Here is a 54289-nt window from a genome sequence, read left to right on the forward strand (position 1 = left end):
GGTTGTTGGCATCGTAGATTCCTCCTTTACTTACAGATAAAAATACCGCCTGTCTTTCGGACAAGCGGTAAAATTTGCGTGTTGAGTTTTAGGCTTTGGATGGGAAACTGTTTGTGCAAACAGATTGTTTCCCATCCGAAGCGGGCAGGGATAGCCGCATAAGCGGCGCAAGGGGTGCAGCCCCTTGTACGGAACGCAGTGACGCAAAACAGCCCGGACTTCCATCGTCCGGGTTGTTTGCCTCGCAGAGCGCACGCATACAGGGTTTACCCTGTATAGAAGTGCGCCCTTAGTTCCAAAGGGATTTACTCGAATTCCACAAGAGATAGTGTATCAGAGAAAATGCTCGTTCTCGAATACATTCCATCGGGGTATACAAACAGTGCTGTTGAGAGAGGTTGATTTGAATCCACCGATTCAGCGGGACCGCCTGCTTTCGGAACTCGTTTGATTTGACCAGAGCCAATCATTACCAATGCGTAACTAAAATATTCATCTTCATCAAAATATTTGGCAAGCTCAGTTATCTCATCTGTTTCAAGCGTTTGAAGGTAATAAATATTATCTCCATCTATGACGAAGTTTCCTACCTTAGAATCTTTGACAATTAGTTCGGCACTCTCTTTGCCTGTAAGTGATACTCTGTAAATACCATTGTCGTTTTTGAAGTATATTTTTTCATCGCAAAGGACAAGGTTGTATGCTTTGGAACTGCAAATTTCAACGCTCTCAGCCTTTTTTATGTCATAAGAGAAAATTGAGCTTTCAGTTGCATAGTAAATTGTATCACCGGCAAGTATGAAATCCTCAACATTATCGAGCAATAGAGAATCCTCGCCATCATTCATGGGGCGCATTCTCAATTCATCGTTATACAGATAATACAGAGTCGTATCCGATGCACTGAAATCGTTCAAGTAATTATCGGAATCGTTGGTCAATTCAACAAGTATATTATCGTCTGAACCATCTTTTCCCATTAAACCAATTTTGTAAGTGTCATCTTCATAAGTCGCATATAGGATTTTTCCATTTGCGATGCGGATTCTACTGATATTTGGATTACTTGATACGAGGGATTTATTGGTTCCAGTATACGAAGTTGAGTAAACACAGGTCTCACTGTCATTTTCGTCATAAAGCCCAATAAAATATAGAGCCTTATCATCAAAAGCTAACTTGCCGCCGTTATTAAAATTACTTTCAACTCTTGGATCAGAAACACCAAATGTTGACTTGTTCAGTGCAAAGAAAATAGCGACAAAAACAATTACAGCAAGAGCAGCAACCAATGCAATAATTCGTCTGCTTTTAGGCTTGGCCACAGTTGCGGTAGGATTTTCATTAGCTGATTCGTTTGATATTTGATTGTTGGAACTGGATTCCTGAGCGATGGAATCTTTAGCCGAATCTAAACTTGCTGTGCGCTTAATAGCCGTGCCGCATTTTTCACAAAATACGGCATCATCATCCAGCTTTGATCCGCAATTTTTGCAAAACACGAATAATATCCCTCCCTTAATAATCAAAGTCGATTACTGTTACTGTACAATCTTTAATTGACCAATCTTTGGAGACAGACAGTCTCCACTTACATGATTCACCAGGTTCAAGCCCTTCTGACCCCACAGCGTATGTCCAATCAGTATCAACCACAGACCCGGAACTTGTCTTAAATGCACCTTTTATTTCTACAAAGCTCACCGTCTGATCGCTGTTGTTTGTAATAGTCCCTTCGGCAATCGTATAACTGCTATTGGATGAAAGTTTAACATTGCTAATTTTCAATTCGTGTGAGTATACAGGATCACTGCCGAATTCTTCTTGCGCATCATCGTCATAAAGAAGGTAGTGTTTATAACAATAATTACTATAAAGAAAGCGACTATCATTACACGACTCTACTGCACATTTATGTGAATAGCAATAATCGCTGCCGGAAACAGCTTTATTTCCACATCCGCTATATTTGCATTTTCCCGGATTTACTATGATTACAATTATGAGAACACAGACGATCAGGGCGGCTATTCCAAATAAGATTTTGGGGTGTTTCCTGATATTTTTTATTACAGTCTCGACACTATTGATAGTGCTATTTTTTGGGGTCGCTTCGTCTGTTGAGCCACTTTTTAAGTCCCTTCCGCAATTTGGACAAAGCTCATCTGTTTCTGAGATTTCCGTGCCACAATATTTACAGAACCGCATGGTTTTTGTCCCCTTAATGTTTCATTGAAATAACATCAATGGCAGCACCGACAGCTACAATCAACCAACCAATGGCTTGTTCGATAGAAGCAAGAATTTCAGATATTGCAACAATTCCTTGGTAGGTATATGTATAAAAATCACCTCCAAAGGAAGTAGCGGAAATGCTTGTTCCTGCGCTCACCACTCTGATAAGGCCGATGATAATTATAAGGGTTCCAACAATCAATCCCGGCATATTTACCTTTCGTTCTTTCTTTGTTTCTGTTTTAGGTGCGTCAAATGTAGTCGAATGATCGCTTTGTTTACCTTGCGCTAACCCATTAGGCGCTGCTGCTCCAAGATCGTCAAGGCGTGTACCACAAGATACACAGAATTTTGCATCTTCCTCCAAAATAGCTCCACATTTAGGACAGTTCATAATTTCTCCTCCGTTATTTCATTTTTTAGTTTTGAAAAAGTGTACCTTTCTGTAAAAGGCGCAAAAGTTTATACAAATTTATTATATCATGGAGCAGCAAAATTTTCCATACTGTTTTGGCGAAAAGCCACACAAAACAGCGAACAAAAAACTGGTCATGTTTTCTTTACAGAAAGGTACACATTCCTGTAAAAATACCCCCTTTACAACAACTTGGCTTTTTCGTAAATCTCTGCCCGGTAACGAAAGGTAGCAAGGGGCATCCCACATTCCTTTGCTGCCGCCGTCCCGGTGATTTCTCCCATTTTCCAACGCTGGTAAACAGAATGAAAATTCTCGGGCAGCGGTTTGGGCGGCCGCCCGAACCGAATGCCCTTGGCTTTTGCCGCAGCAATACCCTCAGCCTGCCGCTGCCGGATGTTGGTGCGCTCGTTCTCTGCCACAAAAGACAGTACTTGCAGCACAATGTCACTGAGGAAAGTTCCCAGCAAATCCTTGCCTCTCCGTGTATCCAGAAGTGGCATATCCAGAACCACAATGTCAATGCCTTTTTCCTTTGTGAGAAAGCGCCATTGCTCCAATATTTCGGCGTAATTGCGTCCCAGACGGTCAATGCTCTTGATATAGAGCAGATCGTCTTTTTTCATTTTTCGCAGCAGCTTCTTATACTGCGGACGCTCAAAATCCTTGCCGGACTGTTTGTCGATATAAACATTTCTCTCAGGTACGCCCACTTCCCGGAGGGCAATGACCTGTCGATCTTCATTTTGCTCTCTGGTGGAAACACGGATGTACCCATAAATTTTCTGCTCGATCTTATTTCCTCCGTTTCTGCCACACAATGTCGTACCCCAGCACATCCGCCAGCTCCACCGCCTCGCCATAGCGTAAAGAGCCACGCTTTAGTTTCCCGGACAGGTTGGGAACACTGCTGCTCCATCCGTATTCGTCAGCCAAAATCTCCACTACCTCGCTCATGGTCATGCCAGCCCTGACAATGTAGGCTTTGATCTCGTTTCTGTAATTCTCGTGATCGCTCATAGAAAAGACCTCCTGTTTTGTTGGCTCTGCGGCGAACAGAATCTATTCCGTGATAAACTCCATTTGCTGCAAAGCATTGTTTTGGTAAAACTCAATTTCAAACTGGAATTTTTGCTTGTGATGCCCTGTTCACAGCACCCACTTTCCCGTTTTGTTGGTTTGTGTGAAATCAAGCAAAACAGCGAATATCCACACGGAACGCTGTACTGTGTACGCTGTGCAGTGCAACGCTCTTTGGTGTGGGCGGCAATACTAAAATTGCAGTTTGTTCGCTGATTTCACATGGATTGATTTTTGTCTGTGTTTTTTGAGCGCCGTTTTTCCCGAATGCCGTTCCTGCCCGGGAATCTCACCCCAGCGTTTTGTTCTCTTTGGTACGCTCATGTCGTGGCGACACTTCGCCGGAGAACATATCCCATTCGGACGGTCATGTACTTTTCAAGCTACGGAGTCTTGCGACAAGTACATTTTAGCGAAAAAACATGACCATTCCCGTATATCCAAAAGGATGGAAAAGGCTCTGAAAAAGCAGCAATTTCCACGCTTATGGACAAGCTGTGTTATAATAAAAGAAATAGAGCGGTGGGGAGGCTTGGCATGAATACGACCTTAACTATTCAAGAAAAATTGAAGGATTTGCGGGTGGAGCACGGACTTACCTTGGAACAGCTGGCCGACCAGACCGGGCTTTCCAAATCTGCGCTCGGCAAATACGAGAATGATGATTATAAGGACATAAGCCCTTTTGCCATCGTCACACTGGCAAAGTTTTATCATGTGACTACGGATTATCTGTTAGGGGTGTCAGAACAAAAAAATCACTCAAACACAGAGCTGAGTGCCCTGCACCTGAGTGATGATGCGATTGATGTTCTGAAAGCCGGGAAATTCAACCTCCGGCTGCTGTCGGAAATTATCAGTCACCATGATTTTCAGAAAATGATGCTGGATGCGGAGATTTATGTAGATCGGATCGCTGATATGCGGATTAGCGATATGAACGCTGTACTGCAAGCCGTTCGTCAAATGGTACTGATGCAGCAGGGAGAAACGGAAAATGATCTGTATCTGCGGACACTGGAACTTGCACAAATACAAGAGGACGAGTATTTTTGCCATGTTATTTCTGACGATTTGAAACTGATCCTTCGGGATATTCGGGAAGCCCATCAAAATGATGCAACCACTGCGGACAGCCATTCTCCGGCGCTGGATGTGCAAAAGAGTTTGCAGGAAGCCACGAACTACAAAGGCAGCAATGCAGAAAAGCAGGCCCGCATTTTCCTCGCAACCTTTGGTATTGACTATGATGCGATCACGATGGAGCAGTTTGTAAATCTAATAGAGGTTTTGAAACTGTCCAAACACCTGAAACCCTCTATTAACCAACGAGGGAAAACCAATATGACCCACGGAAAAGGGAAAAGAAAACGCAAATAGGCAAAAAATATGCTGGACACGGTTAAAATCAACCATGTCCAGCATATTTCATTTACCCAATCCCGTCTGACAGATGCCGTAAGTGTAATTTTGAGTGAATTACTTTCTTACGAGCACCCGTCTAAAGTGCCGGGGGACTTCGTTTTTATGTCAGAGGAAAGACGCTGCCGGCGGCCAGCAGCTTTTCTACCAGATCCGGACGGTAATCGGGGGCGGAGGGATCCAGACTGTTGACGACTACGCCGTCGCTCCCGGTCCTGGCGGTGGAGTGGATATATTGGCCGCCGCCCAGATAGAGCGCAATGTGGCCGGGAAAATAAAGCAGATCAGCGGGGGCCAGACGCTCCAAGGGAATCTCATGGGCTGGATAACCGGGAACCAGCCTGGCATCCCGGTAGAGACACACACCGCTGAAAAACCAGGACATAAAAGTCAGGCCGGAACAGTCGATACCCTGGGGAGATTTACCGCCCCAGCGGTAGGGGACGCCCAGGTAGGAACGGGCAGTGGCTGTCACTTGAGCTCGGAGCTTCGCTTCCGACAGAGCGGGCGGACTTTGCAGCCACGAGGAGAGCAGACCGGCTTTGAGCCAGCCCGAACGGCCGTCTGGCAGGGAGACCTGCTGCCAGCCCTCTGCTTCATGACCCTCGGGAGAGACCAGAGCCCCCCGGGGCAGTGTGAGGAGGACTGGCCGCTCCACCTCCGGACCGGTCAGCACATCGGCAAACAGCCCGCGTATGATCAACAGCGGACGAGAACCCCAATTTCTTTCAGGGGTCAGATAACTGAGAAGGGTATAGCCCTCATAGCCGTAGTGGGTGCGGACCAGGTACCAACCATCCTCCATCTGCTGAAGAAGGGTAAGAGGCCAGCCCAACAGTACCTCGTCCACACGCTGGGACAGCGGATCGGGTTTTTCATACAGCGGGCACAGGGAAACAGCTGCGACATAAGGAGCGCTTAGGCGGTCGGCCATAGACATAATCCTCGCAATTCCAGAAAAAATGTGATATAGTCAATAAAAGTCCTGTTTATTGGACAATGGAAGAGATATCCTGTTACCAGGATAGGGGGAATGAACCGTGCCCAGAAGCACCAACCAAAAGATGAAGCTGCTCTGCCTGTGCAGGATCCTGTGGGAGCGCACCGATGAGGACCACCCCATGACCGTGCCGGAACTGATCCGTGCCCTGGAGGAGTGGGATATCAAGGCCGAACGCAAGAGCATCTATGATGATATGGAGGCTCTGCGGGTCTTTGGGCTGGACGTGCAGAATCGGAAGGGAAAAGACCCCGGTTGGTTTTTGGGTGAACGCTCCTTCCAACTGGCGGAACTCAAGCTGCTGGTGGATGCGGTGCAGTCCTCTCGCTTCATTTCCCAGCGAAAGAGCAACGACCTGATCGGGAAGCTGGAATCGCTGGCCAGCGTTTATCAGGCGCGTCAGCTCCAGCGACAGGTCTACGTGGACCGGCGGGCCAAGACCATGAATGAAAGCGTCTATTATACCATCGATAAGCTCCACACCGCCATCGCCAGCCATAGAAGCGTCAGCTTCAAGTACTTTGAGTACAATGTGAAAAAAGAACGGGTATTTCGCAGAGAGGGAAAGCGGTACGATGTGTCACCCGCCGGACTGATCTGGAACAACGAGAACTACTACCTGGCGGGTTACGACCATCGCTACAAAGAGATGCGTCACTATCGGGTAGACAAGATGGCCGAGTTGGCCGTGACCTGTCTCCCTCTTGAGGGGGTTAGCAGCGATTTCGATATCGCATCCTATGCGCAAAAGCACTTTGGTATGTTTTCTGGCAGAGAGGGACAGGTGACCCTGCGGTGTAAAAACAACTTGGTAGGGGTAGTGCTGGACCGCTTCGGGCGTGAGGTTATCCTGGTGCCCGATGGGGAGGAATATTTCACAGTCACCATCCGGGCGGTGGTCAGTCCTCAGTTTCTGGGCTGGGTCTTCGGCCTGGGGGATGGCGTAGAGATCAAGGGGCCGGATTGGGCCGCTAACATGATGAAAGTCCAGTTAGAGACGGTGGCTCGACAATACCAGAAGAAAGAGCCGGTTATGCCTCCGCCGGAGGGGTGACCCAGGAGGGAGAAAGGGGAGCGAAAGTATCCGGGGCCAGGAAGAACAGTCGGAGACGTGCATCGGTTTCGCAGCCAGACAAGGGGAGAAGAGTATAGCCTGCGCGAGTCTCTACCTGCTGTGTTTGCAGCGTGGTTAGACGCCCATTTTCGTCCCAGATTGTGACCAACAGAAGGCCGGGATCCTGATTTTCCAGGTAGACCGTGACCTGGCCGTCACCTGCGGCTCCATACAGGATGGAATTCCCTTGAAGGATCTGGCCGTAATAGCGGGTGAGCAGGTCGTACAGTGTCTCGTTGCGGGCAGGACGCTCCTGCCACTCTTCCGCCAGATAGAGTCCGAACGTGGAGTCGTGGTAGGAGTGATAATTGCTGCTTAGACCATACCTCTGGAATAGGGCGGTCAGATCCCGGACATATGCCTCGGCACCCTTGTCATAGCAGTTTTTGTGGAAGCCCCATTCGCCTACAAACATGGGGACGTTGTTTTCTGTTCCAAATTGGAGGTACTGCTCCAACATGTAACGGAGATAGTCCTCATTCAGACGCCAGAGTTCCTCTGCGTAGAGACAGCTCACCTGAGGGACCTGCTGGCCGTTGCCGCCCTTGACCCAGCCGCTGACCTGATAGGTGCAGTCAGGGTCCAGAAAGACCTGATTCCAGGAGTTGGCGTTATCCCAGCTTCCAGATGCCCCGGAGATCCGCAGGGAGCCTCCGGTACCACCGTGACCCGTTTGATCATCCCACTGTGCGCTGCCTCCGTTTTGAAAGTAGCTTCCGCCAAACTGGCCCAGGCCGTCGGCAAAGTCGTGAGCTTCCACCACCGTTACCGTTCCGTCCGAGCCTTTTCGAGTAATTTGCAGATCGTCAAACCACACTGTTCCACCGTTCAGACCGGGTACTGCCGCCTGAAGCTGGAGAAAATTATAGCGGTCTGTCAGGGTGATCGGCTCACTTTCAAAATAGGTCCACTCACCTTCGGTGCGGACTTCCTGACCCTGGAGCAGAGCCTTGGAGCTCCAGTCGGAGCAGGTGTAGCGTACCACCGTATCGGAGGGATAAGCGACGTCAGAATCCTCGTACTGGGGGAGCCAGTCCGCGCCCTGATGGGTAAAGGAAAGCGGTTCGTAAAAGTGGAACTCATATACCGTATTGCTGTCGTCGATGAGAAACAGCGTGTCCATGTCCCCCATCAGGTTCCAGTCGGTGGCGTTATAGTCATCCGCATTGAACCAGGTGAGCAGCCGTTCCACAAACAGAATGTGATTGGTGTCCACGCTGCGGATGCCATCGGCAATGCGCTGGTACAGATCTTTCAGCTGAGCCACCGTCTCCTGGGCGGTGGCTTTTTGCGGTACCACCGGTTCGTTAATCAGGCCATACCCGATGATAGTGGGTTCGTCGTCGTAGCGGCGGGCGATCTCCGTCCAGAGAGCCACCAGCCGAGCCTGGTTCTCCTCATAACCTTCACCCACCCACAGACTCTTGCCGCCGTCATCCGGCCCATCCATCTGGCTGGTGCTGGCCTGATAGCCGCCCTGAGGGTGCTTCATGGTGAGGATCAAATGAATGCCTGCGTCCTTGGCCCACTGGATATTCTGATCCAGCCAGTCAAAACCGGATTGCTTGTACTGATAGGGGGCGTTATCGTCCTCAAACAAGCCATAGTTGATCTCAAAACGGACATGGTCCAGTCCCATGGCAGCCAGCTCAAAATAGCTGCCGGCGTCATGGTCAGCGGCGGGACCCATGCTGATATCGGAGGGGTTGCCGTAATTGGTGTTGCCAAAGGAGATGCCCTTGAGTACCACAGGATCTCCGTTTGGATCCACGATCTGCTGGCCGGAGACCCGATAAAATCCGGCATCTGAGGCCGACGCTGGAGAAAAAGCAGGGAAAAGCAGGGTTACGAAAAGGAATGCTGCGGTCAGGCAGGCGATTTGTCTGGCTTTCATTCCATCTACTCCTTTATGTCCAGGTTTCCCAAATCTCCGGGCAGTACCCCACGGTAGCCTGCTTGCCATTGCGGACGATGGGGGTTTTCAGAAGCTTGGGATTGTCCAGCAGCTTCTCCGCCTTGTCCGCATCATAGGCCAGGTAGTTCAGCAGGGCCGCGTCAGGGTGTTTTTGGTCGATCAGAGCGTCCAGCCCCACGGCGTTCATTACGCTCTTCAATTCCCCAGGGCTGATGCCGTATTTGACCAGGTCAATGGACTGAAACTTGATCCGACGCTCCTTGAACCAGCGCTCTGCTTTCTTTGTGTCAAAGCATTTGCTCTTTCCGAAAATTTGTATATTCATCGGTCATTCCCCCATATAAGTGAATCGCGGACCAGAATAGCCGTCCCGCTCCACATGCTCGTCCCACATGGCGGCAGGGCGCACCCAGATCCCTCGCTCTCCATAGAGAGCCTGATACACCACCATCGGCTCCAGCGTTTCGGAATGACGGGCGGTATAAAGCACCTGGTATTCGTTGCCCTTAAAGTGGCGATAACGCCCTGGGCGGATCCGTATTTCATCCATGTGTAGGCCCTCCTGTATCAATTTTCCCCATTATACCATGGCGGCAAGCCATTCAGGCTTGCACGCCGCGAAGCGGCTTAAAACCTGCTATGCTGGTTTTAAGCCATGGTGTAACAAGCGCAGTGCGCGGCGTTAGCGCCGCGCTAGGCCGCCCTACAGGCGGCTACAAACCGCTCAGCGGTTTGTCTTGCGGTTATTATACCATGATATGGTGGAAAAAGACAGGCTGTCGCTGAGGTTAGAAAATAAAGGTATACTTTTCCCCTGCGGTGTGGTATACTATTACCATCATTATGGCTTTATGCGCCGTAGGGCGCTTTGATAAGGCGGGACATAGCAAGGATACTGGATACCAGGCGATGGTTGGCCATCCCTTTTTCCGGCGAGGCAGGGTCGGAAAGAGCGGAGACCCACCGCCTTTCTTTTGTATGCCCGTATCAGCAACATGTCCAGATAGAAATTACATCTTTTGCATTTAAAAGGAGTGTAGCAAGACTTTTATGGCTGAAAAATTGAAAATAATTTCTCTGGGCGGCCTCAACGAGATCGGGAAAAACCTGACCGTTTATGAGTATGGCGGAGATATGATCGTGGTGGACGTGGGCATGGGGTTCCCCGATGACGATATGTACGGCATCGATGTGGTTATCCCCGACTTCACCTACCTCATCAAAAACAAGGACCGCATTCGGGGCATCTTTCTCACCCATGGGCACGAGGACCACATCGGTTCCCTGCCCTATCTTCTGCGGGACGTGAATGTGCCTATCTACGCCACCCGGATGACCGCGGGACTGGTGAAGCTCAAGCTGGAGGAGCACAGGCTGGTGGGCAAAACCAAGCTCATCACCTGCGAGGCGGGAGAGACGGTGAAGGCGGGCAAGTTCTCCGTGGAGTTTATCCACGTGAACCACTCCATCGCCGACGCCTGCGGCTTTGCCATTAAGTGCGCCGTGGGTACTGTGGTCCACACCGGTGACTTCAAGATCGACCCCACCCCCATTCAGGGCGGAATGATGGATCTGGGCCGTTTGGGACAGCTGGGTAAAGAGGGCGTACTGGCCCTGCTGGCTGATTCTACCAACGTGGAGCGGCCCGGCTTCACCAAGAGCGAGCGCAGCGTGGGCGATTCCTTCGATGCCCTGTTCCGGGGCTGCGAGCAGCGGATCATTGTCACCACCTTTGCCTCCAACGTGGACCGTATCCAGCAGATCATTGATGTGGCCGCACGCTATGGCCGGAAGGTGGCTGTCACCGGTCGCTCCATGGAGAACGCTATGCGGGTATCCACCGAGCTGGGGTATATGAATATCCCCGACGGTGTGCTGGTGGATCTGGCCCACATCAAGAGCTTGCCCAAAAACAAGGTGTGCATCATCACCACCGGAAGCCAGGGCGAGACCATGTCCGCCCTGACCCGGATGGCATTCAACACCCACCGGCAGGTGGATATCCAGGCGGGCGACCGGGTCATCCTCTCCGCTTCCGCCATCCCCGGCAACGAGCACGCCATCGGAAACGTGATTAACGAGCTCTACCGCAAGGACGCTGAGGTTCTCAACGAGCGGGAGCGGGCCCTCCACGTCTCCGGCCACGCCTGTCAGGAGGAACTGAAGATCATCCACGCCCTGGTGAAGCCCAAGTTCTTTATCCCTGTCCACGGTGAACAGCGGATGCTCAAAACTCACGCCAAGCTGGCCCAGCAGATGGGGATGGAGCCTAAAAACATCATTATCAGCGATATCGGTAAGGTCATCGAGCTCACCCCCAACTCCGCCAAGATCAACGGCACTGTGCCCGCAGGCCGGGTATTTGTGGACGGCTACGGCGTGGGCGACGTGGGCAGTGTGGTGCTCCGGGACCGGAAGCACCTGGCCGAGGACGGCATGATCGTAGTGGTGGTCTCCATGTCCGGAGAGGACGGCTCGGTGGTTTCCGGACCCGACATCATCACCAGAGGCTTTGTGTACGTCAAGGAGTCCGAGGGCCTGATGGAAGAACTGCGGAAGGTGGCTGTTAATGCCCTGGAAAACTGCCAGCGTGACAATATGACTGATTGGGCCGCCATCAAGTCGGAGATCAAAAACGCCATCTCCGGTTTCCTCTACAAGAAGACGAAGCGTAATCCCATGATCCTGCCTGTTATCATGGAAGTATAAGTTGAGACCTTTGCGGGTCAATTAGAAAGTAGACAGAACGCCCCCGGCGCAAAAATGCGCCGGGGGCGTTTTTTTTATGCTTTGGTGTACGCAAACGGTCAATTTTTTTGGCCAGGACACCCGGGGTGAGGAGTGAGAGGATTGAAAAATGAACGGGCACGGCTGCTCAGGCAGATGGAAAAGCTGGCTCAGTGCAGGGTCAACGACGCGGTCAAACTGGCCTTTTTGGACGGGACCATGCTGGAGGAATTGGACGGACTGGATCTCACTGCCCTGACGGAGTTCCGAAGGAGTGAAAAAGGTGGCTCCGAAGTGAAGCTGGTGGACCGGGTAGCGGTACTCAAGCTGCTGGTGGAGCTCTCCGCCGGACAGGAGGAGCAGAAGGCCATGGACTTCTTCCAGGCCTGGGAAGGCAAAGCGGAAGGGAAAGAGAAGGCATGAGATTCCGGACCTTTTCCCCCAAGCAGAAGCAGGTACTTACCTGGTGGTGCGCGCCTCAGACCAGAGGGCGGGAAGCTCTGATCTGCGATGGCGCGGTGCGCAGCGGCAAGACATTATGCATGGGGCTCTCCTTTTTCTGCTGGGCCATGCGTACCTATCGGGGACAGTCCTTTGGCCTGTGTGGAAAAACGGTCACCGCCCTGCGGAGGAATCTCCTGAATACCCTGGCACCGGTATTAAAGGAACTGGGGTTTCAGTGGGAGGAGAAGGTGTCCCAGAACAAGATCATCGTCCGCTTCGGCGGCGGGGAGAACACCTTCTACCTCTTCGGAGGAAAGGACGAAGGCAGCGCCGCCCTTATTCAGGGTATCACCTTGGCGGGAGTGCTGCTGGACGAAGCTGCCCTCATGCCCCGATCTTTCGTGGAACAGGCCTGCGCCCGGTGCTCCGTGGAGGGGAGCCGGCTGTGGTTTTCCTGTAACCCGGAAGGGCCGGAGCACTGGTTCTACAAGGAGTGGATCCAGAAAACCGAAGAGCGCAACGCCCTCTACCTCCACTTTACCATGGAGGACAACCCGGCTCTGTCGCCCAGAGTCATCCGGCGGTACGCTCGCAGCTTCAGCGGTACCTTTTACCGCAGATTTGTGCTGGGAGAGTGGGTGGCTGCCGAGGGACGGGTATACGACTTTTTCGATGAGAGCTTTGTGCGGCCCGCCCCGGAGGGGGAGATGGAGCAGTGGCGCATCTCCTGCGACTACGGCACGGTTAACCCCGCATCCTTCGGGCTGTGGGGAATGCGGAGCGGCGTGTGGTATCGGGTGAAGGAGTACTACTACGATTCCAGGGTGGAAAAGCGGCAGAAGACAGACGGAGAGTACGTCGATGAGCTGGAAAAGCTGGCGGGAGGAAGACACATACAAAAGATCATTGTGGATCCCTCTGCTGCTAGCTTCATTGAGCTGCTCCGCCGGAGAGGATGGGCGGTGGAAAAGGCGGACAACGATGTATTGGCGGGTATCCGCACCACAGCCGAATTGCTGCGGAAAGGGGAATTGGTCATCTGTACCCCCTGCACCGACGCCATTCGGGAATTCTCCCTCTACTGCTGGGACGAGAAGGCGGTGGGAGACCGGGTGAAGAAAATCCACGACCACGCCATGGACGACATCCGCTATTTCGCTACCTCAGTGGTGGGAGAACGTGACGGCAGTATTTGGATGGGGCTATGTGTGGAGCGTGACAGGTTTTAAAAGGAGTGTGGGTATGGGATTGTTTCAGAAAAAGGAGAGCGGAGGGGGCGGTCTGGCCGTTCAGATCCGGGAGGGAGGCAGGCACCCCTTCGGAGCACTGGACGGATACGTCCCTCTGCAGCACGGGGAGATCGCTATTTACCGGGCCATCCGGGAGGCGGTGCCTATTGTGGACGCAGCCATCTGGAAGATTATCCGCCTCAGTGGCGGGGTGAAGGTGATCTGTCGGGATCAAAAGGCCCAGGAGGGACTGGACTGGTTCCTCCAGCATGTGGACACAGGCAGAGGACAGCGGGGTATCCAGTCCTTCCTGGACTGCTATCTGGATTCCATGCTGACCTGTGGCCGGGCGGTGGGGGAGATCGTCCCTGACCGCAGACGCACGGATATCGCAGCGCTACTGTGCGGCAATGTGGCGGACATCGAGATCAAGGAAGGAGATTCCCCCATGAAGTTCGCCATCTGGGGACGGGACGGAAACGGGACTATGCGGGAACTGCCCAGACAGGAGCTGCTGCTCTTCACCCCCTTCCAGCCCGAGACAGACAGCCCCTATGGGGTGAGTATGCTGCGGTCCATGCCTTTCCTTACCGAAATCCTGCTGAAAATTTATCAGGCTACCGGCATGAATTGGGAACGGATGGGCAATGTCCGATTCGCTGTAGTCTACAAGCCGGGGGATACGCCCCTGGACCAGAGCTTGGTTCGGGAACGCAGCCAGCAGATTGCCCGGGAATGGTCTGCTGCCATGCAGGCGGGCAAGGACGGCTCGGTACGGGACTTTGTGGCAGTAGGCGATGTGGACATCAAGGTCATCGGAGCGGACAACCAGGTGCTGGACAGCGAGGTGCCGGTGCGGCAGATCCTGGAGCAGCTGGTGGCAAGGACCGGCATCCCGCCCTTCCTGCTGGGTTTGTCATGGTCCTCCACCGAGCGGATGAGTACCCAGCAGGCAGACATGATGACCAGCGAGATTACCGCCATCCGCCGTTCACTGGAGCCGGTGGTGGAGAAGATCTGCGAGCTGTGGCTCAGGCTCCACGGCTATGACAGCAGAGTGAAGGTGGATTGGCAGGATATCAACTTGCAGGATCTGGTGGAGGAGGCCAGGGCGGAGCTCTACTGGCAGCAGACCAGAAGCCTGCGGATGGACAACGACGCGCGGGAGAAGGGGGAAACCGTATGAATGTAAACAAGCAGGCGGGTGTGGATCAAACGCTGATCCTGGACGAGAACGAGCTGGAGCTTATCAACGCCATGAGTCGGAAGACCCTGACGGCAGAGGAGGTATACACCTTTGCTGTGCGGCTGTGCGACAACCAGGTGGACCGGGACGGGGAGCGATTCCCGGTGGAGACCCTGGAGGAGCTGGCCAGGCTGTTTGTGGGCAAGAGCGGCATCTTTGATCACCAGTGGAGTGCCCAGGGACAGACCGCCCGGATCTACCGCACCGAGCTGGTGCGGGATGCAGGCGTCCTCACTGCGGAAGGGGAGCCCTTATGCTACCTGAAGGGCTACGCCTACATGCTGCGGACGCAGAGCAACCAGGATCTCATTGCCGAGATCGAGGGCGGCATCAAAAGGGAGGTCAGCGTGGGCTGTGCCGTGGCGCAGTCCCGATGTTCCATTTGCGGGGAGAATATCCGGGACAAAAGCCGGTGTCCCCATGAAAAGGGCATGACCTACGACGGAAAGCTGTGCTGGGCCGACCTGGTGGAGGCCACCGATGCCTACGAGTGGTCCTTCGTGGCGGTGCCGGCACAAAAAGAGGCGGGGGTGATGAAGAGTATGAGACAGGATATGGAGCAGTTGGAGCGGGAGGCTGAACTGGGACGGAAGTATCTTCAGAAGCTGAAGGATGAGGTGGTCCGGCTGGGAGGTCTGACAGAACTGGGCCTGGAGCGCGATACCCTGACAGCCATTGCCGGACGGCTGGAGGAGCCGGAGCTGGAGGGCCTGAGGGCTGCCTTCCAGCGGCAGGTGGACAAGGCCTGGGGTATGGAGACCCAGCTGAAGGCTTCGGAGGGTCTGGAGCTGGAGCAGAGAGATAGGGCTTTTCTGATTTAAGACAGGTGAGAAAAAGAAAGGAGCAGGGATATGAGCAAGATTTCTTTTGAGGGTATTGGCGAGATGGTGGCTACCTTCGCCTGTGCTGAGGGCGTAGCCGCCGGTCAGGTGGTCAAGGTCACTGCAGACGGCACGGTGGGTACCTGCGCCGGAGGCGACAAGATCTGCGGCGTGGCGCTGTCTGCGGAGGATGGCTACGCCGCCGTACAGCTGGGTGGCCTGGTACAGGTTGCTACCAGCGGCGGCAGCATTACTACCGGCTGGTGCAAGCTGTCCGCTGATGGTACCGGCGGCATGAAGCAGGATACCTCTGCCGGCACCGACTATCTGGTGGTACGGGTGGAGACTGACGCGGCAGTGATCTGTCTGTAAGAAAGGGAGGATGCACACATGAGCTATCGGTTCGACAATCTCAAGCTGGAAAAGGGTATGTACAACGAGGCGGGCAAGTCATTTGCCCAGGTGCTGGAGCGGGAGGACCCCTCCGAGCAGTACAAGGGTACCGCACTGGAGGGCCTGGATGCCTACCAGCGACAGCTCAAGCGCTTTGACATCAAGGTGAAGGGCGCGGGCAGCGACGTGGTGGAAAAGTTCTTCTCCACCAGCCAGTCTGCCGTTCTCTTCCCCGAGTACATTGCCCGGTCGGTGCGCCAGGGCATGGAGGAGAGCGACCTGCTGCCCCATATTACCGCTGCAACTACCCGCTTTGACGGCATGGACTACCGCTCCATCGCCTCCGTCCCTGACGACGACCAGAAGGCGCTGCGCCAGGTGGAGGAGGGCGCTGAGATCCCTCAGACTCAGGTCAAGACCCAGGAGAATCTGGTGAAGCTCCACAAGCGGGGCCGGATGCTGGTGGCTTCCTACGAGGCCATCCGCTATCAGAAGCTGGATCTGTTCTCCGTTACCCTGCGGCAGATCGGCGCACACATCAACCGGATGCATCTGGAGGACGCCATCGACGTGCTCATCAACGGCGACGGCAACAAGAACCCCGCACAGGAGTTTACCGTGGGTTCCGAGCCCATCGGCGGTTCCTCCGGTACCCTGACCTACGACGAGCTGGTGGATTTTTGGGCACAGTTTGAGCCCTACGAGATGAACACCCTGCTGGTGTCCGGCGACATGATGCGCCAGATGCTCAAGATGGACGAGTTCCAGAATCCCCTCACCGGACTTAACTTCCAGGGCACCGGCAAGCTGGCCACCCCCCTGGGTGCCACCCTGCTGCGTACCTCCGCCCTGGAGAGCGGCAAGCTCATCGGTCTGGACAAGCGGTACGCCCTGGAGATGGTACAGGGCTCCGATGTGATGGTGGAGTATGACAAGCTCATCGACCGTCAGCTGGAGCGGGCCGCCATTACCAGCATCTCCGGCTTTGCCAAGCTCTTTACTGAGGCGGCCAAGGTGCTGAAGCTGAAATGAGCGAGGAGATCGTAGCCATGGCCCAGAAGCTGGGCAAGGTGGCGGATGAGGATCTGGAGATCCTCACCGCCCTGTGTCAGGCGGCGGAGGCCGAAGTGGCAGCCCGGCTGCGGGACGGCCTGACCCAGGAGGACTGCGGGCAGGCCTATGTGCTGGGCTGCGCCTGGCTGGCGCTGTCGGCACTGGCGGCCAACGAGACGGGAACTGCGCCCCTGAAGTTTACCGCCGGTGAGGTCTCCATCCAGGAGGAGAGCGGCGATGCCGCTCAGCGGGCCTATGCGCTCCGACTTCAGGCGGAGACGGTACTGGGGCCCTATTTACAGGACAGCGGATTTGTGTTCCGGGGGGTCGAGGGATGACAGGCGCATGGAGCAGGATTTTGGAGAAATACGGTCAAAAAGTAACGGTATACAAGGAGAACGCGGAGACGGGCACGGTATGCCGGGCCTTTCTCCAGCCTGCCCTGGAACGCCGTGGGGAGGGGTATCAGACCCTCCCCACCCCCCTGGGGCTGGTGCGGCAGGATCAGTGGATCTACCTGGGAAGCTCGGAGGTGTCCTTGGACACGTTAGGTGACGGCTATGTGGCGTGGGGAGAAAGAAAATTTTCCATCCGAGCCGCTCAGCCCGTTTACCTGGGTGACGAACTGGCCTATTGGTGGGGCCTGCTGGTGATCCGGGACGCGGACGCATGAGGACAGCGGGGGAATGAGTATGGAATTTGGAGAGATCCGGGAGCGGATGGCCGAATACCTGAATGGTCAGGGTGTCGATGCGGTCTGCGCTTACCCGGACAGCGGACGGCTCCGCCGGAAGGGGGCGGTGGCCGCCGTATCCCTTCGGGCCTGTCAAGGCGGGCCGGGGGGCTTTCAGGATTATCTGGGAGAGCGGTATGATGAGGAGAGTGGCCAGTGGCAGGAGCTGTATGGGAAGAAGATCGTGCTGACCTTTGGGCTGGATCTCTATGCGCCCCAAAACGGGGGCGCGGCGGCCATTCAGTCCGCCTTTGACAAAATGGCGGAAGCCCTGCGGCGGGAGGGCCCTCCGGGGCTGCGGCTGCTGGAGCTCTCCTGCGGAGAGACCGAGTTTGACCAGGAGGCCGGTCTGTACCACCGGACGGTGGAGGCCCTGTGCCAGGGGTACCTCTACGCCGTGGCGGAGGAGGGCGGCACCTTCCTGGACTTTATTGTGAGAGGAGAGAGCCGGATTTGAGTATGACGACCCATGAGAGACCGGGCGTGTATTCCGATTATGATGCCTCCACCGTGGTCAGCAGCACCGGCGGCGGACAGACTGCGGGTCTGGTGGCGGTATGTACCGAAGGCGAGGCGGGAACCCTTTACATCCTCAACCGCTACGAGGATGCTGTGACCACCTTCGGTCAGGAGGAGAACCTGACGGAGCTGGTCCGCCTGCTGCTGCTTAACGGTGCGGCCCAGGTGCGGGCGGTGCCGGTGGCCAATGCAGAGGGTTATGAGGCTGCCTTTGCCCTGTTGGAGGCGGAAGAGGATGTGGCCCTGGTGGTGTGTGACAGCACCGATGTATCGGTGCAGCAGAAGCTGCGGGACAGTGTCTGCGCTGCCTCTGAGGCAAGACGGGAGCGCATTGCCGTGGTATGCGGCGGGGCCTCTGAGAGTGTGGACAACCTGGTGCAGCGGGCGGGTCAGATCAACAGCGAGCGGGTGGTACTGCTGGCGCCTGGGGACGCATCCAGCCTGCTGGCCGCCGCTGTGGCGGGCGCCATCGCCGGGGAGAGCGACCCAGCTGTGCCCATGGGAGGCGCGGAACTGAAGGGACTGGGCGGTCTGGAGGCCCAGTACACCGACAACGAGATCGACACCCTGGTGCGGGGCGGTGTCACCCCCCTGGAGCGGGTGAGCGGAATTGTCAGCGTAGTGCGGGCCGTTACCACCCGCACCAAGAGCGGAGAAGTGCCTGACGCCACTTGGCGGGAGCTGACCACCATCCGGATCGTGGACGATGTGATCCCCACCATCCGAGACGCTCTGCGGGCTAAGTTCCGCAGGACCAAGAACACGGAGCAGACCAGAGGGGCCATCCGCTCCCAGGTGATTCTGGAGCTGGAGAACAAGCTGAGCCGAGAGATTATTACCGGCTACGAAAACGTCACGGTGCAGGCGGACACGGAAAATCCCACAGTGTGCCTGGTGGATTTCTCCTTCACGGTGGCTCACGGCCTGAACCAGATCTGGCTCAGCGCCCACATTACGGTGTAAAGGAGGATGCCTATGAAAGTCGCGGGATTTCCCACCAGCAGCGATATTTATCTGGAGATCGACGGGAAAAAGGTGGCGGTGGTGCAGAGTTACTCCGCCAAGTCTACCCGAACCAGTCAGAATGTGGAGGCCTTCGGCGAGGATGAGCCGGTGGCTACCATCCCTGGCCAGCGCAGCCACGTCATTGAGCTGACCCGGCTGTACGCCACAGATGAGGCCATCCGGGACGGAATCAATTTCCACGATCTGGAGGATTTCAGCCTGGTGATCTGCAAGCCGGACCGGAAGATCATCTACTCCGGCTGCCAGTGGAGCTCCATTGGTGAGACCGGTGCCCTGGGGGCCATGGTGGTGGAGAAAATCACGGTGGTGGCCTCCAAACGGATCGAGACGGCGGTATGACCATGGAGCGGCAGTCGATCCTCAGCCGTAGGGAACGGCTGAGGCTGGAGGACGGAAGGGAGCTGCGGCTCCTTTCCGCCCTGGAGGTGCTGGAGGCGGGCAGAGAGGCAGCTGAGCTGGCCCAAAATGAGGGGGAACGGGCCCTGTGTGCCAACGCCTGCCTGCTGGCCCGCGCATTGGAGCGAAAAGGAACGGCTGTCTTTTCCAGCGGCCGGGCGGTACTGGAGCGGCTGAGTCCCCGGGAGATCGGAGAACTGGCCCGGCGGTGGAACGAACTGGATCGGGCGGAAAATCCGTCCCCCGAGAATGGGGAGGAGACTGTTCTAGAGCTAAAAAAAGCCTGGAGCACGCCCCTTATGAGCGCCTTCGCTGGCGCGTGCTCCAAATGTTTCGGGCCCTTCCTACGGAGGAGCGGGCCCAAAAAATGAAGGCACGGGACTACCTGTGGTGTGCCCTCAACCTGATGCTGGATCGGGAGGAGACGCTGGCGCGGCTATGTCCACACTGCAGGGCGGAGGCGGAGGAGGAGCGCTGCCCGGTATGCGGCATGCCCACAGGTGAGACGACAGCGGCTCACAATGCCTCCTTTGATCAGGAACGCTACGAGCGGCTGAAACGGGGGGAGCGGATTTGACCAATTACGTTGAAGCCCTCCTGCGGGAGCAGGAAGGAGAGGAAGTGCACCAAATCAAATATGACTGGCGGAAGGCCTGGGAGGAGACCGCGCTCCTCGTCTCGGAAGAGGCCGGAACCAACACCGAAGTGGGAAGGGACGTTCTGAGAGAAAAGATGGACGGTATGCCCGCAGGTATGGAGGAGCTTGCAGATTCGGCGGAGTGGACGGCGAAAGGCCTGGAGAGAGAAGGATCTGAAGGATCCGGCTATAAAACAGGAGAGAGGGCAGACCAAACAGCCAGCCTCAAAAATGCTAACTTGTGGGAGAGTGTGGATACAGAGAGATATGCCGCCCTGCCGGGAGAGTGGATGTATCAGGCCCTTAAGCAAAGTCTGAGGGCACTGCCTGCTTCCAGGCAGGAGAGTCGGGTGGTGACACTTCAAAAACCGGGGGAGAGAGAAAAAGGCGGCGCCTGGGACGCCGCCGGGCTGGATCGGTTGGTACGCCGGGACGCCAGAAGATTTGACGGGGGGTTTCAACTGCTGTGAGATTGGCGGCAATGCGATATAAGAATTTTATTTGGCCCCACAATCCCAGGGTATATTCCATCGGATTCAAACGGACCATGGGAGCCGACAAGGTGCCCTTTGGACGATATGTTCTCCAGGATCTGGGGCCGGAGCAGCGGATCATGGAGGGGGAAGGGGAATTCGTGGGGGAGAACGCCTACGAGCTGTTCAAGCAGCTGGCTACGGTGTTCTATTCAGACGGCCCGGGCCTGCTGGTCCATCCGGTATGGCAGACCTCCAACGCCTACTTTGTGGAGCTCTCCCTGACCCAAGAACCCAGAGCGGACTATGTGCGCTACCATTTCACCTTCTGGGAGAGCTATGACGGCCACAGCACCGGAACCAAAGTAACTTCAACTGATACCGGCAGCGGCGGACAGGAGGGGAATAGCTCCGCATCCAGTCAGGAGCAGTGGTACACGGTGGTGCGGGGAGACACCATGTGGGGCATCGCCCGGAAGTACGGTATGAGTCTTACTGCTTTGGTGACCCTCAATCCACAGATCAAGAACCCCAACCTGATCCTGGTAGGGCAGAAAGTGCGGGTGGCCTAGATGGTAGGAAAACTGACCTGCTGGGACGGTAAGGAAATCGAACTGCCCGATGTAAAGGCTTGGCAGTTCCAGTACGGACGTGGCACGCCCTGTGACAGTTTTCTGCTTACATGCCTGTGGGAGCCGGAGAAGGAGGACCTGTTGGCTGAGGCGGTGACCTTTACGGCGATGGAAAACGGAGAGATCGTGTTTACCGGGGTGGTGGACGAGTGTGAGCGGGGCTGGGACCCAAACGGTGGATTTCTCACCGTCTCTGGCCGGAGCATGGCCGCCCGACTGCTGGACAATGAGGCGTTGGGGATGGAATACCAGACGGCCACCTGGCAGGACATCCTGCGGGATCATGTGACGCCTTACGGAATCCAAGCCTTGCCGGGAGCGAATCTGCCGGCGGTGCCCGGCTTTGTGGTGGAAACAGGGAGTAGTGAGTGGCAGGTGGTCTATGAGTTTTGCCGCTACTACGGCGGTGTCACACCACGGTTCGACCGGCTGGGCAGGTTGGTGGTTGGGCCCTGGCCGGAAGGAGAACGACTGAAGCTGCGGGAGAATGGGGCGGTCACCGCTCTCACCCTGCGAGATCAGCGCTATGGTGTGTTATCCCAGGTACTGGTGCGGGACCGCACCACTGAAGCGGTACAGACAGTGGAGAACACCGACTTTCTTCGGCGGGGTGGAATGTGCCGGAGAGTGCTCACCATGCCGGGGAAAAGCACCTATCAGGCTATGCGCTGGTCAGGAGATTACCAGATTTCCCGAAGCAGGGAGGAACTGCGGCAGATGGAACTGGAGCTGCCGGGAAGTTTTTTGGCCTGGCCGGGGGACTTGGTGGAGCTATCGCCCCGGTATCCGGTGGGGCAGGGGCTCTGGCGGGTTGCGGAGATGACCTGTGCACTGGATGAGAGCGGGCTCCACACAAAACTGATTCTGGGCGTACCCGACGCCCTGCAATAGAGAGGGTGGATGAGCATGTGGATCGCGGAGCGGAGCCGGCGCAGGCTGGAGCCGGAGTGTGCGGCCGCTTTGGGGCAGGTCACGCTGCCCCAGAATCCCGCGGGAGTTTGGCTGGCCGGCGAACGTCGAAACATACCGGTATTTGCGCCCGGCGGGTATGTATGGCGGCCCAGCCTGGGAGAGCAGGTGCTGGTGCTGAAGACAGGAGAGCAGGGAGAAGCGCCCTGTGTGCTGGGGGTGCGCTGTCAGGATAAGTGGGAGCTGGAGGAAGGCGAGGTCGTCCTGTACAGCGGAAAAGCCGCGCTGCATCTGAAAAGAGACGGAACGGTGGATATTACCGGCAGACTGACAGTCAATGGGACGCCGGTGTCGACGATGGGGTGAGCGGATGGAACTGATGGTACGGGATGGGGATTACGTAACGGATGAAACCGGTGCGCTCCGCCGGGCGGAGGGCAGCCAGGAGCTTTTGCAGCGTGTTATGTGGAAGCTGTCCATCCCGCGAGGGAGCTTTCCGCCCCTGCCGGAGCTGGGCAGTGAGCTGTACCAACTGAGCCGGTGTAAGCCCTCTCAGCGGGAGAGCATGGCCAGACAGTATGCCGCCCAGGCCTTGACGGACGAGCCGGATCTAACAGTGACGGCAGCGGAGCTGGGAGAGGACGGCACGCTTCGGTTTTATCTGGACTGGCGGGGCGAGGAGCTGGCCTTGACTATGGAGCTGGGAGGATGGTGAATCTATGACGGTAGACGAAATTTATGAGCAAATGGTGGAACTGTTCCAGCAGGAGACGGGATTGACCCTGAGCTCAGGCGGAGATATGGCGGTGCGGCTGTATGCTGTGGCCAGTCAGATCTACGGGCTGTATGTACAGGCAGACTGGGTAAACCGGCAGTGCTTCCCACAGACTGCCGTGGAGGACTATCTGGATCTCCACGCCCAGCTGCGGGGCCTGACCCGCCGGGAAGCGGCGGCGGCTGAGGGGGTCATCCGCTTTGAGACTGATTCTGCCGCGGATACCGATCTGGTCGTCGCGGCAGGAACGGTGTGCATGACCGCCGGAGGCGTACGTTTTGAGACCACACAGGAGGGGACTATTGCAGGCGGGGAAACGATGGTAGATGTGCCTGCACGGGCTGTCGAGCCGGGGGCATCCGGCAATGTGGCAGCAGGCGCGATCCGCGCCATGGCAGTTGCCCCGGTGGGAGTGAGCCGCTGTACGAACCCGGAAGGTTTTTCCGGCGGGCTGGACACCGAAAGCGACGAGGAATTGCGGAGCCGGGTACTGGAAACCTTCCGGCGGATGCCCAACGGTGCTAATGCAGCCTACTATGAGCAGGAGGCCATGTCCTTCCCTCAGGTGGCGGCCGCCGCCGTGGTATCCCGCCCCAGAGGGGTGGGCTCGGTGGATGTGGTGGTGTCAACTCCGGCAGGGGTGCCCGACGGAGAACTGCTGGAGGAGCTGCAGGCCTATTTTGAGCAGCGGCGGGAGATCGCCGTGGATGTCCAGGTGCGGGCTCCGGAGGTCAAAAACGTGACGGTGACGATCCGGGTAGCCGCAGAAGACAACCGGGATGGGGAGGCGGTACGTCAGGCGGTGGAACAGGCCATCCGCAGCTGGTTTGACGGACGGCTGCTGGGGCAGGATATCCTTCGGGCCAGACTGGGAGAGATCACGTTTGGCGTGGATGGTGTGAAAAACTACGTCATTGATGCCCCGGCTGCCGATGTGGCAGTGGAGAGTGATGTACTGCCTCACTTGGAGAGCATCACCGTTTCCCAACTGGAGGCGGCGGTATGAGCGGATATGGGGAGTACCTGCGACAGCTCCTGCGGCCTCTGCGGGTCTATGAGCTAGACGGTACCGTCAACGGCGGAGAACTGGACGCCCAGGGGGCTGCGCTGGATGGTGTTTCGGATACCTTGGAGGAGATCCAGCGGGAGATGCTGATTTCCACCGCTGAAAGACAGGGGTTGGAGGCTATCGAATCCTTGCTGACTCGGAGACCGGTGACCGACGATTTGAACATGCGGCGGGCAGCTTTGGCTGCTCTGCTGCGCATTGGCGGAGACAGCTTCACCTTGGCAGCTATAAACGACAATTTGAAGGGCTGCGGGATCAATGCCGTGACAGAGGAGACCGGCACACCGGGAAAAGTAACGGTACATTTTCCAGATGTGCCCGGCATTCCTGACGGATTTGAAGAAATGCGGGCCATCATCGAGAGCATCCTGCCCGCCCATGTGGAGATCGAGTACGTGTACTGGTACATCACCTGGGCTATGATGGAGGCGAAATTCGCCACCTGGGGCGATATTGAGGCACTGCATCCCACCTGGGGAGAGCTGGAGAAAATGGTGACGTAAAAGGCGGCCCGCAACGCGGGCCGCCTTTTTGGCGCTATATGGAGAAACGGGTGAGAATCGTAGTGAGCTGGGTTTGAGTCAGGGTTCCCTGAGGGTCCAGCCGGCCACCCTCCGACCAATCCATCAGCCCGGTGCCGGCGGCCCAGTAGAGGGAGTCGTCCGCCCAGGGAGAGATGTCCTCATAGTCATTACACCGGGCAATTTCGGGAAAAGACACGTCCTGGCCTGCGCTGGCGGCGTATCGCCGGAGCAAAATGGCAGCTTCCTCACGGGTGATGGGACGGTCAGGGGTGAAGAGCAGGCCGCCGGTGCCCTGAACCAGACCCTGGTCGTAGGCCCAGCACACGGCTGGTTCCCAGGGGGCGTCTTCCGGGACGTCGGAAAAGGGCTGTTCTCCCGTACTGGGCAGAGCTCCCGCCCAGGTCCATAGTGCGGAGACAAATTGTGCCCGGGTGATGGGAACCTCTACCGCCGCCGCAGCAGGTACCAGCAGGGTGAGCAGCAGGAGAGCGGGAATCAACTGTCGCATGGCATATCCTCCTTTGTGGAGAGCATACCATAAACTGGAATATTATGCTGTCGAAGGAGGGCTACGCCGTGGGATCATAGGAGCAGACCAGATTGCCGGCGGCGTCGTAGCCCCGGAGCCAGATGGAGTAAGTGCTGGCGGTGGTGCTGCCGTTGGGGTTATCTGGGACATTGGGAATAAGTACGGGCTCTCCCACCCACACACAGTTCCCCGCGGGGGATAAAGAGATAGATGCCCCACGCTGGGCCAGGGCCTCCCGGGGGTCCTCCCAGTCGCCCAGCCACAGGAACTCACCCACCAGCGTTACCACAGAGGGATCAGTACAGATGACGAGAGGGAGCGTCTCCCACAGAATTTCCTGCTCCACATAGGGGGAGCCTGTGCTCCCATCCGCGTAGGAAAAATGGTGGAACAAAGCGATGGAACAGGGAAAGAGTGCCTGACCTTCCTCCGGGGAGAGGATGTGCAGATCGAACCAGGGTATTGTCCAAAGCACACCGCCGGTGCGCTTTAAGGTCGTTGCGGCGTATTTATCCCCGGATCGGAGCACTGCCCAGGCGTCGACGTCCGTCTCGGCGTAATTGAGATGAATGGGACCGGAGGCAATCACTTCGCCGCCGGTGAAGCAGTTGGCGGGACCGGCCTGGCGGCAGGCCAAGGCGATGGTGGGCATGGGGCGCTCCAGTGAGAGCCACAGCAAGAACAGGGCCGCCAGCAGGGCCAGGGTACTAAGTACCAGCAGAATACGGGGGAGGATCACATATCGGAATCGGCTCATGCTGCGGGCACCTCCTCCTGCAGAGTGACGTAGATGGTGACGGCCTCTTCCGTGGAACTGAGCGTGACGGTAAATTTCCGGGAGCCGGGGGTGGGCTCGACAATCCGAAGCCAGGCAGTGGAGCCCAACAAGGCGTCCTCATAGTAGGTGGAGAAGTAGGCGAGGCCGGAGGCTCCGGTGTCATCCGTCCAGGCGGCGTTAGCCTGGTATGCTTTTATGGGCGGGCACCAGGGTTGCTTGTGAATGGTTACCGGGCATTGAAGCTGGTACTCCGAGTCTATTACTCCCTCGGGGGATTCCCAGGACACCAGCACCAACCCGGCCTGGCCGGAGGGGGTGAGGGTGTAGCCTGCCAGCTTTCCGCCGCCGGAGGCGGCGCCAGAGATCTCCACGGTACCGTCGCCGCCATAGGGCAGATCGGCGGCATGAGGAAGTAGACCGGTCAGGGCAAAGATACCGGTGTCGTTTCGGAAACCGATGACCAGGCCCAGAACTAGGACGGCCGCGGCCAGCAGGATGAAAATTCGGGACAACCGGGGGACCAGAGGGCTGTGGCAGTGGTCCAGCTGGTGACCGATCTCATAGGGATCCCCCATAGCCTCCACCGCTTGGGTGATAGCTTCATCAGCGGGGACACCCTGTTCTTGCAGAGCGGCGGCGTGGTCCTCCAGATGAGCCAGCAGCTCTTTCCAGGCCGCTTCCCGGGCTGGCTTCCAGCGGATCACCGAGCACACCTGGGTGCAGAAGGTATAGGAAGACTTGCTCGACATGGATTCACCTCATTCCAAGGGTTGAGCGGGGTTTGCACAGACCAGGGTGCCGTTGGCGTCATAGCCCCGGCACCAGATGATAAGAGAACTGTAATGCTCACCGGAGGGAGGGACGACCACCCCCTGGGCGGCCCACACGCCCTCCGACACCTGAGTAAATTCCGGGGAGACGCCCCGGCTGTCCATGACGGCCTGGGCAGCCTTCTCCTCCTCCATCCCCATATGGGCGAGACGGGCCTCCACACGCACCACTGATGGGTCGGTGGACACGATGACCAGTGTGAACTCCGTACCGCCTGTGCCGTGGAAATAGATCCCCATGGGCCGGGCAAAGATGGCCGGGCTATCCGGGGAACATTCAACCTGACGCACGCTTTGGTCTGTGTTCCGCCACAAAAAGCCCCACACCTTTTCCAGTGTGTAGAACTGGAAGGTGCCGCTGTTTTTGCCCACGAACCACCAGGTGTTCTTGGGTGTGCCGGGGAGGTCGGGGTCCTGGTACTGGATGGGGCCGGAGGCGATCAGGGCGCTTCCGGACACGTAACGCTCCCGGTCCAGCCGGGCGCAGATGGCGGCGGCGGAGGGAAGGGGAGCGTTCATGGAGAGCCACAGGTAGAAGATACTGACGAGCAGGGCTAGGCTGCTGAGGGCCAGCAGCAGGCGGGGCAGGATGTAAGAGCGGAAGCGCTTCACGATGACGGCACCTCCTCATCCAGAAAGACGTTCAGGATGCATTGATCGCCGGGCCTGCCCAGGGTGATGGAAAACCGGCGGCTGCCGGGCGTGGCGTCCTCCAGATGAAGGCACCAGCGGGAGGCCAGGAGGGTGGAGTTTGTTTCGACGATATTCACTGTGCCGGAGCCGCCGGCGAGATCATGCCACACGGCGGGAACATAGGCATGGTACAGATTATCCAGCCAGGGCTGCCAGTGGGAGATGGTGACGGAGATCTGCACCTCTGGGTGGGCGGGGGTGCTGGGGGTGTCGTCGGTCTGGACCAGAGCGGCTTCGTGGGCCCGGATGGTGTAGCCCCCTACCTTGCCCGCGCCATTGACGCTGCCGCCCGCCAGCACCGTTTCCATCGGCCAGCAGGGCAGGGAGGAGGCGGGAAGCAGGAAGTTCTCATGGCGGAAGCAGCCGGTGGTATGGATCAGGCCGATCATGAACCCAAAGAAAAAGAGCACGCAGGCAGAGACGGCCAGGAGCCGGGACAGCCAGGGAAGCAGAGGATCATGGCAGCGGTCCAGCTGGCGGCCCAGCTCATAGGGGTCGCCCATGGATTCCACCGCCTGTTGTCTGGCCTGGTCGGCGGGGATGCCCCGCTCCTCCAGAACGGCGGCGTGGTCTTCCAGATGGGCCAGCAGCTCCTTCCGGGCCGCCTCCCGGGCGGAGGGGCGGCGGATGAGGGAACAAACCTTGTCGCAATAGCTGTGAAACCCGTCTTCCATGGTCTCACCTCCCTTCCGGCATGGTCAGGCGTGGGCCGGGGCGGACCCGGCCAGCACCGCGTTTACCGCCTGGGAGAAGGTGGTCCACTCCTCCTTTTTCTCCCCCAGCAGTTTCAGACCTTTCTTGGTAATGTGGTAGTACTTCCGGGTACGGCCGGTGGGGGCCTCCTTCTCGTAGGAGTCCACCGCTCCGGTTTTCTCCAGTGTGTGGAGAATGGGGTAGAGGGTACCCTCCTTCATAGAAAAGGTGTGGTCACTTTTTTCCTCCAGCTCGGCGATCATCTGATAGCCATATTTGTCGCCGGCGGAGAGCAGGGAGAGCACTAGCAGAGTGGTACTGCCGGAGAGCAAGGATTTATCCGCTTTCATCAAACATCCTCCTTTCGATCAAAAAAAGAATACCTCGAGTTTCTAGGTATAGTATACCTAGAAACTCGAGGTATGTCAACAAGAGCTTTACTTCATCCGGCTGCGGAGGGGCTGACCCGTCAGCCAGCGGTTCAGATTGTCCAGGAACAGGTCGGCGATGTTGTCCAGAGTGACCTGCATGTGGTTGTAGCCGCCGGCGCTGTGAGGAGTAATCAGGGCACGGGGGGCGTCCCACAGAGGATGATCAGCGGGCAGCGGCTCGGGAGAGGTGACATCCATCCCGGCCCCCAGCAGATGCCCCTCGGCTAGGACCTGAGCCAGGGCGTCGCAGTCCACGGCGGAGCCGCGGCCGGCGTTGAGGAGAACGGCATCCTGCTTCATCAGCAGCAGGCGGCGGCGGTCCATCAGTCCGGCGGTCTCAGCGGTGTGAGGCAGAGCCAGAGCTACCACGTCGGCTTGAGGGAGGAGAGCGTCGATCTCCGACAGGGGGAAGGTACGGTCAAAGTCCTCCACCGGCTTGTCCGAGCGGTGGAGGCCCCAGATGGTCTTGGCTCCCAGCGCCCGGCACAGCCGGGCAAAGTGGCGGCTGATGTCGCCGGTGCCGCCCACCAGCACGGTCTCTCCCCGAAGAGAGCGGACGGGACCCAGGCCAGCCCAGTTGCCCCAGGTGTGTTCCCGCTGCAGGTCCCGGTAGCCGGGCAGCAGCTTGTAGACAGCCAGCAGCATGGCCAGCATGTGCTCGGACACGGCGGGGCCATAGGCCCCGGCGGCGCAGGTGAGCGCCACGCCGTCGGGCAGGACGCCGGGAACCAGATAGGGATCCACGCCGGCGTTCCAGCTCTGGACCCATTTCAGCTTGGGAAAGGTCTTAAGATCCTTGGGGGGCACAAAGCCAAGCAGGATAGTGGTGCGCTCCCGCCAATCCTGGGGGATATCGGTGGCACCCCGGCGGTCATTGGTGGGGAGAAAGAGATGCTCTGCCTCCGGTGCTGCGGCCTGGAAGGCCTCCCGCTGCTCCGCCGTCAGGGGAAGCAGATGAAGAATGGTTTCCATAGATGTACCTCCTGAAAGACAGAGGCCGGTCGGCAGACCGGCCCCTTGTTTTTATTTAATGGTAATCAGCAGCTCGCCGGCCTTGACCGCGCCGCCCTCTTTGATGAGTACCTGATCCACGGTACCCTTCATGCGGGCCACCACGGAAGTCTCCATCTTCATGGCCTCGATGACGGCCAGAACCTGGTTTTCTTCCACGGTGTCGCCGGGACGTACATTGATCTTGGACACCATGCCGGGGATGGAGGCGCCTACCTGGCTCTTGTCGGAGGGATCGGCCAGGTTGACCTTCCGCACCTGAGCGGTAGCACTCTTGTCGGGTACTGCCACCTCACGGCGCATGCCGTTGAGCTCGAACTGCACGTTGCGGGTGCCGTCCTCGTTAAGGTCGCCCAGGCCCAGGTACTTGATGACCAGGGTCTTGCCGTCCTCGATGTTGATCTTGTTGGTCTCGCCCAGAGCCATGCCGTTGAAGAATACATGACTGCCCATGCGCATGATATAGCCGTACTCCTGACGGTGGCGGTAGAAGTCCTCCACCACCTTGGGGTAGAGACACCAGGATAGCACGTTGTGGTCGGAGGCGTCGTCGTAGAACTTACGGACCTCCTCCCGGGCCTTCTCAAAGTCCACGGGGGGAAGAAGCTCGCCGGGACGGCAGGTAATGGGCTCTTCGCCCTTGAGGACCACTCGCTGGAGATCTTCCGGGAAGCCCCAGGCAGGCTGACCCATCATGCCCTTGAAGTAGCTTACCACCGAGTCGGGGAAGGTGAGGGCTTCGCCCCGCTCCACGATATTCTCGGGAGTCAGATCGTTCTGCACCATGAAAATGGCCAGGTCGCCCACCATTTTGGAGGAGGGGGTCACCTTTACGATGTCGCCCAGCATGTGGTTGACGGTAGAGTACATCTCCTTGACCGCTTCAAACTGGTGGCCCAGGCCCAGGCTTTCCACCTGGCTCTTCAGGTTGGTATACTGGCCGCCAGGCATCTCGTAGCGGTAGATATCGGTAGAGGGATTCTTGATGCCGGCCTCAAACTTGGCGTAGCGCAGACGCACGTCGGCCCAGTAGTCAGACAGCGACTGGAGCTTGACAGGATCCAGCCCGGTATCCCGCTCCTGCCCCTGGAGAGCGGTGACCACGGCGTTCAGGGAGGGCTGGCTGGTCATGGAGGACATAGAGTCGATGGCGCAGTCCACGATGTCCACGCCCGCCTCGGCGGCCATCAAATAGGCGGCCACCTGGTTGCCGGAGGTGTCGTGGGTGTGCAGGTGGATGGGAATGCCGATCTCCTGCTTGAGGGTGGACACCAGCTTCTTGGCGGCGTAAGGCTTCAGCAGACCGGACATGTCCTTGATGCACAGCAGGTGGGCACCCCGCTTCTCCAGCTCCTTGGCCATGTCCACATAGTATTTCAGGGTGTACTTATCCCGCTTGGGGTCCAGAATATCGCCAGTGTAGCAGATGGTGGCCTCGCACAGCTTGCCCTGGTTGAGCACCTCGTCCATGGCGATCTCCATGCCGGGGATCCAGTTCAGAGAATCAAAGATGCGGAACACGTCAATACCCGACTTGGCGGCCTCCTTCACGAAGGCGCGGATCAGGTTGTCGGGATAGTTGGTGTAGCCCACAGCGTTGGCACCCCGGAAGAGCATCTGGAAGGGAATGTTGGGGATCTTCTCCCGCAGCAGCCGCAGCCGCTCCCAGGGAGACTCGTGGAGGAATCGGTAGGCTACGTCGAAGGTGGCGCCGCCCCACATCTCCAGGGAGAAGCAGTCGTTCAAAATCTCGGCGGTACCCTCGGCGCACTTCAGCATGTCCCGGGTACGCACACGGGTGGACAGCAGGGACTGATGGGCGTCCCGCATGGTGGTATCGGTAATGAGCAGCTTCTTCTGGTTCAGCACCCAGTCCCGCACCGCCTTGGGGCCCTTTGCATCCAGCAGCTGTTTCAGGCCGGTACACTTGGGCGGGGTATTCTCGTAAGGCGGGAACCGGGGAATGTCGTGCTGAGGCCGCTCGGCGGAGGGATTGTCCACCTGGATCTGGGCGATATATTTCAGAACCTTAGTGGCGCGGTCCCGACCGGTATCGATGTCGAAGAGCTCAGGGGTCTCGTCGATGAACTTCGTATGGCATTTGCCAGCCTGGAAGGTGGGGTGTGCCAGAATGTTGGTGACGAAGGGGATATTGGTCTTGACGCCACGGACGTGCTCCTCACTGATGGCCCGCATGGCCTTGCGGCAGACACCCTCGAAGGTGTTGTCCCAGGAGGTGACCTTCACCAGCAGGGAATCATAGTAGGGAGAGATCTCGGCGCCAGTGTAGGCGTTGCCGCCGTCCAGACGGACGCCGAAGCCGCCGCCGGAGCGGTAGGCGGTGATCTTGCCGGTGTCGGGAGCGAAGTTGTTGGCCGGGTCCTCGGTGGTTACCCGGCACTGGAGGGCGTAGCCGTTCATGTGGAGCGAGTCCTGGGAGGTAATGCCGATGGCGGGAGTGGACAGGGGATGTCCCTCGGCAATCAGGATCTGGGCGCGGACAAGATCCACGCCGGTGACCATTTCGGTGACGGTGTGCTCCACCTGGATGCGGGGATTCATTTCGATAAAGTAGTGGTTGCCGTCCTTGTCCACCAGGAACTCTACCGTACCGGCGGATACATAGCCTACGTGCTTGGCGACCTTAACGGCATCCTCATACAGCTTCTGGCGGGTGGCCTCGGGTACGCTGAAGGCGGGGGCGAACTCCACCACCTTCTGGTACCGGCGCTGGAGGGAGCAGTCGCGCTCAAAGAGGTGGACCACGTTGCCGTGCTTGTCGCCCAGGATCTGCACCTCAATGTGCTTGGGCTCCACCAGGTACTTTTCGATAAAAATATCCTCGTTGCCAAAGGCCTTCTTGGCCTCGCTCTTCACCAGATTAAAGGCGGGAATGACCTCCTCCGGCTTGTCGCACCGGCGCATACCCCGGCCGCCGCCGCCGCCGGCCGCCTTCAGAATGATGGGGAAGCCGTAGGAGACAGCCTTTTCCAGAGCCTCCTCGCCGCTTTTCAGCGGTTCCTCCGAGCCGGGGATGGTAGGCACATTGCAGGCCTTGGCAATGGCCTTGGCCGTCAGCTTGTCGCCCATCTGGGCCAGAATCTTGGAGGAGGGGCCGATGAAGGTGATGCCCGCGTCCTCGCAAGCCTTGGCGAAGTCGGCGTTCTCACTCAAAAAGCCGTAGCCGGGATGGATGGCGTCCACGTTGCGGCGCTTGGCCAGGTCGATGATGGAGGGGATATCCAGGTAGGCCCCAAGAGGGGATTTGTTCTCACCGATGAGGTAGGCCTCGTCCGCCTTGGTGCGGAAGAGAGCGAAGGTATCCTCATTGGAGTACATGGCTACCGTGTGCAGGCCCAGGTCGTAGCAGGCCCGGAACACCCGGATAGCGATCTCGCCCCGGTTGGCTACCAGGACTTTGTTGAACTTACATTCCGCCATGCTGTCCGTCCTTTCTGAATAGAATTTGTCAGAGCCTGTCAAAAGATAAACAAAGACGGCGGATGGGCCCGTGCCCCCGCCGCGCCCCAGGACACCCTTGTACTGAGGCAAATCACAGTCATATGTTGAGTATATCCATTATATCTGTACGCTAAAGTTTTTGCAATCGTTTTTATTGAAAATTGCAAAACTCGGCAGGAAGCACAGGAAAGGAGCAGGGGCGCTTGCCCGAACATGGGAAATATGCTACACTGATGCGGAAAGGGGGGAGACAGGGTGCCATTGAAGCTGACCACCAGCCTGCGGGAGCTGCCGGGAGTAGGTCCGGCCCGGGCCAAAAGCCTGGAAAAGCTGGGTTTGACCACAGTGGAGAGCCTGCTGGGCTACTATCCCAGAAGCTATGAGGACCGCCGAAAAATGTCCACTGTGGATGCCGCGCCGGAGGGTATACCGGTATGCCTTACCCTGACGGTGGCGGAGGCCCCCCGTCTCTCCCGCATCCGCAAGGGGCTGGAGGTGGTAAAGGTGCGGATGGTGGATGACACCAACAACCTTACCGTCACCTTTTTCAACCAGAGCTATTTGAAAGATGCATTCCGGATCGGGGAGGTCTATGTCTGCTTCGGCAGAGTGGAAGGGCCTCCCAACCGGCGGCAAATGACCAATCCGGTGTGCGAGCGGGCGGACCGGGTCAAGTTTACCGGGCGCATCCTGCCGGTATATCCCCTGACCCACGGCATTTCCAACAATCTGCTGGCCGGACTGGCCCAGCGGTGTGTGGAGGACTGTGCCGGGCAGGTGCAGGAGCCGCTGCCTCACGACTTGCGGCAGGACCACGCTCTGTCTACGGCGGAATTTGCCTGCCGAAACATTCACTTTCCTGCCGACGAGACGGCCCTGGAGACCGCCCGGCGGCGTCTGATTTTTGAGGAGCTGTTTTTCCTCACCTGTGGTATGGCCCTGCTCCGTCACCGGCGGGACAAGGAGGCGGGGACAGCGTTCCGGATTCCGCCTTCGGAGGAATTCTGCGGCCTGCTTCCCTTTGCGCTGACAGGCGCTCAGCGGCGGGTGATGGAGGAGATCGCCGCCGATTTATCCTCCGGTGTGCCCATGAACCGATTGGTGCAGGGCGACGTGGGCTCCGGCAAGACTATGCTGGCGGCCTATGGCGCCTGGGTGACGGCCCAAAACGGCCGCCAGTGCGCCCTAATGGCCCCCACCGAGCTGCTGGCCGAACAGCATTTCCGCTCCCTCAGCCCCCTGCTGGAGCGGGCCGGGCTGCACCTGGGATTGCTTACCGGCTCAGTAAAAGGAAAGGCCAGAAAAGAGCTGTACGCCGCCCTGGAGACGGGGGAGGTGAACCTGGTCATCGGCACCCACGCCCTGATCAGTGAAGGAGTGCACTTTGCTGACCTGGGTCTGGTGATCACCGACGAGCAGCACCGCTTCGGCGTGGCTCAGCGAGCCGCCCTGGCCGCCAAGGCCAAAACAGCTCCCCACGTACTGGTCATGTCAGCCACCCCGATTCCGCGTACGCTGTCTCTGGTGATCTATGGGGACCTGGACGTGTCGGTGGTGGACGAGCTGCCCCCCGGCCGCAGTCCGGTGGAGACCTACGTGGTGGGTGAGGATAAGCGTCAGCGGATGTATAACTTTGTCCGCAAACTGGTAGGGGAGGGCCGTCAGGCCTATATGGTCTGTCCTGCTGTGGAGGAGGACGAGGACCGGGAGGCCGATGTGAAGGCCGCCGTTGCCTATGCCCAGACTCTTCAGACGGAGGTGTTTCCCGATCTGCGGGTGGGCCTGGTCCACGGCAAGATGAAAAGCAGGGAAAAGGACGCTGTTATGACCGCCTTTGCCGCCGGAAATCTGGATGTGCTGGTGTCCACTACCGTCATTGAGGTAGGTGTGGACGTCCCCAACGCCGCCCTGATGGTGGTGGAAAACGCCGACCGCTTTGGCCTCAGCCAGCTCCATCAGCTCCGTGGCCGGGTAGGCCGTGGAAAGCATCAGTCCTACTGTGTGCTGGTCACTGCCACCCGCAATCCTGACAGCAGAGATAGGCTGCGAGTCTTGTCAAAGACCAATGACGGGTTTAAAATAGCGGAAGAAGATCTTCGCCTCCGTGGCCCCGGCGACTTTTTCGGTTCCCGGCAGCATGGTTTGCCCCAGCTGGCCATTGCCGACTTGGCGGGGGATATGCGGGTGCTGAAGGAGGCGCAGAACGCGGCGGAAGAGCTCCTGGCCTGTGACCCCGGACTGACGGCGCCAGAGCACGCTCTGCTGCTGGAGCGAGTGCGAAAGCTCTTTGCAGACCACGGAGATATGTTTAACTGAAAAGGAATGAGAGAGAATATGAACAGAATGGAAGAGACCAAGGCCCTGCGGGCCCGGACGGATGTCCACTATAACTGCTGCCAGTCGGTACTGGTGCCCTTCTGCCGGGAATGCGGCCTGACAGAAGAGGAGGCCTACAAGCTGGGCGCTCACTTTGGAATGGGTATGAAGCACGCTTCCACCTGTGGGGCGGTGACCTCCGCTCTGATGGTGCTTGGCATGGCCGGTCGGGGCAATGAAGCCGCTCTGGAGCTGCTCAGCCAGTTCCGCAGCAAAAACCAGGCTCTGGACTGTGCGAAGCTGCTTGCCCTGGCCAAAGAGCGGGGAGAGGAGCGCAAGCCCCACTGCGACCGGATGGTGTATGATGCGGTGGAGATGCTGGAGGAACTGCTGGCAGAGCAGGCATAATGTGAAAAAACAGGGTCCCTCGTGCTGCTGCATGAGGGACCCTGTTTTTTTAAAAATCATCTCCGGCGCCGGGAGCCGGTGTAACGGCTGCGCCGTCCACCGCCATAAGAGGAGCCATAACGGCCCCGGCGGCCACGGAAGAACAGCCGACGCAGGATCAGGAAGGCGACAAGGACCAGAATGACCACCAGCAGGATTTTCACCCACAGCTGGTCAAAGAACTTCTGCAGCCTGTCCAGCCGGTAGAGCCAGGGGTCGCGCTCCACGCTGATGCTGGCCACCAGGGGCAGAGTGCCGTATACCTTGCCGTTAAAGGAGACCGAGATAGTGCCCAGCTGCTGGCCCTTCTCCACAGGAGCCTCCACACTATTGGCGTTGAGGGTGTAATCATATTCGAAGTTCTCTGCGGAAATGTCCTTGGGAAGCAGAGCGGTTACCTCACCCTGAGGTTCCAGGGTGACATAGTTGGTGTTTTTGCCCAAGGTAACTTCAACCTCCGGGATGTCACGCTTGGTGTCATCCAGCATGGTCTGGGTGGAAAAGTTATTGAAACCCCAATCGAACAGACGAATAGTCTCGCTGAAGTAGGTGAAGCCCTCGCTGCCGGTGGTGCCCGGTACGCGCTCGCAGCCCATAACCACCGACATCAGGTTGCGGTCCTCCTTGGTGGCAGCAGCAGACAGACAATAGCCAGCCTCCGGAGTGTGGCCGGTCTTGACGCCGGTGGCGTACTGGTACAGATAGCCCCGGGTGTTCCAGTTGGAGATCAGAGCGTTGGTGGAGCGGACGAGGCGCTCCTCCGGGTGCATATTGGTGGCAGGCATGGTGTAGTTGAGAGAGGAGACAATGGTGCGGAAGGTCTCGTACTTCATGGCCTCCTTGCTCATCAAGTACACATCATAGGCGGTGGTGTAGTGATTGTCGTCGTGATAGCCGTGGGTGTTGGCAAAGTGGGTGCCCGTCATGCCCAGCTCGGCCGCCCGCTGGTTCATCAGCTCCACAAAACTGTTGATGTCTCCGCTCACCGCCTCCGCCATGACGTTGCAGGCTTCGTTGGCCGAGGGGATAAGGGCGGCATACAGCAGATCGATAATGCGGATCTCCTCTCCCACCTTGATGTCGGCAGTAGAGGCGTTGTCCCCGATGCCGGTGTGGATGGCCTGGCTGGCGGTGACAGTCTGCTCCAGAGTCAGTTCTCCCCGCTCTACCGCTTCCAGAGTGAGCAGGCAGGTCATCACCTTGGTGATGGAGGCGGGGTACATCTTTTCGTGGGCGTTGAGCTCATACAGGATCTCATCGGTGTCCGGGTCCACCAGAATAGCGGCCTTGGCATCCACGGTCATGCCATCCAGAATGGCGCTGCCGCTGCTTCCCTCCGCGGCGGAGGCAAAGGGTGCGGCCAGAGAGAGCGCCAGAATCAGGGCCATAAAGAGAGAGAGCAGTCTTGATTTTTTCATAGGAAACTCCATTTATGTATGTTATAATATGATTATCTAATTCATTATAGCAGACCCCGGACTGGGACGCAACGGGGAAGGCGGTTACAAATTCATGAAGATTTCAAAGCTGGAATTTATATCTATACTTCTGGCCGCGGTCTTTTTGGCGTTCACCGGCGGCTGGTTTCTCAGGGGGGCTTCCCAGCCCCAGCCGGTGCTGGTGGAGACAGAACGGCAGCTGGTTCAGGAGAGTCCTGTTGTTCTGATGCCTGCGCCCTCAGCTTCCGTGATGCCCACGGTTTCCGCGGCGCCTTCGGCTTCCACGGCTGCTGCGGAGCCGGGAAAGGTAGACCTGAATACCGCTACGGCGGAGGAGCTGATGACTCTGCCGGGGATTGGGGAGAAGCGGGCGGAGGCCATCATTGCCTATCGGGAGGCTAACGGCCCCTTCCGCATTCCCGAAGAGCTGACAGAGGTGGACGGCATCGGAGAGGGGATCCTGGCAGGCTTGATTGACCAGGTCACAGTTTCATAAAAGGAGGATACGCCTTGAAAATATTGGTGGTAGACGACGAAAAAGTACTGGTAAAGGGCATCAAGTTCAACCTGGAGAGCGAGGGCTACCAGGTGGAAGCTGGGTATGATGGGGAGCAGGCGGTGGAGCTGGCCCGGAACGGCGGCTTTGATCTCATCATCCTGGACCTGATGATGCCCAAGATCGACGGGCTTCAGGCCTGCATGCGCATCCGGGAGTTTTCCAACGTGCCCATCATCATGCTCACCGCCCGCAGTGAGGATGCCGACAAGATCATCGGCTTTGAGTGCGGGGCGGACGACTATATCACAAAGCCTTTCAACATCCTGGAGCTGAAGGCCCGGGTGCGGGCGCTGCTCCGCCGGGCGGGGATGGCGGCTCAGCAGACCGCCACGGTCAGCAAGCTGGCTATGGGCCATATCGTACTGGATCCGGACGCCAGGGCTGCATGGAAGGACGGCAAGAGTGTGGACCTGACTGCCAAGGAATTTGATCTGATGGAACTGCTCATGCGCAATCCCGGGCGGGTGTACAGCCGCGAGAACCTGCTCAATGTGGTGTGGGGCTATGAATATGCCGGGGATTACCGGACGGTGGACGTTCATGTCCGCCGCCTGCGGGAGAAGCTGGAGCTGGACCCTGCCAATCCCCAGTATATCCTCACCAAGTGGGGCGTGGGCTACTATCTGAAAAATGGCTGAGCGGGAAGTGCGGAGCCGCCGGGTGCCTTTCTGGCGTTCTCTTCAAACGAAATATGCCCTGACCTATGTGGTGATCGTGGCGGCGGTGGTGGTGCTGCTGAACACCTACCCGGTGCTGGTGTCCCAGAACCTGGCCTACCGCTCCAAGCAGACCTCTATGCAGAATCAGGCCTCAGTGCTGGCCTCGGCCCTGGCTACCGGTCCGGAGCCGCTGACGGCGGAGAGTGCCACCCGGACGGTGAGCCTGCTGCTTAACAGCCTGGGTGTGAGTCGGGTAGTGGTCATCGACCCCACCGGGCGGGTGCTTTGCGATATCCAGGAGGGGACCCAGCGCACCGATACCACCGGACAGTACGCCCTGTTTTGGGAAGCGGTGACCGCATTAAAGGGCAACAATGTGTTCCGGGGCGACTATTCCGACGGTGTCTTTTACAGCTGGGCGGCGGTGCCTGTCACATACCGCTCCATGACCCAGGGAGCGGTTTATCTCTACGAATACGACGCCGAGCAAGGCGCCATGCTCCGGGGCATCCAGAACAACCTGCGTACCATCTCCATCATCATCGCGCTGGTGACCCTGGTGATGGGCGTGGTGTTTTCCAAGGCTTTGACCCGGCGGATCGCCCAGCTGCTCAGCGCCATCCACACTGTGCGGGAAGGCGAGTACAGCCACCGGGTGGACATGCGGGGTGGCGACGAGCTCAGCCGGCTGGCCGATGAGTTCAACGAACTCACCGGCCGGCTCCAGACCACCGAGGAGGTCCGTCGGCGATTTGTGTCCGACGCATCTCACGAGCTGAAGACACCCCTGGCCTCTATCCGGCTGCTGACCGACTCCATTCTGCAGGCCGACCACATGGATGTGGATACTGCCCGGGAGTTTTTGACCGACATTGGAGAGGAGGCCGAGCGGCTCACCCGTATCACCGAGAAGCTGCTCACCCTCACCAGGCTGGATACCGCCCACGAGATCCAGACTGTGCCGGTGGATGTGGGAGCTGTGGTGCGCCGGGTGGAGCATATGTTGATCCCCCTGGCGCGGGCGGCGGAGGTGAAGCTGGAGCTGAACCTCCAGGAGGGCTGTATCATCCGGGCTACTGAGGACGATCTGTATCAGGTGGCCTTCAACCTGATGGAAAATGCCATCAAATATAATCTGCCCGGCGGTACGGTGACCGTTACCTTGTTCCTGGAGGGAGACGCGGTGTGTATGCGGGTGGAGGATACCGGCGTAGGCATCCCGGAGGCCGACCTGCCCAAGATTTTTGATCGCTTCTACCGGGTGGATAAAGCCCGTTCTCGGGCCGCTGGCGGCACCGGACTGGGCCTGTCTATTGTCCGGGACACGGTGCGCCAGCATGGCGGCACCATCACCGCCCGGCGGCGGGAGCCGGAGGGTACCTGCTTTGAGGTGCGCTTTGCTCGCTGGCGGGAGAAGGGGGGAAATCGGCCATGAGGCGACGGCTCCAGACTTTAGCGCTGGCCGGAGCGCTTCTGGTTCTGTGCGGCTGTTCCGGGAACTCCCAGGAGGGAACAGAAGCAGGAGATTACCTGATCTATTATTCCGCACTGGAGGACCGGTACGCTGCCATGGCGGTTGGATATGAGAGCCTGGAGCTCCCGGAGGATGCCCAGGTGGTATCTGCCCTGCTGGAGGCGGTCTTTCAGGGTCCCGATTCCCAGGAATTGACCTCGCCTTTTCCTGATGGCGTGCGGCTGCTGAGCTGGGAGCTGAAGGACGGCTGCCTGCACCTGGACCTGTCAGAGCAGTACGGCAGCCTGACGGGGATCGATCTGACAGTGGCTGATGCCTGCCTCACCCTGACCCTCTGCCAGGCGGAGGGCGTGGAGTCGGTCTATATTACGGTGGAAGGGAACGAGATTCCCTACCGTCCCATCCAGCAGCTTACGCGGGAGGATGTGCTTCTCTCCACCGGGCAGGAATCCCCGCCGCCCGCCACAACCTCCGCGCCCGTGAGCTGAAATAAATGAAAACAGGGAGGGAACTAGTATGAAATATTTCTGAAAATGCAGCGCTTTGGTATTTTCTGGTGCACTTTTGTTCAGTGCCCTGGTCTGTCCGTCTGCCCAGGCAGCGGACAGTGAAATTGATTGTATCCCGGTTGACATTGGATATGATGCAGAAGAAGGTAAAGATGATATTAGTTTAGTATTACTACCAAACCATTTTTTACAGAAAACAGCGCCTTACCTGAAGTTATAGTGCATGAATGGGTCAAAGTGGACTCATCTGCGTATGTATACCCACATATCGCATACTTGAATTATATCAATCAATGGGGAGAATGTCTGTTCCCCTCCGACGGTTGCCTGTCAATGGGCACCTTTTCTGAGGGCCTGGCCCATGTGAGGACAGAGAAACCTCTCGGTTATGTAGATCAAACTGGTGCTCTTGTGATGCCCCTTCCCTCTGGAATTAGCGGCACAGAATTTCATGATGGCGTTGCTCTTATCTATAGTGATGAAGGAAACCTACTAAAAATGATTGACATGGAGTCTTTCTTGATGATGTGTTGCCACTTGCAAATAAGGTAAAATCTCTTACAAGCGATATTACATTGCCAACAACATAGGTGATGAATTATGCATAAAGCGGGAAGAATATATATGAGTGTGGTTTTATTAGAAGCAATAATTCTTTTTATAAACTGCATTTCTTCCATTATATGGTTATGGTGCCGTGAAGCTAAGCAGAATATTGTATGGATGATAGTTTTGACTTTTGTAATATCGTGCATTCTGATCCCCATTGAGTCAGCTGTTTTCCACTTCTGTAAAGTAAAAGTGCATAATGCTAAGTCGAAAAGATTGATTCAAACTGATATTGCACAAATTATTCTTCCCAAACTGCCTTATATTTTTGGCGCTCTTTGGTTAATTTATTTTATATCCTTTCGGATTATAGCTGGAAGATACAACTGGCATCAAGGCAGCGATGAATCTATGTACAATCTTCGGCCCGGAAGCATAATAATTTTTTTATCGCTACTTGGTGTAGAGATTCCAAATCAAATCATTCGCTTAAAAAGCAAGCAGAATGGAGGAAGGTAAAATAGATTTTAGCCTTGCTGCCTACTCATAACGAGTGGCTGGCACGGGTATTTTTTACTATACAATTTTTCCTACTACGTCTGTGATCCAGACCATCAACGCCAAGGGTAATGTGGCAGCCTTCGAGTATGACCTAATGGGCAATCTTACCAAAGTCACGCTCCACCGGGCAGATGGTACTCACGGAAAACGGCAGCCTGGCGGGCTATGACGATGCCGGTCGGGTGTCCGAATGGGCCAGAGAGGCCATGGCGGCGTTGAACGCCGACGGAATCCTCCGGGGCACCTCTGATACTACCCTGTCGCCCAAAGACACCACCACGGTGGAGCAGGGCATCCTCCTGGCCCTCCGGGCTTATCAGAAGTTTATGGCCTGAGGAAATCGGGAGCGCCTGCCCTTGACAAGTTCCCGGGACCGGGTGTAACATACTTCATTATGGCAAAGTAACGAGCAGAAAGGAAGAACCCGCCCATGAGCCAGCATCGTATCAGTACCCAGTGTATCCATGCGGGCTATACCCCCGGCAACGGGGAGCCCCGCAACATTCCTATCGTCCAGTCCACTACCTTCCGCTACGCCACCGGCGAAGCCATGGGCGCCCTGTTTGACCTGGAGGCCAGCGGTTATTTCTATACCCGCCTGCAGAACCCCACCAACGACCACGTGGCGGCCAAGATCTGTGCCCTGGAGGGAGGGACCGCCGCCATGCTCACCTCCTCCGGTCAGGCAGCGTCCTTCTATGCCATCTTCAACATCGTTTCCTGCGGTGAGCATGTGGTTTGCTCTTCCTCCATCTACGGCGGCACCTATAACCTGTTTGCCGTCACCATGAAGCGGATGGGCATCGACTTCACCTTCGTGGACCCCGACTGCTCCGAAGAGGAGCTGGAGGCGGCCTTCCGGCCCGAGACCCGTGCAGTGTTTGGTGAGACCATCGCCAACCCGGCTCTGACGGTGCTGGATATCGAGAAGTTTGCCAAGGCTGCCCACGCCCACGGTGTGCCTCTGATCGTGGACAACACCTTTGCAACTCCGGTGAACTGCCGACCCTTTGAGTGGGGAGCCGATATCATTACCCACTCCACCACCAAGTACATGGACGGCCACGCCAACGCAGTGGGGGGCGCCATTGTGGACTCTGGTAAGTTTGACTGGAACGCCCATGCCGACAAGTTCCCCGGTCTGACCACTCCTGACGAGAGCTACCACGGCATTACTTACACCGAGCGCTTTGGCCTGGAGGGGGCCTACATCACCAAGGCCACCGCCCAGCTCATGCGGGACCTGGGTTCCATTCCCTCCCCGCAGAACTGCTACTACCTGAATATCGGTCTGGAGACCCTGCCCCTGCGGATGGCACGCCACTGTGAGAACGGCCTGGCAGTGGCCAAATTCCTGAAGAACCACCCCAAGGTAGCCTGGGTGCGCTATCCCGGACTGGAAGGGGACCCCTACTACGAGCGGGCCATGAAGTACATGCCCAACGGCACCTGCGGCGTGGTGTCCTTCGGTGTGAAGGGCGGCCGTGAGGCGGCTTCCAAATTCATGGCAGGCCTGAAGCTGGCCTCCATCGCCACCCACGTGGCCGACGCCAAGACCTGCACCCTCCATCCCGCCTCCACCACCCACCGGCAGATGACCGACGAGGAGCTGGCGGCCGCCGGGGTATCCCCCGATCTGGTTCGCCTCAGCGTGGGTATCGAGGATATCAACGATATCCTGGAGGATGTGGATCAGGCGTTGGCGGGGGTGTGAGCCATGTATGTAGATCCTGAAGTTTATTCCGGCGCTCCGACGGAGGAGCGTGACCCCAATGAAATGGCGGTGTACGCCTTTCTGGATAAGCTGGATATCTCCTACCTCCGGTGCGATCATGACTACGCCAACACCATGGAGGACTGCAAAGCGGTGGAGGCGGTGCTTGGTGTGCCCATTTGCAAGAACCTGCTGCTCACCAACCGGCAGCAGACCGACTTCTATCTGCTGATGATGCCGGGAGATAAGCCCTTCAAGACTAAGGATCTGACCAAGCAGCTGGGCTGTGCCCGGCTGTCCTTTGCCAGCCCCGAGCAGATGAAAGAGCTGCTGGGTGCGGCCCCCGGCTCAGCCAGTGCCTTTGAGCTGATGCACGATGGGGAAGGAAAGGTGCGCCTGGTGATAGACCGGGAGCTGCTGGCGGGAGAGTACATCAGCGGCCACCCCTGCTTTTCTACCTCCACCATCCGCCTGAAACGGACGGATTTTCTGGAGCGGTTCCTGCCTGCGGTGGGGCATACGCCTGCCATAGTGGATCTGCCCTGGCCGGAGGCCGAGTAAAAAATGGTTGCATTTTCCCGATAACGGCGCTATAATGCGTTATACAATTGAAAAAACGGGAGCTTGTGTTACAGGCTGAGAGTAAGGTATAACCTTAGACCGATAACCTGATTTGGGTAATGCCAACGTAGGGAAAGATAGAATTTCGCTTTGTCGCGGGGATTATCCAATGGGATAATCCCCGTTTTTTATGCCTTAAGTTAGAGATTTTCCAGAAAAGAGTGTCCGATGATGAACCATTCCAAAAAAGTATTCCGTATGGTGTTTCTGGCCATGATGGTGGCCATCGGCGTGGTGATTTCCCCCATCCTACGGGTGGAGGGTATGTGTCCCACCGCCCACCTCATCAATATCGTGTGTGCGGTGCTGATGGGTCCCTGGTACGCCCTGCTGTGCGCCACCCTCATCGGGATCATCCGCATGAGCATGATGGGCATACCGCCGCTGGCACTCACCGGCGCTGTGTTCGGCGCCTTTCTGTCCGGCGTGCTCTATCGGGCATCCAAGGGAAAACTGATCTGCGCCGTTATCGGCGAGGTGTTGGGCACCGGCATCATCGGCGCTATTGTCTCCTATCCGGTGATGACCTTTCTGGTACATAAGGAGGGCCTGACCTGGCTGTTCTATGTGCCGTCCTTCCTGTGCGGCACCCTCATCGGCGGCTCGGTGGCTTTTGTGTTTCTGCGTCAGCTGGCCCGGGCCGGGGTCCTGCCCCGGTTTCAGCGGATGCTTTCCGACCAGAGCTTTGAGGAGGGGAGCAGTGTCCTGTCCAATGCCGCCGCTATCGCCGCTCTGGGCGTGATCGGATATCTGCTGATTAAGATCCTTACCGGCATGGTCTTCCGGACCGCAGATCCCCTGTGGAACTGGGCGGCCTGGGGTGTGATCGCTCTTTTCCTGATCGCCGCACTGGTCTATTTCCTGGTCCATCGCTCCGGAAAGAGGGTGGAAGTCCATGAGTGAATCCATTTTTTCTATGCTCCGCACTCTGCGGGAAGAAGCACCGCTGATCCATGCCATCACCAATCCCATCTCCATTACCCAGTGTGCCAATGCCGTGCTGGCCCTGGGCGCCCGGCCCATTATGGCAGAGCATCCACAGGAGGTGGAGGAGATCACCGCCACGGCGGCGGCCCTGCTGCTCAACCTGGGCAACATCACCGACGTGCGGATGGAGGCCATGAGACGTTCCGCCGGGGCGGCCCGGGAAGCAGGCGTTCCGGTGGTTTTGGATGCGGTGGGAGTAGCCTGCTCCCGTCTGCGCAGGGACTATGCTCAGCAGCTGCTGGAGCAATTTCCACCTGCGGTGCTCAAGGGCAATTACGCCGAGATCCTGGCCCTGGTCCGGCCGGACTACACCGCCTCCGGTGTGGATGGGGATAAATCCCTTACCCCGGCGGCGGTGGCCAAAGCGGCCGGAGAAGTGGCTCGCCGCTATGGCTGCGTAGTCCTGGCCAGCGGAGAGACAGACCTGGTGACCGACGGAACGGGGGTCACAGCCATTCATAACGGAACACCCCAGTTGGGATGGGTCACCGGGACAGGCTGTATGTTGGGGGCGCTGTGCGCCTGTTTTCTGGCCGCTGCCTCCCCCCTGGAGGCGGCAAAGACGGCCTGCATCGCCATGGGTGTGGCCGGAGAACTGGCAGCCACGCCAAAGGGAAACGGTACGTTTTTAATGAATTTGATAGACCGGCTTTCCACGCTGGATGGAGAGACCATCCAAGCCAATGCACGTATGGAGGCGTTTTGTGATGAAGAAGCTTGACACCACGTTGTACCTGGTGACCGACAGTACCGGCCTCTCCGAGGCGGAGTTTCTCGCCAAAGTAGAGCAGGCCCTTCAGGGGGGCGTGACCTTCCTGCAGCTCCGGGAGAAGGAGCGCTCCACCCGGGAGTACATCCATCTGGCCCAACAGGTCCATGCCATCGCCAGGCGCTATCAGGTACCGCTGGTGGTAGACGACCGGGTGGATGTAGCACTGGCGGCAGAGGTGGATGGGGTCCATGTGGGCCAGTCCGATATGCCCGTGTGGCAGGCCAGAAAAATCCTGGGACCGGACAAGATCGTAGGAGCCACCGCTAAGACTGTCCCACAAGCCTTGGAGGCTCTGGAGCAGGGGGCTGATTACCTGGGAGTGGGCGCTATCTATCCCACCACTACCAAGGTGGTCACAGTTATCACCTCCACAGACACGCTGGGGGAGATCTGCAAAGCGGTGCCTATTCCGGTCAACGCCATCGGCGGCCTGAATCAGGATAACCTGGGGGTGCTGAAGGGTATTCCCATCCAGGGCATCTGTGTGGTTTCCGCCATCATGAAGTCGGCCGATCCCAAGGCCGCGGCGGAGGGACTGCGGCAGGCCTTTGACGCACTGAGAAACTAAAGTGTATCCAGCGGCACATTGGGGGCACCACCTTATGCCGCTTAACAAAACAATGCTGAATATCAAAAGGAGGCATACTACGTGAAAACAGCATTGACCATTGCAGGCAGCGACTGCAGCGGAGGCGCCGGCATTCAGGCTGATCTGAAAACCATGACCATGAACGGGGTCTACGGCATGAGCGCCATTACAGCGCTGACGGCCCAGAATACCACCGGCGTCACTGGAATTATGGAGGTTTCGCCCGATTTTCTCCGGCAGCAGCTGGATATGATCTTTTCGGACATCCGGCCCGATGCGGTGAAGATCGGTATGGTGTCCAGCGGGGCGCTCATTGAGGTCATCGCCCAGGCTTTGGCAGACTGGCGGGTGGAGCGGATCGTGGTGGATCCGGTCATGGTGGCCACCAGCGGCTCGGCCCTGATGGAGACGGAGGCCGTCACTGTCCTGAAAGCCAAGCTGCTGCCTATGGCTGCCCTGGTCACGCCCAACATCCCGGAGGCGGAGGTGCTTTCGGGGCAGACTATCCGCAGCCAGAGTGACATGGAGGCAGCGGCCAAAGCCATTTCCGAGGCCCACGGCTGCGCGGTTCTGGTGAAAGGCGGTCACAGCGTCAGCGACGCCGACGATCTGCTGTACGCCGGTGGTCAGGCCAGGTGGTTCCCGGGGAAGCGGATCGACAATCCCAACACTCATGGAACCGGCTGCACTCTGTCCTCTGCCATTGCGGCCAATCTGGCCAAGGGATTCTCCCTGGAGGCGTCTATCCAGAGAGCCAAGGAGTACATCTCCGGTGCCCTGGCGGCCATGCTGGATTTGGGGAAGGGTAGCGGACCGATGGCCCACAATTTTGCTTTGAACGGCTATTTTGCCGAAGAAAACAGATTAGTCTGAAAGGAAAGAAGAACCATGAGAAATTATGCCACACAGATGGAAGCGGCCAGAAAGGGCATCATCACTCCTGAGATGAAGGCGGTGGCCGCCAAGGAATACCGTACCGAGGAGGAGATCCGGGACCTGGTGGCCAGAGGTCAGGTGGCCATCTGCGCCAACAAGCTGCACACTTGCCTGGACCCCAACGGCGTCGGCTCCATGCTGCGCACCAAGATCAACGTGAACCTGGGCGTGTCCCGGGACTGCAAGGACTATGACGTGGAGATGGAGAAGGTGATGGCTGCCGTTCATATGGGCGCGGAGGCCATCATGGATCTGTCCTCCCACGGCAACACCCAGCCGTTTCGCCAGAAGCTGATCCGGGAGTGTCCCGCTATGATCGGAACCGTGCCCGTCTATGACAGCGTGATCCACTATCAGCGGGACCTGGCTACCCTGACGGCCCAGGACTTCATTGACGTGATTCGGCTCCATGCCCAGGACGGTGTGGATTTTGTTACCCTCCACTGCGGCATTACCCGCAAGACCATTGACCAGATCAAAACCCATAAGCGGAAGATGAACATCGTCTCCCGCGGCGGTTCCCTGGTCTTTGCCTGGATGAGCATGACGGGGGAGGAGAATCCCTTCTACGAGTATTTTGACCAGATCCTGGACATCTGCCGGGAGTACGACGTGACCATCTCCCTGGGTGATGCCTGCCGTCCCGGCTGCCTGGCCGACGGCAGCGACGTGTGCCAGATCGAGGAGCTGGTGCGCCTGGGCGAGCTGACCAAACGTGCCTGGGCCAAGGACGTGCAGGTGATGGTGGAGGGTCCCGGCCATATGCCCATGGACCAGATCGAAGCCAATATGAAGCTGCAGCAGACTATCTGCATGGGCGCGCCCTTCTATGTGCTGGGTCCCATTGTTACGGATATCGCTCCGGGCTACGACCATATCACCTCTGCCATCGGCGGGGCTATCGCGGCTGCCTCCGGTGCGGCTTTTCTGTGTTATGTGACTCCGGCGGAGCATCTGGCGCTGCCCAATGTGGAGGATGTGAAGCAGGGTATCGTGGCCTCTAAGATTGCGGCTCACGCGGCGGATATTGCCAAAAAGATTCCCCATGCCCGGGATCTGGACGACGCCATGGCTGACGCCCGTCGGACCTTCGACTGGGAGAAGCAGTGGGAGTGCTCCATCGACCCGGAGACGGCCAAGGCTATCCGGGCAGACCGGGCTCCGGAGCATGAGGACAGCTGCTCCATGTGCGGAAAGTTCTGTGCCGTGCGCAGCATGAATAAAGCCCTCAGTGGTGAATACATCGACATTCTGTAAATAGACGGTAAAAAGGACACGACGCAAGTCGTGTCCTTTTTAAATCGGTGAATGGGCATGAGAAAACTGGATACTCTGAAAAAGTATTAGCAGGGGATAAAATGATATGATCCAATTCTGTGCCCTGTTTCATCCTGTTGAATAATGTTAAAGAATTGCATATTTGAAAGTGTAATTTGGAACTCGTTGCTGTGCCCTATTTCGTCAGAACCCGTATAAAAAACTGTGACAGCTTCGATCTCCCCATTAATATCAAACATTAGAAGTAAAAATACAAAAGTGACGATAAGAACTGTGGCGATCACCAAAAAGAAGGACACGCCTAAGCGTGTCCTTCTTTTTGGTGACCCGTCGGGGATTCGAACCCCGGACCCACTGCTTAAAAGGCAGTTGCTCTGCCGACTGAGCTAACGAGTCATATGGCTGGGATGGCTGGGCTCGAACCAGCGAATGCGGGAGTCAAAGTCCCGTGCCTTACCACTTGGCTACACCCCAATCTCGCTGGTAAAAAGCAAAGGGCCGGAGCGGACGCTCCGGCCCTTCCGCCTTGAGTCTTTATGGGGTGGGTGACGGGACTCGAACCCGCGACACTCGGAACCACAATCCGATGCTCTACCAACTGAACTACACCCACCATAGGGAAATTGCGGGAACTGGCACGCCTGAAGGGACTCGAACCCCTGACCCACTGCTTAGAAGGCAGTTGCTCTATCCACCTGAGCTACAGGCGCGTATGGAGCGGGTGATGGGAATCGAACCCACGCGACCAGCTTGGAAGGCTGGGATTCTACCATTGAACTACACCCGCATGGGCGCTGAACCTAAAGCATGTCAGCCAGGATATAATAGCATATCGAAGCGAGAATGTCAATGTTTTTTTCTTCAGAGAATATAATTTTTCCATGCCCGCCATATTGTTGGCGGGCATGGAAAGCAAGTTAATCTTTGGAGAGCAGGATGCGGTCGTTGTCCAGAACTTTTCCAGCTCCAGCTTTGAACCGATCCAGCAGATCTTCCACGGTAAGGCCCTTGCGCTCCTCACCCTTCAGATCCAATACGATGCGGCCGGAGTCCATCATAAAGGTACGGTTGCCCAGTTCCAGAGCGTTTTTCATGTTATGCGTGATCATCATACAGGTAAGGTGACTCTCCTTCACGATCTCCTGGGTGAGATTGAGCACCTTCTCGGCAGTACCCGGATCCAGTGCAGCGGTGTGCTCGTCCAGCAGCAGCAGTTTGGGGGGCACCATGGTGGACATGAGCAGGGTAAGGGCTTGCCGCTGGCCGCCGGAGAGCAGCCCTACCGGCTGACGCATCCGATCCTCCAGCCCCATACCCAGCTTAGCCAATTGGGCTCGGAAGAATTCCTTGTCTGCCTTGGATACCCGGCTGAAAAAGGCCTTCTGGTGTTTGGCGGTGCGCAGGTAGGCCAGAGCCAGGTTTTCCTCAATGGTCATGTGAGGAGCGGTGCCACGCATGGGATCCTGGAACAGCCGGCCGATCTGGCGGCTGCGGCGGTAGGCGGGCAGATAGGTGATGTCCTGCCCATCCAGAAGGATGGAGCCTTCGTCGGTGTAGAAATCACCGGCAACGGCGTTGAAGAGTGTGGATTTGCCCGCACCGTTGGAGCCTACGATGGTGACGAAATCTCCGGGCTCCAGAGTGACACTCAGGTCGTTCAGAGCCTGCTTCTCGTTCACAGTGCCTGGATTGAAGGTCTTGGAAATGTGTCTCAGTTCCAGCATCACTGCTCCTCCTTTCTGGCAGCCAGGGCCTGGCGCTTCTTGTTCTGAAATGCGGCCCAGCGGCGAATGGACGGGGCGGCGATTGCCAGGCCCACGATAATGGCGGAGACCAGCTTCATGTAGTCTGCGGGTACATTGGCCCGGAGGGCGGCGGCATAGATTGCACGGTAGATGATGCTGCCCACTACCACGCCTACCACCCGGCGCACCATAGAGCCCTTGCCAATGAGGGTTTCGCCGATGACCAGGGCAGCCAGAGCCAGCACCACCATGCCGGTGCCGCCGTTTACCTCAGTGAAAGTGTTGTACTGGGCCGCCATGGCGCCGGAGAGGCCGGTCATGGCGTTGGCGATGCACAGACCCACGGTGATGGTAAAGGTGGGGTTAATGGAGGAGGCACGCACCATGTCGGCGTTGTCGCCGGTGGCTCGGATGGACAGGCCCAGACGGGTGCCCAGGAAGAGCACCAGCAGCACGCAGATCAGAACCACCACGATGGCAGTGACCGCCAGCTTGGACCAGCTCCCTGCAAAGCCGGAGGCCTTGGCCAGGGTGTAGATGGAGTCCTTCTGGAACAGAGACAGGTTGCTGGTACCCATGACCATCAGGTTAATACTATACAGGCCGATGTTGGTGATAATACCAGCCAGAATGGAGGGCACCCCCAGCTTGGTTTGGAGGAAGGCGGTGATAAAGCCGGCTGCGGCGGTGGCCAGCATGGCGGCAGGGAGCGCCAGGATGGGGTGGCCAGCGATACAGCACACGGCGGACACCGCGCCGCCCAGAACAAAGGCACCATCGGTGGTCATATCGGCAATGTTCAGAATGGAAAAGCTCAGAAAGAGGGCCAGGGCAATGGGGGCGTACAAAAAGCCAGCCTCCAGAGCGGCCTGGATGACAGTGAGCATGGGAGAACGCTCCTTTCACGTGGCACAGCCCCCGCCGGAGCGGCGGGGGCTTTTAGCCAAATTGATCTTACTCCTGGGTAGTCTGTACTTCCACCAGGCTGGAACCCATGTCGTTGAACACGGTGTAGTCCACACCCAGGGTGGCGGCGGTATCGGTATTGACGGTGATAATGTCACCGGCCACGGTGACAAATTCGGGAACCTCGCCGGTCTGGAGCACTTCCAGAGCCAGGTCGGCGGTCTTGGTGCCCAGGTCGGTGTAGTTTACGCCGCAGGTGGCGAAGGCTCCGTTGCGCACGAAGGAATCGGCGCCGGCATAGTGGGGGATGCCCGCCTCAGCCAGGATGGGGGCGATGGCCAGCTCAGCGTTCATGACCACGTTGTCGGTGGGGGTAAATACTGCGTCCACCTGATCCAGCATGGAGTTGACGGCGGCCATGATCTCGTCGGTGGTGTTGCCGGTTTTGTCGATATAGGAGATGCCCTTGCCGTCCAGATAGGCCTTGGCTGCCTCAATGGCGGGGCCGCTGTTGACCTCGGAGGTGGAGTAGAGCAGACCCACAGTCTCAATATCGGGGTTCTGTGCCAGCATCATATCCAGCAGGAACTCGGTGTCCAGGGCGTCGCTGGTACCGGTGACGTAGGAGATGCCGGTGAGACCGGCGGCCTCAGGATAGCTGACGGTGCCGTAGATCACCGGAGTCTCGGTTGCCTGAGCGGTGGCGGCCATCTGCTGGGCGGCGGTGGTACCGATGGGGATGATGGCGTCATAATTGTCGGCGATGATCTGCGCGCCGATCTGAGACAGGGTAGAGGGGTCGTTGTTGCCGTTAAAGTCCTTATAGGTGATGGTAATGCCCAGCTCAGCGGCCTTGGCGTCCAGCTCGGCGGTGATGGCGTCCCGGATCTCATTCATGGACGCGTGATCCAGCTGGCGCACCACGGCGATCTTGTAGCCGTCGCTGGAGGCGGAGGGAGTGCCGGAATTGCCGGCGGGAGTCTCGGCGCTGCCCTGGGTGCCGCCAGAGCAGGCGGTGAGGGAGAGAGCCAGAGCGGCAGCAGAGGTGAGAGACAGGATCTTGTTCAGCTTTTTCATAGGAAGTTCCTCCATAAAATGAATTTGGATGGCAGATGGTGCAGAGGATAAAAAAACGCTTTTGTCCCAGACATGGGACAAAAGCGTTGTAATCACTTCTGCGATACCACCCAAATTGACGTCAGAGACGTCCACTCGCTTCACGCACCATCATGCGTGCCCGATGGATAACGGGTGGGATCCCGTCGGCATCTACTTGGTTGCCCGTTCAAGCCGCCCTCGGAAGTCCATTCGCCGGTCTCGTCACGCCCTGATCCCACCACCCAGGACTCTCTTTGCATCGGAGATAGTCGGCTACTTCTCTTCCTCACAGGTTTACTTTATGGAACTGTTGTAATGGATTATACTCACCTGTTCAGCCTTTGTCAACCCTTTTTTCGCAGGAAGGAGAACTTGGTTTCGGAGCACACCACAGCCAGGAAGATGAGGGCGAAGCCCAGGAACATAAGGGCGGTGGGCCGCTCGTCGGTGAGCAGGATGGAGAAGAGCACGCCGAAGGGGGCCTCCAGGGAGAGCAGCACAGCGGCGGTGGCGGGGGCGGTGTATTTTTGGCCGATATTCTGGAACAGCAGGGCGCCGCAGGAGGAGAAGATGACCAGGTAGGCCAGGCCGAAGATCAGGTCCTGATTAAAGACCGACGGAGACACCGTGGTCTGGGTGACCAGCACGCCGATCCAGGAGAAGATGGCAAAGGAGGCGAACTGAAGGGTGGTGAGAATGAAAATATCCCGTCCTTCGGAGTATTTGGCTACCGCCACAATGTGGCAGGCGAAGAAGAAGCCGCCGATGAGGGTGAGCACGTCGCCCAGGTTGAAGGCGGAGGCGTTGCTGCCGGTTACGGATACCAGGGCGATGCCGCCGATGCACAGGAAGGCGGCCAGAACATTAAACTTGTCAGGACGGCGCTTGGCGATGATCCAATACAGGAAGGGAACGATAACGCAGTAGACAGCGGTAAAGAAGGCGTTTTTGCCGGGTGTGGTGCGCTCCAGGCCGTAAGTCTGGAAGGTGTAGGCCACGAACAGGCAGAAGCCCATGACGGTACCGCCGATGAGGTATTGCTTGTCGCATACCTTCCACCGGGGCAGGAATACGATGGCCAGCACGATGGCCGAAGCGCTGAACCGGATGGCCAGCAGCCAGAAGGTGGGCAGTACGTCCACACTGTTCTTCATCACCACAAAGGAACTGCCCCAGATGATGGTGGCAAGGATGATGAGTGGGGTGGCAAACTTGGCCAGGCCGGATTTTTCTTTTTGTTGGCTCATGGTTGTACCTCTCCTTTTGCTATGGTAAGATAAAATGGTATCTGCGAAAGGGGGTCACGGCTGTGGAAAAGCTAGGTCGGGACTTTTTTGACCGGGACACCGTGGAGGTGGCCCAGGATCTGCTGGGGAAGGTGCTGGTGCGCCGGGTGGACGGGATGACTCTGTCCGGACGCATCACCGAGACCGAGGCCTATGTAGGGCGGATGGACAAGGCCTGCCACGCTTACGGCTACAAGCGCACAGCCCGGACAGAGACCCTGTTCGCCCCACCGGGCACCGCCTACATCTACCTGATCTACGGGATATATCACTGCCTCAACTTTGTCACCGAGCCGGAGGGAGAGCCCAGCGCGGTGCTTCTGCGGGGGCTGGAGCCAGTGGAAGGAATGGCCGAGATGGCCCGCCGCAGGTTTGGGAAGGAGCCGGAACAGCTCACCTCCTATCAGAAAAAGAATTTTATGAACGGACCCGGCAAGGTGTGCCTGGCCCTGGGCCTGACAAGGGCCCAAAACGGTCTGGACCTGACGGGGGAAGAACTGTTCCTCATTGACGACGGTTCGCCCCGGCCGTCTTTCCACACCGGAACGCGCATCGGCATCGACTATGCGGAAGAGGCGGTCCATTTTCCATGGAGGTTTTATCTGTGAAGCTATTTGATTTTGACGGCAC

Annotated in this window: 62 protein-coding genes, 5 tRNA genes, 1 riboswitch and 1 other annotated feature (1 of these 69 cut by a window edge); of the genes, 40 read left to right on the forward strand and 27 right to left on the reverse strand. The window is 57.7% G+C overall.

What is annotated here, in order from left to right:
* Nucleotides 1-305: 305 nt before the first annotated feature.
* From ACTNB1_RS10890 to ACTNB1_RS10910, 5 genes are all read right to left on the reverse strand, one after another.
* Nucleotides 306-1502 (reverse strand): zinc-ribbon domain-containing protein, encoded by a 1197-nt coding sequence (locus ACTNB1_RS10890; protein WP_441169447.1) that lies wholly within the window; start codon nucleotides 1500-1502, stop codon nucleotides 306-308.
* A gap of 16 nt (nucleotides 1503-1518) precedes the next feature.
* A complete protein-coding gene (locus ACTNB1_RS10895) occupies nucleotides 1519-2208 on the reverse strand; it encodes a zinc-ribbon domain-containing protein (RefSeq protein ID WP_441169449.1) in 690 nt (229 codons plus the stop codon).
* A gap of 13 nt (nucleotides 2209-2221) precedes the next feature.
* Nucleotides 2222-2629, reverse strand: coding sequence for a zinc-ribbon domain-containing protein (locus ACTNB1_RS10900; RefSeq protein ID WP_441169450.1), 408 nt, complete (start codon nucleotides 2627-2629; stop codon nucleotides 2222-2224).
* Between the two features lie 203 nt (nucleotides 2630-2832).
* Nucleotides 2833-3489 (reverse strand): recombinase family protein, encoded by a 657-nt coding sequence (locus tag ACTNB1_RS10905; RefSeq protein ID WP_300272301.1) that lies wholly within the window; start codon nucleotides 3487-3489, stop codon nucleotides 2833-2835.
* The gene (locus ACTNB1_RS10910; RefSeq protein WP_419012518.1) at nucleotides 3446-3670 is read right to left on the reverse strand and encodes an LLM class flavin-dependent oxidoreductase; all 225 of its coding nucleotides are present in this window, start codon (nucleotides 3668-3670) and stop codon (nucleotides 3446-3448) included. Before ACTNB1_RS10910 ends, ACTNB1_RS10905 begins: the two co-directional genes overlap by 44 nt.
* Nucleotides 3671-4267: 597 nt before the next feature.
* Here ACTNB1_RS10910 and ACTNB1_RS10915 point away from each other — a divergent pair.
* On the forward strand, nucleotides 4268-5110 hold the full coding sequence (locus ACTNB1_RS10915) for a helix-turn-helix domain-containing protein (RefSeq protein ID WP_441169452.1): 843 nt from the start codon (nucleotides 4268-4270) through the stop codon (nucleotides 5108-5110).
* Nucleotides 5111-5255: 145 nt separating this feature from the next.
* Here ACTNB1_RS10915 and ACTNB1_RS10920 read toward each other — a convergent pair whose 3' ends face one another.
* The gene (locus ACTNB1_RS10920) at nucleotides 5256-6086 is read right to left on the reverse strand and encodes a C40 family peptidase (protein WP_441169454.1); all 831 of its coding nucleotides are present in this window, start codon (nucleotides 6084-6086) and stop codon (nucleotides 5256-5258) included.
* Nucleotides 6087-6192: 106 nt separating this feature from the next.
* Here ACTNB1_RS10920 and ACTNB1_RS10925 point away from each other — a divergent pair, with 106 nt between their 5' ends.
* Nucleotides 6193-7206: a helix-turn-helix transcriptional regulator gene (locus ACTNB1_RS10925; protein WP_441169456.1), complete on the forward strand. Its 1014-nt coding sequence runs from the start codon at nucleotides 6193-6195 to the stop codon at nucleotides 7204-7206.
* Here ACTNB1_RS10925 and ACTNB1_RS10930 read toward each other — a convergent pair.
* From ACTNB1_RS10930 to ACTNB1_RS10940, 3 genes are read right to left on the reverse strand one after another with little or no spacing between them, the layout of a single operon-like run.
* Nucleotides 7184-9160, reverse strand: a complete 1977-nt coding sequence (locus tag ACTNB1_RS10930; RefSeq protein WP_441169457.1) for a glycoside hydrolase family 5 protein — start codon at nucleotides 9158-9160, stop codon at nucleotides 7184-7186. The genes ACTNB1_RS10925 and ACTNB1_RS10930 overlap by 23 nt on opposite strands.
* A gap of 13 nt (nucleotides 9161-9173) precedes the next feature.
* A complete protein-coding gene (locus ACTNB1_RS10935; protein ID WP_441169458.1) occupies nucleotides 9174-9506 on the reverse strand; it encodes an arsenate reductase family protein in 333 nt (110 codons plus the stop codon).
* A gap of 3 nt (nucleotides 9507-9509) precedes the next feature.
* Nucleotides 9510-9731 carry a DUF1653 domain-containing protein gene (locus tag ACTNB1_RS10940; protein WP_441169460.1) on the reverse strand — a complete coding sequence of 74 codons (222 nt, stop codon included), beginning with the start codon at nucleotides 9729-9731 and terminating at the stop codon, nucleotides 9510-9512.
* Nucleotides 9732-10231: 500 nt separating this feature from the next.
* On the opposite strand from ACTNB1_RS10940, the gene ACTNB1_RS10945 reads away from it, so the two are divergent.
* The 21 genes from ACTNB1_RS10945 (at nucleotide 10232) to ACTNB1_RS11045 (ending at nucleotide 24766) form a co-directional block, all read left to right on the forward strand.
* A complete protein-coding gene (locus ACTNB1_RS10945; protein WP_441169462.1) occupies nucleotides 10232-11890 on the forward strand; it encodes a ribonuclease J in 1659 nt (552 codons plus the stop codon).
* A gap of 132 nt (nucleotides 11891-12022) precedes the next feature.
* Complete coding sequence (locus tag ACTNB1_RS10950) at nucleotides 12023-12331, forward strand: XRE family transcriptional regulator (RefSeq protein WP_441169463.1); 309 nt, start codon at nucleotides 12023-12025, stop codon at nucleotides 12329-12331.
* Nucleotides 12328-13581, forward strand: coding sequence for a PBSX family phage terminase large subunit (locus ACTNB1_RS10955; RefSeq protein ID WP_441169465.1), 1254 nt, complete (start codon nucleotides 12328-12330; stop codon nucleotides 13579-13581). Before ACTNB1_RS10950 ends, ACTNB1_RS10955 begins: the two co-directional genes overlap by 4 nt.
* A 13-nt stretch (nucleotides 13582-13594) precedes the next feature.
* Nucleotides 13595-14767: a serine/threonine protein phosphatase gene (locus ACTNB1_RS10960; RefSeq protein WP_441169467.1), complete on the forward strand. Its 1173-nt coding sequence runs from the start codon at nucleotides 13595-13597 to the stop codon at nucleotides 14765-14767.
* Nucleotides 14764-15648 carry a hypothetical protein gene (locus ACTNB1_RS10965; RefSeq protein WP_441169469.1) on the forward strand — a complete coding sequence of 295 codons (885 nt, stop codon included), beginning with the start codon at nucleotides 14764-14766 and terminating at the stop codon, nucleotides 15646-15648. Before ACTNB1_RS10960 ends, ACTNB1_RS10965 begins: the two co-directional genes overlap by 4 nt.
* A gap of 30 nt (nucleotides 15649-15678) precedes the next feature.
* Nucleotides 15679-16020 carry a hypothetical protein gene (locus tag ACTNB1_RS10970; RefSeq protein WP_441169470.1) on the forward strand — a complete coding sequence of 114 codons (342 nt, stop codon included), beginning with the start codon at nucleotides 15679-15681 and terminating at the stop codon, nucleotides 16018-16020.
* 18 nt (nucleotides 16021-16038) lie between these two features.
* Nucleotides 16039-17073, forward strand: coding sequence for a phage major capsid protein (locus tag ACTNB1_RS10975; RefSeq protein ID WP_441169471.1), 1035 nt, complete (start codon nucleotides 16039-16041; stop codon nucleotides 17071-17073).
* Entirely contained in the window at nucleotides 17070-17432 is a 363-nt protein-coding gene (locus ACTNB1_RS10980) for a hypothetical protein (protein ID WP_441169472.1), read from the forward strand. Before ACTNB1_RS10975 ends, ACTNB1_RS10980 begins: the two co-directional genes overlap by 4 nt.
* Nucleotides 17429-17767, forward strand: coding sequence for a hypothetical protein (locus tag ACTNB1_RS10985; RefSeq protein ID WP_441169474.1), 339 nt, complete (start codon nucleotides 17429-17431; stop codon nucleotides 17765-17767). The genes ACTNB1_RS10980 and ACTNB1_RS10985 overlap by 4 nt, the downstream gene beginning before the upstream one ends.
* 13 nt (nucleotides 17768-17780) lie before the next feature.
* A complete protein-coding gene (locus ACTNB1_RS10990; RefSeq protein ID WP_441169475.1) occupies nucleotides 17781-18284 on the forward strand; it encodes a hypothetical protein in 504 nt (167 codons plus the stop codon).
* 2 nt (nucleotides 18285-18286) lie between these two features.
* Nucleotides 18287-19309 carry a phage tail sheath C-terminal domain-containing protein gene (locus ACTNB1_RS10995; RefSeq protein ID WP_441169617.1) on the forward strand — a complete coding sequence of 341 codons (1023 nt, stop codon included), beginning with the start codon at nucleotides 18287-18289 and terminating at the stop codon, nucleotides 19307-19309.
* A gap of 12 nt (nucleotides 19310-19321) precedes the next feature.
* Complete coding sequence (locus ACTNB1_RS11000) at nucleotides 19322-19711, forward strand: hypothetical protein (protein WP_441169476.1); 390 nt, start codon at nucleotides 19322-19324, stop codon at nucleotides 19709-19711.
* Nucleotides 19708-20139, forward strand: coding sequence for a hypothetical protein (locus ACTNB1_RS11005; protein WP_441169478.1), 432 nt, complete (start codon nucleotides 19708-19710; stop codon nucleotides 20137-20139). The genes ACTNB1_RS11000 and ACTNB1_RS11005 overlap by 4 nt, the downstream gene beginning before the upstream one ends.
* Entirely contained in the window at nucleotides 20136-20345 is a 210-nt protein-coding gene (locus ACTNB1_RS11010; RefSeq protein ID WP_441169480.1) for a molybdopterin oxidoreductase, read from the forward strand. Before ACTNB1_RS11005 ends, ACTNB1_RS11010 begins: the two co-directional genes overlap by 4 nt.
* A complete protein-coding gene (locus ACTNB1_RS11015; RefSeq protein ID WP_441169481.1) occupies nucleotides 20342-20875 on the forward strand; it encodes a hypothetical protein in 534 nt (177 codons plus the stop codon). The genes ACTNB1_RS11010 and ACTNB1_RS11015 overlap by 4 nt, the downstream gene beginning before the upstream one ends.
* A gap of 11 nt (nucleotides 20876-20886) precedes the next feature.
* Nucleotides 20887-21450 carry a LysM peptidoglycan-binding domain-containing protein gene (locus ACTNB1_RS11020; RefSeq protein WP_441169483.1) on the forward strand — a complete coding sequence of 188 codons (564 nt, stop codon included), beginning with the start codon at nucleotides 20887-20889 and terminating at the stop codon, nucleotides 21448-21450.
* Nucleotides 21451-22401, forward strand: coding sequence for a hypothetical protein (locus tag ACTNB1_RS11025; protein WP_441169484.1), 951 nt, complete (start codon nucleotides 21451-21453; stop codon nucleotides 22399-22401).
* 9 nt (nucleotides 22402-22410) lie between these two features.
* Nucleotides 22411-22785, forward strand: a complete 375-nt coding sequence (locus ACTNB1_RS11030) for a hypothetical protein (RefSeq protein ID WP_441169485.1) — start codon at nucleotides 22411-22413, stop codon at nucleotides 22783-22785.
* Between the two features lie 4 nt (nucleotides 22786-22789).
* The gene (locus ACTNB1_RS11035) at nucleotides 22790-23134 is read left to right on the forward strand and encodes a hypothetical protein (RefSeq protein WP_441169487.1); all 345 of its coding nucleotides are present in this window, start codon (nucleotides 22790-22792) and stop codon (nucleotides 23132-23134) included.
* 4 nt (nucleotides 23135-23138) lie between these two features.
* A complete protein-coding gene (locus tag ACTNB1_RS11040) occupies nucleotides 23139-24200 on the forward strand; it encodes a baseplate J/gp47 family protein (protein WP_441169488.1) in 1062 nt (353 codons plus the stop codon).
* Nucleotides 24197-24766 (forward strand): DUF2313 domain-containing protein, encoded by a 570-nt coding sequence (locus tag ACTNB1_RS11045; RefSeq protein ID WP_441169490.1) that lies wholly within the window; start codon nucleotides 24197-24199, stop codon nucleotides 24764-24766. The genes ACTNB1_RS11040 and ACTNB1_RS11045 overlap by 4 nt, the downstream gene beginning before the upstream one ends.
* A 34-nt stretch (nucleotides 24767-24800) precedes the next feature.
* Here ACTNB1_RS11045 and ACTNB1_RS11050 read toward each other — a convergent pair whose 3' ends face one another.
* The 8 genes from ACTNB1_RS11050 to ACTNB1_RS11085 all read right to left on the reverse strand — a co-directional run bounded on the left by ACTNB1_RS11050 (nucleotide 24801) and on the right by ACTNB1_RS11085 (nucleotide 33193).
* Nucleotides 24801-25295: an S-layer homology domain-containing protein gene (locus tag ACTNB1_RS11050; RefSeq protein ID WP_441169491.1), complete on the reverse strand. Its 495-nt coding sequence runs from the start codon at nucleotides 25293-25295 to the stop codon at nucleotides 24801-24803.
* Nucleotides 25296-25356: 61 nt separating this feature from the next.
* Nucleotides 25357-26073: a hypothetical protein gene (locus ACTNB1_RS11055; protein WP_441169493.1), complete on the reverse strand. Its 717-nt coding sequence runs from the start codon at nucleotides 26071-26073 to the stop codon at nucleotides 25357-25359.
* Entirely contained in the window at nucleotides 26070-26843 is a 774-nt protein-coding gene (locus tag ACTNB1_RS11060; protein WP_441169494.1) for a permease prefix domain 1-containing protein, read from the reverse strand. The genes ACTNB1_RS11055 and ACTNB1_RS11060 overlap by 4 nt, the downstream gene beginning before the upstream one ends.
* Nucleotides 26844-26852: 9 nt before the next feature.
* On the reverse strand, nucleotides 26853-27536 hold the full coding sequence (locus ACTNB1_RS11065; protein WP_441169495.1) for a hypothetical protein: 684 nt from the start codon (nucleotides 27534-27536) through the stop codon (nucleotides 26853-26855).
* On the reverse strand, nucleotides 27533-28291 hold the full coding sequence (locus ACTNB1_RS11070; RefSeq protein ID WP_441169496.1) for a permease prefix domain 1-containing protein: 759 nt from the start codon (nucleotides 28289-28291) through the stop codon (nucleotides 27533-27535). The genes ACTNB1_RS11065 and ACTNB1_RS11070 overlap by 4 nt, the downstream gene beginning before the upstream one ends.
* A gap of 24 nt (nucleotides 28292-28315) precedes the next feature.
* Nucleotides 28316-28660, reverse strand: coding sequence for a PadR family transcriptional regulator (locus tag ACTNB1_RS11075; RefSeq protein WP_441169498.1), 345 nt, complete (start codon nucleotides 28658-28660; stop codon nucleotides 28316-28318).
* An 87-nt stretch (nucleotides 28661-28747) separates the two neighbouring features.
* Nucleotides 28748-29713, reverse strand: a complete 966-nt coding sequence (locus tag ACTNB1_RS11080; protein ID WP_441169499.1) for a D-2-hydroxyacid dehydrogenase — start codon at nucleotides 29711-29713, stop codon at nucleotides 28748-28750.
* Between the two features lie 51 nt (nucleotides 29714-29764).
* On the reverse strand, nucleotides 29765-33193 hold the full coding sequence (locus ACTNB1_RS11085; RefSeq protein ID WP_441169501.1) for a pyruvate carboxylase: 3429 nt from the start codon (nucleotides 33191-33193) through the stop codon (nucleotides 29765-29767).
* 276 nt (nucleotides 33194-33469) lie between these two features.
* Between ACTNB1_RS11085 and recG the strand changes: the two genes are divergently transcribed.
* Both recG and ACTNB1_RS11095 read left to right on the forward strand, forming a co-directional pair.
* On the forward strand, nucleotides 33470-35530 hold the full coding sequence (recG, locus tag ACTNB1_RS11090; protein WP_441169503.1) for an ATP-dependent DNA helicase RecG: 2061 nt from the start codon (nucleotides 33470-33472) through the stop codon (nucleotides 35528-35530).
* An 18-nt stretch (nucleotides 35531-35548) separates the two neighbouring features.
* Nucleotides 35549-35938 carry a C-GCAxxG-C-C family protein gene (locus ACTNB1_RS11095; protein ID WP_441169504.1) on the forward strand — a complete coding sequence of 130 codons (390 nt, stop codon included), beginning with the start codon at nucleotides 35549-35551 and terminating at the stop codon, nucleotides 35936-35938.
* 56 nt (nucleotides 35939-35994) lie between these two features.
* Here ACTNB1_RS11095 and ACTNB1_RS11100 read toward each other — a convergent pair whose 3' ends face one another.
* A complete protein-coding gene (locus ACTNB1_RS11100; protein WP_441169506.1) occupies nucleotides 35995-37395 on the reverse strand; it encodes a D-alanyl-D-alanine carboxypeptidase family protein in 1401 nt (466 codons plus the stop codon).
* A 94-nt stretch (nucleotides 37396-37489) separates the two neighbouring features.
* On the opposite strand from ACTNB1_RS11100, the gene ACTNB1_RS11105 reads away from it, so the two are divergent.
* The 13 genes from ACTNB1_RS11105 (at nucleotide 37490) to thiC (ending at nucleotide 48603) form a co-directional block, all read left to right on the forward strand.
* Nucleotides 37490-37912: a ComEA family DNA-binding protein gene (locus ACTNB1_RS11105; RefSeq protein ID WP_441169507.1), complete on the forward strand. Its 423-nt coding sequence runs from the start codon at nucleotides 37490-37492 to the stop codon at nucleotides 37910-37912.
* Nucleotides 37913-37926: 14 nt separating this feature from the next.
* Nucleotides 37927-38613 (forward strand): response regulator transcription factor, encoded by a 687-nt coding sequence (locus tag ACTNB1_RS11110; protein WP_441169509.1) that lies wholly within the window; start codon nucleotides 37927-37929, stop codon nucleotides 38611-38613.
* Nucleotides 38606-40069, forward strand: a complete 1464-nt coding sequence (locus ACTNB1_RS11115; RefSeq protein WP_441169510.1) for a sensor histidine kinase — start codon at nucleotides 38606-38608, stop codon at nucleotides 40067-40069. The genes ACTNB1_RS11110 and ACTNB1_RS11115 overlap by 8 nt, the downstream gene beginning before the upstream one ends.
* Nucleotides 40066-40596: a GerMN domain-containing protein gene (locus ACTNB1_RS11120; protein ID WP_441169512.1), complete on the forward strand. Its 531-nt coding sequence runs from the start codon at nucleotides 40066-40068 to the stop codon at nucleotides 40594-40596. The genes ACTNB1_RS11115 and ACTNB1_RS11120 overlap by 4 nt, the downstream gene beginning before the upstream one ends.
* Nucleotides 40597-41241: 645 nt before the next feature.
* The gene (locus tag ACTNB1_RS11125) at nucleotides 41242-41685 is read left to right on the forward strand and encodes a hypothetical protein (protein WP_441169514.1); all 444 of its coding nucleotides are present in this window, start codon (nucleotides 41242-41244) and stop codon (nucleotides 41683-41685) included.
* A gap of 173 nt (nucleotides 41686-41858) precedes the next feature.
* On the forward strand, nucleotides 41859-42062 hold the full coding sequence (locus tag ACTNB1_RS11130) for an S-layer homology domain-containing protein (RefSeq protein WP_441169516.1): 204 nt from the start codon (nucleotides 41859-41861) through the stop codon (nucleotides 42060-42062).
* 95 nt (nucleotides 42063-42157) lie between these two features.
* A complete protein-coding gene (locus ACTNB1_RS11135; protein ID WP_441169517.1) occupies nucleotides 42158-43441 on the forward strand; it encodes an O-acetylhomoserine aminocarboxypropyltransferase/cysteine synthase family protein in 1284 nt (427 codons plus the stop codon).
* 3 nt (nucleotides 43442-43444) lie between these two features.
* A complete protein-coding gene (locus ACTNB1_RS11140) occupies nucleotides 43445-44002 on the forward strand; it encodes a prolyl-tRNA synthetase associated domain-containing protein (protein ID WP_441169518.1) in 558 nt (185 codons plus the stop codon).
* 45 nt (nucleotides 44003-44047) lie between these two features.
* Nucleotides 44048-44153, forward strand: a riboswitch (TPP riboswitch).
* Nucleotides 44154-44233: 80 nt separating this feature from the next.
* Nucleotides 44234-44965, forward strand: a complete 732-nt coding sequence (gene thiW, locus ACTNB1_RS11145) for an energy coupling factor transporter S component ThiW (RefSeq protein ID WP_441169519.1) — start codon at nucleotides 44234-44236, stop codon at nucleotides 44963-44965.
* Nucleotides 44958-45770 carry a hydroxyethylthiazole kinase gene (gene thiM / locus ACTNB1_RS11150; protein ID WP_441169521.1) on the forward strand — a complete coding sequence of 271 codons (813 nt, stop codon included), beginning with the start codon at nucleotides 44958-44960 and terminating at the stop codon, nucleotides 45768-45770. The genes thiW and thiM overlap by 8 nt, the downstream gene beginning before the upstream one ends.
* The gene (gene thiE / locus ACTNB1_RS11155; RefSeq protein ID WP_441169523.1) at nucleotides 45757-46389 is read left to right on the forward strand and encodes a thiamine phosphate synthase; all 633 of its coding nucleotides are present in this window, start codon (nucleotides 45757-45759) and stop codon (nucleotides 46387-46389) included. The genes thiM and thiE overlap by 14 nt, the downstream gene beginning before the upstream one ends.
* 81 nt (nucleotides 46390-46470) lie before the next feature.
* Complete coding sequence (gene thiD, locus ACTNB1_RS11160) at nucleotides 46471-47283, forward strand: bifunctional hydroxymethylpyrimidine kinase/phosphomethylpyrimidine kinase (RefSeq protein WP_441169524.1); 813 nt, start codon at nucleotides 46471-46473, stop codon at nucleotides 47281-47283.
* A 15-nt stretch (nucleotides 47284-47298) separates the two neighbouring features.
* Complete coding sequence (gene thiC / locus ACTNB1_RS11165) at nucleotides 47299-48603, forward strand: phosphomethylpyrimidine synthase ThiC (protein WP_441169526.1); 1305 nt, start codon at nucleotides 47299-47301, stop codon at nucleotides 48601-48603.
* A gap of 341 nt (nucleotides 48604-48944) precedes the next feature.
* On the opposite strand, the gene ACTNB1_RS11170 is transcribed toward thiC, so the two are convergent.
* The 9 genes from ACTNB1_RS11170 to ACTNB1_RS11210 form a co-directional block, all read right to left on the reverse strand.
* Nucleotides 48945-49020, reverse strand: a tRNA-Lys gene (locus ACTNB1_RS11170).
* A 3-nt stretch (nucleotides 49021-49023) separates the two neighbouring features.
* A tRNA-Gln gene (locus ACTNB1_RS11175) sits at nucleotides 49024-49098 on the reverse strand.
* 63 nt (nucleotides 49099-49161) lie between these two features.
* Nucleotides 49162-49237 (reverse strand) — tRNA-His (locus tag ACTNB1_RS11180).
* A gap of 20 nt (nucleotides 49238-49257) precedes the next feature.
* Nucleotides 49258-49334: transfer RNA gene (locus ACTNB1_RS11185), tRNA-Arg, on the reverse strand.
* A gap of 3 nt (nucleotides 49335-49337) precedes the next feature.
* Nucleotides 49338-49411 (reverse strand) — tRNA-Gly (locus ACTNB1_RS11190).
* Nucleotides 49412-49541: 130 nt separating this feature from the next.
* The gene (locus ACTNB1_RS11195; protein WP_441169527.1) at nucleotides 49542-50348 is read right to left on the reverse strand and encodes an ABC transporter ATP-binding protein; all 807 of its coding nucleotides are present in this window, start codon (nucleotides 50346-50348) and stop codon (nucleotides 49542-49544) included.
* Nucleotides 50348-51256 (reverse strand): ABC transporter permease, encoded by a 909-nt coding sequence (locus ACTNB1_RS11200; protein WP_441169529.1) that lies wholly within the window; start codon nucleotides 51254-51256, stop codon nucleotides 50348-50350. Before ACTNB1_RS11200 ends, ACTNB1_RS11195 begins: the two co-directional genes overlap by 1 nt.
* A gap of 67 nt (nucleotides 51257-51323) precedes the next feature.
* Nucleotides 51324-52352: an ABC transporter substrate-binding protein gene (locus tag ACTNB1_RS11205; RefSeq protein WP_441169530.1), complete on the reverse strand. Its 1029-nt coding sequence runs from the start codon at nucleotides 52350-52352 to the stop codon at nucleotides 51324-51326.
* 70 nt (nucleotides 52353-52422) lie between these two features.
* Nucleotides 52423-52672 (reverse strand) — a binding site (T-box leader).
* A gap of 45 nt (nucleotides 52673-52717) precedes the next feature.
* The gene (locus tag ACTNB1_RS11210) at nucleotides 52718-53620 is read right to left on the reverse strand and encodes a DMT family transporter (RefSeq protein WP_441169532.1); all 903 of its coding nucleotides are present in this window, start codon (nucleotides 53618-53620) and stop codon (nucleotides 52718-52720) included.
* Between the two features lie 62 nt (nucleotides 53621-53682).
* Between ACTNB1_RS11210 and ACTNB1_RS11215 the strand changes: the two genes are divergently transcribed.
* On the forward strand, nucleotides 53683-54267 hold the full coding sequence (locus tag ACTNB1_RS11215) for a DNA-3-methyladenine glycosylase (RefSeq protein WP_441169533.1): 585 nt from the start codon (nucleotides 53683-53685) through the stop codon (nucleotides 54265-54267).
* A protein-coding gene (locus ACTNB1_RS11220; RefSeq protein WP_441169535.1) for an HAD family hydrolase crosses the window boundary here: on the forward strand, nucleotides 54264-54289 show its 5' portion. The gene runs 601 nt beyond the window's last position; only the first 26 of its 627 coding nucleotides appear in the window; the start codon lies at nucleotides 54264-54266; its stop codon lies beyond the right edge, outside the window. The genes ACTNB1_RS11215 and ACTNB1_RS11220 overlap by 4 nt, the downstream gene beginning before the upstream one ends.

Source organism: Flavonifractor sp. HCP28S3_F3 (assembly GCF_052065355.1).
Classification (GTDB): Bacteria; Bacillota; Clostridia; order Oscillospirales; family Oscillospiraceae; genus Flavonifractor.

Bases quoted from the DNA above. Each gene is read 5' to 3' on its own strand.
- ACTNB1_RS10895 (WP_441169449.1), bottom strand. From the start codon at position 2,208: ATGCGGTTCTGTAAATATTGTGGCACGGAAATCTCAGAAACAGATGAG.
- ACTNB1_RS10900 (WP_441169450.1), bottom strand. From the start codon at position 2,629: ATGAACTGTCCTAAATGTGGAGCTATTTTGGAGGAAGATGCAAAATTC.
- ACTNB1_RS10905 (WP_300272301.1), bottom strand. From the start codon at position 3,489: ATGTGCTGGGGTACGACATTGTGTGGCAGAAACGGAGGAAATAAGATC.
- ACTNB1_RS10910 (WP_419012518.1), bottom strand. From the start codon at position 3,670: ATGAGCGATCACGAGAATTACAGAAACGAGATCAAAGCCTACATTGTC.
- ACTNB1_RS10915 (WP_441169452.1), top strand. From the start codon at position 4,268: ATGAATACGACCTTAACTATTCAAGAAAAATTGAAGGATTTGCGGGTG.
- ACTNB1_RS10920 (WP_441169454.1), bottom strand. From the start codon at position 6,086: ATGGCCGACCGCCTAAGCGCTCCTTATGTCGCAGCTGTTTCCCTGTGC.
- ACTNB1_RS10930 (WP_441169457.1), bottom strand. From the start codon at position 9,160: ATGAAAGCCAGACAAATCGCCTGCCTGACCGCAGCATTCCTTTTCGTA.
- ACTNB1_RS10935 (WP_441169458.1), bottom strand. From the start codon at position 9,506: ATGAATATACAAATTTTCGGAAAGAGCAAATGCTTTGACACAAAGAAA.
- ACTNB1_RS10940 (WP_441169460.1), bottom strand. From the start codon at position 9,731: ATGGATGAAATACGGATCCGCCCAGGGCGTTATCGCCACTTTAAGGGC.
- ACTNB1_RS10945 (WP_441169462.1), top strand. From the start codon at position 10,232: ATGGCTGAAAAATTGAAAATAATTTCTCTGGGCGGCCTCAACGAGATC.
- ACTNB1_RS10955 (WP_441169465.1), top strand. From the start codon at position 12,328: ATGAGATTCCGGACCTTTTCCCCCAAGCAGAAGCAGGTACTTACCTGG.
- ACTNB1_RS10960 (WP_441169467.1), top strand. From the start codon at position 13,595: ATGGGATTGTTTCAGAAAAAGGAGAGCGGAGGGGGCGGTCTGGCCGTT.
- ACTNB1_RS10965 (WP_441169469.1), top strand. From the start codon at position 14,764: ATGAATGTAAACAAGCAGGCGGGTGTGGATCAAACGCTGATCCTGGAC.
- ACTNB1_RS10970 (WP_441169470.1), top strand. From the start codon at position 15,679: ATGAGCAAGATTTCTTTTGAGGGTATTGGCGAGATGGTGGCTACCTTC.
- ACTNB1_RS10975 (WP_441169471.1), top strand. From the start codon at position 16,039: ATGAGCTATCGGTTCGACAATCTCAAGCTGGAAAAGGGTATGTACAAC.
- ACTNB1_RS10980 (WP_441169472.1), top strand. From the start codon at position 17,070: ATGAGCGAGGAGATCGTAGCCATGGCCCAGAAGCTGGGCAAGGTGGCG.
- ACTNB1_RS10985 (WP_441169474.1), top strand. From the start codon at position 17,429: ATGACAGGCGCATGGAGCAGGATTTTGGAGAAATACGGTCAAAAAGTA.
- ACTNB1_RS10990 (WP_441169475.1), top strand. From the start codon at position 17,781: ATGAGTATGGAATTTGGAGAGATCCGGGAGCGGATGGCCGAATACCTG.
- ACTNB1_RS10995 (WP_441169617.1), top strand. From the start codon at position 18,287: ATGACGACCCATGAGAGACCGGGCGTGTATTCCGATTATGATGCCTCC.
- ACTNB1_RS11000 (WP_441169476.1), top strand. From the start codon at position 19,322: ATGAAAGTCGCGGGATTTCCCACCAGCAGCGATATTTATCTGGAGATC.
- ACTNB1_RS11005 (WP_441169478.1), top strand. From the start codon at position 19,708: ATGACCATGGAGCGGCAGTCGATCCTCAGCCGTAGGGAACGGCTGAGG.
- ACTNB1_RS11010 (WP_441169480.1), top strand. From the start codon at position 20,136: ATGAAGGCACGGGACTACCTGTGGTGTGCCCTCAACCTGATGCTGGAT.
- ACTNB1_RS11020 (WP_441169483.1), top strand. From the start codon at position 20,887: ATGCGATATAAGAATTTTATTTGGCCCCACAATCCCAGGGTATATTCC.
- ACTNB1_RS11025 (WP_441169484.1), top strand. From the start codon at position 21,451: ATGGTAGGAAAACTGACCTGCTGGGACGGTAAGGAAATCGAACTGCCC.
- ACTNB1_RS11030 (WP_441169485.1), top strand. From the start codon at position 22,411: ATGAGCATGTGGATCGCGGAGCGGAGCCGGCGCAGGCTGGAGCCGGAG.
- ACTNB1_RS11035 (WP_441169487.1), top strand. From the start codon at position 22,790: ATGGAACTGATGGTACGGGATGGGGATTACGTAACGGATGAAACCGGT.
- ACTNB1_RS11040 (WP_441169488.1), top strand. From the start codon at position 23,139: ATGACGGTAGACGAAATTTATGAGCAAATGGTGGAACTGTTCCAGCAG.
- ACTNB1_RS11045 (WP_441169490.1), top strand. From the start codon at position 24,197: ATGAGCGGATATGGGGAGTACCTGCGACAGCTCCTGCGGCCTCTGCGG.
- ACTNB1_RS11050 (WP_441169491.1), bottom strand. From the start codon at position 25,295: ATGCGACAGTTGATTCCCGCTCTCCTGCTGCTCACCCTGCTGGTACCT.
- ACTNB1_RS11055 (WP_441169493.1), bottom strand. From the start codon at position 26,073: ATGAGCCGATTCCGATATGTGATCCTCCCCCGTATTCTGCTGGTACTT.
- ACTNB1_RS11060 (WP_441169494.1), bottom strand. From the start codon at position 26,843: ATGTCGAGCAAGTCTTCCTATACCTTCTGCACCCAGGTGTGCTCGGTG.
- ACTNB1_RS11070 (WP_441169496.1), bottom strand. From the start codon at position 28,291: ATGGAAGACGGGTTTCACAGCTATTGCGACAAGGTTTGTTCCCTCATC.
- ACTNB1_RS11075 (WP_441169498.1), bottom strand. From the start codon at position 28,660: ATGAAAGCGGATAAATCCTTGCTCTCCGGCAGTACCACTCTGCTAGTG.
- ACTNB1_RS11080 (WP_441169499.1), bottom strand. From the start codon at position 29,713: ATGGAAACCATTCTTCATCTGCTTCCCCTGACGGCGGAGCAGCGGGAG.
- ACTNB1_RS11085 (WP_441169501.1), bottom strand. From the start codon at position 33,193: ATGGCGGAATGTAAGTTCAACAAAGTCCTGGTAGCCAACCGGGGCGAG.
- ACTNB1_RS11095 (WP_441169504.1), top strand. From the start codon at position 35,549: ATGAACAGAATGGAAGAGACCAAGGCCCTGCGGGCCCGGACGGATGTC.
- ACTNB1_RS11100 (WP_441169506.1), bottom strand. From the start codon at position 37,395: ATGAAAAAATCAAGACTGCTCTCTCTCTTTATGGCCCTGATTCTGGCG.
- ACTNB1_RS11105 (WP_441169507.1), top strand. From the start codon at position 37,490: ATGAAGATTTCAAAGCTGGAATTTATATCTATACTTCTGGCCGCGGTC.
- ACTNB1_RS11115 (WP_441169510.1), top strand. From the start codon at position 38,606: ATGGCTGAGCGGGAAGTGCGGAGCCGCCGGGTGCCTTTCTGGCGTTCT.
- ACTNB1_RS11120 (WP_441169512.1), top strand. From the start codon at position 40,066: ATGAGGCGACGGCTCCAGACTTTAGCGCTGGCCGGAGCGCTTCTGGTT.
- ACTNB1_RS11125 (WP_441169514.1), top strand. From the start codon at position 41,242: ATGAGTGTGGTTTTATTAGAAGCAATAATTCTTTTTATAAACTGCATT.
- ACTNB1_RS11130 (WP_441169516.1), top strand. From the start codon at position 41,859: ATGGTACTCACGGAAAACGGCAGCCTGGCGGGCTATGACGATGCCGGT.
- ACTNB1_RS11135 (WP_441169517.1), top strand. From the start codon at position 42,158: ATGAGCCAGCATCGTATCAGTACCCAGTGTATCCATGCGGGCTATACC.
- ACTNB1_RS11140 (WP_441169518.1), top strand. From the start codon at position 43,445: ATGTATGTAGATCCTGAAGTTTATTCCGGCGCTCCGACGGAGGAGCGT.
- thiW (WP_441169519.1), top strand. From the start codon at position 44,234: ATGAACCATTCCAAAAAAGTATTCCGTATGGTGTTTCTGGCCATGATG.
- thiM (WP_441169521.1), top strand. From the start codon at position 44,958: ATGAGTGAATCCATTTTTTCTATGCTCCGCACTCTGCGGGAAGAAGCA.
- thiE (WP_441169523.1), top strand. From the start codon at position 45,757: ATGAAGAAGCTTGACACCACGTTGTACCTGGTGACCGACAGTACCGGC.
- thiC (WP_441169526.1), top strand. From the start codon at position 47,299: ATGAGAAATTATGCCACACAGATGGAAGCGGCCAGAAAGGGCATCATC.
- ACTNB1_RS11195 (WP_441169527.1), bottom strand. From the start codon at position 50,348: ATGCTGGAACTGAGACACATTTCCAAGACCTTCAATCCAGGCACTGTG.
- ACTNB1_RS11200 (WP_441169529.1), bottom strand. From the start codon at position 51,256: ATGCTCACTGTCATCCAGGCCGCTCTGGAGGCTGGCTTTTTGTACGCC.
- ACTNB1_RS11205 (WP_441169530.1), bottom strand. From the start codon at position 52,352: ATGAAAAAGCTGAACAAGATCCTGTCTCTCACCTCTGCTGCCGCTCTG.
- ACTNB1_RS11210 (WP_441169532.1), bottom strand. From the start codon at position 53,620: ATGAGCCAACAAAAAGAAAAATCCGGCCTGGCCAAGTTTGCCACCCCA.